Origin of the sequence: Streptomyces jeddahensis (genome assembly GCF_001642995.1) — a bacterium.
GTDB lineage: Bacteria > Actinomycetota > Actinomycetes > Streptomycetales > Streptomycetaceae > Streptomyces > Streptomyces jeddahensis.
On record NZ_LOHS01000084.1, the window covers coordinates 1 to 56,735 of the forward strand.

49 protein-coding genes and 2 pseudogenes (1 of these 51 running past the window's edge) are annotated in these 56,735 nt (G+C 69.8%); 25 read left to right on the forward strand and 26 right to left on the reverse strand.

Going from position 1 to position 56,735, the window contains the following annotated elements:
- Positions 1–208: 208 nt before the first annotated feature.
- The 3 genes from STSP_RS17480 (at position 209) to STSP_RS17485 (ending at position 2,288) form a co-directional block, all read left to right on the forward strand.
- The gene (locus STSP_RS17480; RefSeq protein WP_067278614.1) at positions 209–400 is read left to right on the forward strand and encodes an antitoxin; all 192 of its coding nucleotides are present in this window, start codon (positions 209–211) and stop codon (positions 398–400) included.
- A 402-nt stretch (positions 401–802) separates the two neighbouring features.
- The gene (locus STSP_RS39185) at positions 803–1,453 is read left to right on the forward strand and encodes a hypothetical protein (protein WP_157902848.1); all 651 of its coding nucleotides are present in this window, start codon (positions 803–805) and stop codon (positions 1,451–1,453) included.
- A 175-nt stretch (positions 1,454–1,628) separates the two neighbouring features.
- Positions 1,629–2,288, forward strand: a complete 660-nt coding sequence (locus STSP_RS17485; RefSeq protein ID WP_157902849.1) for a hypothetical protein — start codon at positions 1,629–1,631, stop codon at positions 2,286–2,288.
- 178 nt (positions 2,289–2,466) lie between these two features.
- Here the strand turns inward: STSP_RS17485 and STSP_RS17490 are convergent, their stop codons facing one another.
- The gene (locus STSP_RS17490; RefSeq protein WP_078067271.1) at positions 2,467–4,911 is read right to left on the reverse strand and encodes a SpoIIE family protein phosphatase; all 2,445 of its coding nucleotides are present in this window, start codon (positions 4,909–4,911) and stop codon (positions 2,467–2,469) included.
- A 448-nt stretch (positions 4,912–5,359) separates the two neighbouring features.
- On the opposite strand from STSP_RS17490, the gene STSP_RS17495 reads away from it, so the two are divergent.
- Positions 5,360–5,596 (forward strand): response regulator transcription factor, encoded by a 237-nt coding sequence (locus STSP_RS17495; protein ID WP_067278620.1) that lies wholly within the window; start codon positions 5,360–5,362, stop codon positions 5,594–5,596.
- Positions 5,597–5,654: 58 nt separating this feature from the next.
- Here the strand turns inward: STSP_RS17495 and STSP_RS17500 are convergent, their stop codons facing one another.
- Positions 5,655–6,902, reverse strand: a complete 1,248-nt coding sequence (locus tag STSP_RS17500) for an aminotransferase class V-fold PLP-dependent enzyme (RefSeq protein WP_067278622.1) — start codon at positions 6,900–6,902, stop codon at positions 5,655–5,657.
- A gap of 300 nt (positions 6,903–7,202) precedes the next feature.
- A complete protein-coding gene (locus STSP_RS17505) occupies positions 7,203–8,369 on the reverse strand; it encodes an XdhC family protein (RefSeq protein WP_067278624.1) in 1,167 nt (388 codons plus the stop codon).
- A gap of 357 nt (positions 8,370–8,726) precedes the next feature.
- Between STSP_RS17505 and STSP_RS17510 the strand changes: the two are divergent.
- Positions 8,727–10,204, forward strand: a pseudogene (locus STSP_RS17510) (hydrolase).
- Positions 10,205–10,288: 84 nt separating this feature from the next.
- On the opposite strand, the gene pgm reads toward STSP_RS17510, so the two are convergent.
- Entirely contained in the window at positions 10,289–11,929 is a 1,641-nt protein-coding gene (gene pgm, locus STSP_RS17515) for a phosphoglucomutase (alpha-D-glucose-1,6-bisphosphate-dependent) (protein ID WP_067278627.1), read from the reverse strand.
- 249 nt (positions 11,930–12,178) lie between these two features.
- On the opposite strand from pgm, the gene STSP_RS17520 reads away from it, so the two are divergent.
- A complete protein-coding gene (locus STSP_RS17520) occupies positions 12,179–12,763 on the forward strand; it encodes a GNAT family N-acetyltransferase (RefSeq protein WP_067278630.1) in 585 nt (194 codons plus the stop codon).
- A gap of 242 nt (positions 12,764–13,005) precedes the next feature.
- Positions 13,006–13,893, forward strand: a complete 888-nt coding sequence (locus STSP_RS17525; protein WP_067278631.1) for a hypothetical protein — start codon at positions 13,006–13,008, stop codon at positions 13,891–13,893.
- Between the two features lie 21 nt (positions 13,894–13,914).
- On the opposite strand, the gene STSP_RS41410 is transcribed toward STSP_RS17525, so the two are convergent.
- From STSP_RS41410 to STSP_RS17535, 3 genes and pseudogenes are all read right to left on the reverse strand, one after another.
- The gene (locus STSP_RS41410; protein WP_456300505.1) at positions 13,915–14,040 is read right to left on the reverse strand and encodes a hypothetical protein; all 126 of its coding nucleotides are present in this window, start codon (positions 14,038–14,040) and stop codon (positions 13,915–13,917) included.
- Between the two features lie 61 nt (positions 14,041–14,101).
- Positions 14,102–15,208 (reverse strand): annotated as a pseudogene (locus STSP_RS37175) (IS110 family RNA-guided transposase).
- Positions 15,209–15,370: 162 nt separating this feature from the next.
- A protein-coding gene (locus tag STSP_RS17535) for an IS5 family transposase (protein WP_408646318.1) occupies positions 15,371–16,251 on the reverse strand; the annotation gives its coding sequence in 2 pieces (ribosomal slippage) (positions 15,371–16,144 and positions 16,147–16,251; 879 coding nt in all).
- A gap of 180 nt (positions 16,252–16,431) precedes the next feature.
- On the opposite strand from STSP_RS17535, the gene STSP_RS17540 reads away from it, so the two are divergent.
- The 6 genes from STSP_RS17540 to STSP_RS17565 all read left to right on the forward strand — a co-directional run bounded on the left by STSP_RS17540 (position 16,432) and on the right by STSP_RS17565 (position 23,042).
- Positions 16,432–17,166 (forward strand): FadR/GntR family transcriptional regulator, encoded by a 735-nt coding sequence (locus STSP_RS17540; RefSeq protein ID WP_078067273.1) that lies wholly within the window; start codon positions 16,432–16,434, stop codon positions 17,164–17,166.
- A complete protein-coding gene (locus tag STSP_RS17545; protein ID WP_067278639.1) occupies positions 17,163–18,629 on the forward strand; it encodes an amino acid permease in 1,467 nt (488 codons plus the stop codon). The genes STSP_RS17540 and STSP_RS17545 overlap by 4 nt, the downstream gene beginning before the upstream one ends.
- Positions 18,630–18,640: 11 nt before the next feature.
- Positions 18,641–19,675 (forward strand): asparaginase, encoded by a 1,035-nt coding sequence (locus tag STSP_RS17550; protein ID WP_107441332.1) that lies wholly within the window; start codon positions 18,641–18,643, stop codon positions 19,673–19,675.
- Between the two features lie 65 nt (positions 19,676–19,740).
- Positions 19,741–21,174 carry an aspartate ammonia-lyase gene (aspA, locus tag STSP_RS17555; protein WP_067278644.1) on the forward strand — a complete coding sequence of 478 codons (1,434 nt, stop codon included), beginning with the start codon at positions 19,741–19,743 and terminating at the stop codon, positions 21,172–21,174.
- Positions 21,175–21,333: 159 nt separating this feature from the next.
- Positions 21,334–22,278, forward strand: coding sequence for a glutaminase (locus STSP_RS17560; protein WP_107441333.1), 945 nt, complete (start codon positions 21,334–21,336; stop codon positions 22,276–22,278).
- A 65-nt stretch (positions 22,279–22,343) separates the two neighbouring features.
- Positions 22,344–23,042 carry an NADPH-dependent F420 reductase gene (locus tag STSP_RS17565; protein WP_067278650.1) on the forward strand — a complete coding sequence of 233 codons (699 nt, stop codon included), beginning with the start codon at positions 22,344–22,346 and terminating at the stop codon, positions 23,040–23,042.
- Between the two features lie 60 nt (positions 23,043–23,102).
- Here the strand turns inward: STSP_RS17565 and STSP_RS17570 are convergent, their stop codons facing one another.
- Entirely contained in the window at positions 23,103–23,696 is a 594-nt protein-coding gene (locus tag STSP_RS17570) for a helix-turn-helix transcriptional regulator (RefSeq protein WP_067278651.1), read from the reverse strand.
- A 210-nt stretch (positions 23,697–23,906) separates the two neighbouring features.
- Between STSP_RS17570 and STSP_RS17575 the strand changes: the two genes are divergently transcribed.
- Entirely contained in the window at positions 23,907–24,542 is a 636-nt protein-coding gene (locus STSP_RS17575) for a class I SAM-dependent methyltransferase (protein WP_067278994.1), read from the forward strand.
- Positions 24,543–24,588: 46 nt separating this feature from the next.
- Here STSP_RS17575 and STSP_RS17580 read toward each other — a convergent pair whose 3' ends face one another.
- Together STSP_RS17580 and STSP_RS17585 are read right to left on the reverse strand one after the other, a co-directional pair.
- Positions 24,589–25,398, reverse strand: coding sequence for an HAD-IIA family hydrolase (locus tag STSP_RS17580; RefSeq protein WP_067278657.1), 810 nt, complete (start codon positions 25,396–25,398; stop codon positions 24,589–24,591).
- A gap of 87 nt (positions 25,399–25,485) precedes the next feature.
- Entirely contained in the window at positions 25,486–27,816 is a 2,331-nt protein-coding gene (locus STSP_RS17585) for an immunoglobulin-like domain-containing protein (RefSeq protein ID WP_078067274.1), read from the reverse strand.
- Between the two features lie 345 nt (positions 27,817–28,161).
- Here STSP_RS17585 and STSP_RS17590 point away from each other — a divergent pair, with 345 nt between their 5' ends.
- Both STSP_RS17590 and STSP_RS17595 read left to right on the forward strand, forming a co-directional pair.
- Positions 28,162–29,637, forward strand: coding sequence for a basic amino acid/polyamine antiporter (locus STSP_RS17590; RefSeq protein WP_067278659.1), 1,476 nt, complete (start codon positions 28,162–28,164; stop codon positions 29,635–29,637).
- Positions 29,638–29,694: 57 nt separating this feature from the next.
- Positions 29,695–30,963, forward strand: a complete 1,269-nt coding sequence (locus STSP_RS17595; RefSeq protein WP_067278661.1) for an arginine deiminase — start codon at positions 29,695–29,697, stop codon at positions 30,961–30,963.
- A 39-nt stretch (positions 30,964–31,002) separates the two neighbouring features.
- Here the strand turns inward: STSP_RS17595 and STSP_RS17600 are convergent, their stop codons facing one another.
- From STSP_RS17600 to STSP_RS40995, 3 genes are all read right to left on the reverse strand, one after another.
- On the reverse strand, positions 31,003–32,277 hold the full coding sequence (locus STSP_RS17600) for a YncE family protein (protein WP_067278663.1): 1,275 nt from the start codon (positions 32,275–32,277) through the stop codon (positions 31,003–31,005).
- A gap of 160 nt (positions 32,278–32,437) precedes the next feature.
- Positions 32,438–34,072 carry a serine hydrolase gene (locus STSP_RS17605; RefSeq protein WP_067278666.1) on the reverse strand — a complete coding sequence of 545 codons (1,635 nt, stop codon included), beginning with the start codon at positions 34,070–34,072 and terminating at the stop codon, positions 32,438–32,440.
- A gap of 88 nt (positions 34,073–34,160) precedes the next feature.
- Positions 34,161–34,763, reverse strand: coding sequence for a DUF6886 family protein (locus tag STSP_RS40995; RefSeq protein ID WP_332835376.1), 603 nt, complete (start codon positions 34,761–34,763; stop codon positions 34,161–34,163).
- A gap of 143 nt (positions 34,764–34,906) precedes the next feature.
- Here STSP_RS40995 and STSP_RS17615 point away from each other — a divergent pair, with 143 nt between their 5' ends.
- A complete protein-coding gene (locus STSP_RS17615) occupies positions 34,907–35,581 on the forward strand; it encodes an LPXTG cell wall anchor domain-containing protein (protein ID WP_067278670.1) in 675 nt (224 codons plus the stop codon).
- A 151-nt stretch (positions 35,582–35,732) separates the two neighbouring features.
- On the opposite strand, the gene STSP_RS17620 is transcribed toward STSP_RS17615, so the two are convergent.
- Complete coding sequence (locus tag STSP_RS17620; RefSeq protein ID WP_067278672.1) at positions 35,733–36,569, reverse strand: phytanoyl-CoA dioxygenase family protein; 837 nt, start codon at positions 36,567–36,569, stop codon at positions 35,733–35,735.
- A gap of 214 nt (positions 36,570–36,783) precedes the next feature.
- On the opposite strand from STSP_RS17620, the gene STSP_RS17625 reads away from it, so the two are divergent.
- Complete coding sequence (locus STSP_RS17625) at positions 36,784–37,653, forward strand: helix-turn-helix domain-containing protein (RefSeq protein WP_067278675.1); 870 nt, start codon at positions 36,784–36,786, stop codon at positions 37,651–37,653.
- Between the two features lie 14 nt (positions 37,654–37,667).
- Here STSP_RS17625 and STSP_RS17630 read toward each other — a convergent pair whose 3' ends face one another.
- On the reverse strand, positions 37,668–38,366 hold the full coding sequence (locus tag STSP_RS17630; RefSeq protein ID WP_067278677.1) for a YoaK family protein: 699 nt from the start codon (positions 38,364–38,366) through the stop codon (positions 37,668–37,670).
- Positions 38,367–38,615: 249 nt separating this feature from the next.
- Here STSP_RS17630 and STSP_RS17635 point away from each other — a divergent pair, with 249 nt between their 5' ends.
- Entirely contained in the window at positions 38,616–39,593 is a 978-nt protein-coding gene (locus STSP_RS17635; RefSeq protein ID WP_067278680.1) for a phosphotransferase family protein, read from the forward strand.
- 73 nt (positions 39,594–39,666) lie between these two features.
- On the opposite strand, the gene STSP_RS17640 is transcribed toward STSP_RS17635, so the two are convergent.
- The gene (locus STSP_RS17640) at positions 39,667–40,326 is read right to left on the reverse strand and encodes a nucleoside/nucleotide kinase family protein (protein ID WP_067278682.1); all 660 of its coding nucleotides are present in this window, start codon (positions 40,324–40,326) and stop codon (positions 39,667–39,669) included.
- A 294-nt stretch (positions 40,327–40,620) separates the two neighbouring features.
- Here STSP_RS17640 and STSP_RS17645 point away from each other — a divergent pair, with 294 nt between their 5' ends.
- Positions 40,621–41,175, forward strand: a complete 555-nt coding sequence (locus STSP_RS17645; protein ID WP_157902851.1) for a hypothetical protein — start codon at positions 40,621–40,623, stop codon at positions 41,173–41,175.
- 154 nt (positions 41,176–41,329) lie between these two features.
- Here STSP_RS17645 and STSP_RS17650 read toward each other — a convergent pair whose 3' ends face one another.
- On the reverse strand, positions 41,330–42,289 hold the full coding sequence (locus STSP_RS17650; RefSeq protein ID WP_067278686.1) for a D-2-hydroxyacid dehydrogenase family protein: 960 nt from the start codon (positions 42,287–42,289) through the stop codon (positions 41,330–41,332).
- Between the two features lie 305 nt (positions 42,290–42,594).
- Here STSP_RS17650 and STSP_RS17655 point away from each other — a divergent pair, with 305 nt between their 5' ends.
- Entirely contained in the window at positions 42,595–43,437 is an 843-nt protein-coding gene (locus tag STSP_RS17655) for a DUF72 domain-containing protein (protein ID WP_078067276.1), read from the forward strand.
- On the opposite strand, the gene STSP_RS17660 is transcribed toward STSP_RS17655, so the two are convergent.
- The gene (locus STSP_RS17660) at positions 43,438–46,320 is read right to left on the reverse strand and encodes a SpoIIE family protein phosphatase (RefSeq protein ID WP_078067277.1); all 2,883 of its coding nucleotides are present in this window, start codon (positions 46,318–46,320) and stop codon (positions 43,438–43,440) included.
- A gap of 151 nt (positions 46,321–46,471) precedes the next feature.
- Positions 46,472–46,891 carry an arsenate reductase ArsC gene (locus STSP_RS17665; RefSeq protein ID WP_067278689.1) on the reverse strand — a complete coding sequence of 140 codons (420 nt, stop codon included), beginning with the start codon at positions 46,889–46,891 and terminating at the stop codon, positions 46,472–46,474.
- 152 nt (positions 46,892–47,043) lie between these two features.
- Here STSP_RS17665 and STSP_RS17670 point away from each other — a divergent pair, with 152 nt between their 5' ends.
- Together STSP_RS17670 and STSP_RS17675 are read left to right on the forward strand one after the other, a co-directional pair.
- The gene (locus STSP_RS17670; RefSeq protein WP_067278692.1) at positions 47,044–47,358 is read left to right on the forward strand and encodes an ArsR/SmtB family transcription factor; all 315 of its coding nucleotides are present in this window, start codon (positions 47,044–47,046) and stop codon (positions 47,356–47,358) included.
- 86 nt (positions 47,359–47,444) lie between these two features.
- Positions 47,445–48,230: an aquaporin gene (locus tag STSP_RS17675; RefSeq protein WP_067278695.1), complete on the forward strand. Its 786-nt coding sequence runs from the start codon at positions 47,445–47,447 to the stop codon at positions 48,228–48,230.
- An 89-nt stretch (positions 48,231–48,319) separates the two neighbouring features.
- Here the strand turns inward: STSP_RS17675 and STSP_RS17680 are convergent, their stop codons facing one another.
- The gene (locus STSP_RS17680) at positions 48,320–48,694 is read right to left on the reverse strand and encodes an ArsR/SmtB family transcription factor (RefSeq protein ID WP_067278697.1); all 375 of its coding nucleotides are present in this window, start codon (positions 48,692–48,694) and stop codon (positions 48,320–48,322) included.
- Between the two features lie 174 nt (positions 48,695–48,868).
- On the opposite strand from STSP_RS17680, the gene STSP_RS17685 reads away from it, so the two are divergent.
- Positions 48,869–50,266, forward strand: coding sequence for an FAD-dependent oxidoreductase (locus STSP_RS17685; RefSeq protein ID WP_067278700.1), 1,398 nt, complete (start codon positions 48,869–48,871; stop codon positions 50,264–50,266).
- A 78-nt stretch (positions 50,267–50,344) separates the two neighbouring features.
- Here STSP_RS17685 and STSP_RS17690 read toward each other — a convergent pair whose 3' ends face one another.
- From STSP_RS17690 to STSP_RS17700, 4 genes are all read right to left on the reverse strand, one after another.
- Entirely contained in the window at positions 50,345–50,833 is a 489-nt protein-coding gene (locus tag STSP_RS17690) for a MarR family winged helix-turn-helix transcriptional regulator (protein WP_067278702.1), read from the reverse strand.
- Between the two features lie 147 nt (positions 50,834–50,980).
- Positions 50,981–52,279 carry a glycosyltransferase family 2 protein gene (locus STSP_RS17695; RefSeq protein ID WP_157902852.1) on the reverse strand — a complete coding sequence of 433 codons (1,299 nt, stop codon included), beginning with the start codon at positions 52,277–52,279 and terminating at the stop codon, positions 50,981–50,983.
- A gap of 1 nt (position 52,280) precedes the next feature.
- Positions 52,281–52,445, reverse strand: coding sequence for a hypothetical protein (locus STSP_RS39655; protein ID WP_198547371.1), 165 nt, complete (start codon positions 52,443–52,445; stop codon positions 52,281–52,283).
- Positions 52,446–52,611: 166 nt separating this feature from the next.
- The gene (locus STSP_RS17700) at positions 52,612–53,871 is read right to left on the reverse strand and encodes a nucleotide sugar dehydrogenase (RefSeq protein WP_067279004.1); all 1,260 of its coding nucleotides are present in this window, start codon (positions 53,869–53,871) and stop codon (positions 52,612–52,614) included.
- Positions 53,872–54,760: 889 nt separating this feature from the next.
- On the opposite strand from STSP_RS17700, the gene STSP_RS17705 reads away from it, so the two are divergent.
- Positions 54,761–55,696, forward strand: coding sequence for a hypothetical protein (locus tag STSP_RS17705; RefSeq protein ID WP_067278704.1), 936 nt, complete (start codon positions 54,761–54,763; stop codon positions 55,694–55,696).
- Between the two features lie 78 nt (positions 55,697–55,774).
- Here the strand turns inward: STSP_RS17705 and STSP_RS17710 are convergent, their stop codons facing one another.
- On the reverse strand, positions 55,775–56,260 hold the full coding sequence (locus tag STSP_RS17710) for a GNAT family N-acetyltransferase (protein ID WP_198547372.1): 486 nt from the start codon (positions 56,258–56,260) through the stop codon (positions 55,775–55,777).
- Between the two features lie 153 nt (positions 56,261–56,413).
- On the reverse strand, positions 56,414–56,735 hold the 3' end of the coding sequence (locus STSP_RS17715) for a Gfo/Idh/MocA family protein (protein ID WP_067278707.1). It continues 683 nt past the right edge of the window; only the last 322 of its 1,005 coding nucleotides appear in the window; the start codon falls outside the window, past its right edge — the gene reads right to left on this strand; it ends in the stop codon at positions 56,414–56,416.

The following is a 56,735-nucleotide window of genomic DNA, read 5'->3' on the forward strand; positions in this document are numbered from 1 at the left end:
AGCGTAGGCACGAAGTTGGCGATGGCGGCGGCGGGGGCGGGGGCGGCGAGGGTTAGGGCACCCGAAGGTGCGGAACGGGAGTTCTCGGGGGCCTGACCCGGACCGGCCGCGACGGCCGCACGACCTGCGAATGCGCGCCCAGATGCGAGCCACGCGTCATGCGGTGAACCTGGAGTGGTGGGGGCCCGTCTCCGAAAGAGGATCAGTCATGTCCATGATGGACAAGATCAAGCAGATGCTGAAGGGCCGCGAGAGCCAGACCGACCGGGCCATCGACAAGGGCGGTGACTTCATCGACGACAGGACCCAGGGCAAGTACAGGGGCCAGGTCGACACCGCCCAGGACAGGCTCAAGGACGAGTTCGGCAGGGGTCGGGAGCAAGAGCCGCCCCAGCGCTGACGGCCACCGTCGCCCCATGGGTTCGCAACCGCGGACCCTAGAGGCGGGTTGGCATCCACTGCCGGTGCCCTCATCGGCCAAAGGCCGCCTCCCCTGCGTGGAGGCGGCCTTTGGCATGTGTTGGTCCCCAGGCGGCTGCGATCCCCGGCGCCCGCCGCGTTTCCGAACGACCAGCGGCCCCGGCGGCGTTTTCCGCGGACTTGTACTCACCGCCTCCGAGTCTGTCAAGCCCCGAGTCCTCGGAACATGACCGGGCTTCGCGATTCGGGCCTACTTGAAGTGCGGGCCTCACCGGAACGGAATGAGGCAGCACGGTGGGCAGAAATCTCCCGAGGATTCTCTCACCGAAAACCAGAATGATAGGGCAACGAACCCGCCCCTTATATCAGTAGGAGAAAACCCATGACCCGTAACATTCAGACCCACGAGGATGTTCGTCCCAAGCGTCGTTTTCGTCTCTCGACAATTGTTGCCTCTGCTGTTGTCGTTGCAGGGGGCGTGATTCTTCCGGCAACCGCTGCGACGGCGGCCTCGGTGCCCGACTCGTCGGTCGTGACTCTTGTCGCAGAGCACGACAAGGATCACGACAAGAAGCACAAGAAGCACGGCAAGAAGCACGACAAGAAGCACGACAAGAAGCACAAGAAGCACGACAAGAAGCACGGTGGTAATAACACCGGCGGTGACGGTATCGGTGGTGATGCTTCCGGTAGTGGTAACAACACCGGTGGTGACGGTATCGGTGGCGATGCCTCTGGCACCGGCAATAACACCGGTGGTGACGGCGTCGGTGGCGATGCTTCCGGCAGTGGCAATAACACCGGTGGTGACGGCGTCGGTGGCGATGCTTCCGGCAGTGGCAATAACACCGGTGGTGACGGTATCGGTGGCGATGCTTCCGGCAGTGGCAATAACACCGGTGGTGACGGTATCGGTGGTGACGCCTCCGGCAGCGGTGACAACACCGGTGGTGACGGTATCGGTGGCGATGCCTCTGGCAGTGGTAACAACACCGGTGGTGACGGTATCGGTGGCGATGCCTCTGGCGACTGAAGCCAAGAGCTGACTGCAGCGGAGAACACCGAATAGTTCGCGGTCCGGCTCGGGTGGCAAACGCCAACTGGTCATGCCCCCGGCCGGACCGCCGAATATCCCCTGCCATGTGGAACGAATGCACCGCCGGCATCGGGCATAATTCCACCTCGAAAATATCAAGGCGAGAATTCTCATGAAGAGTAATACCCGTAAGAGCGGTGTGGCCGTAGCCGCCGCCTCCGTCCTCCTCGCTGTCGGCGGAGCACTGATCCCGGCGAGCACAGCGTTTGCGGCACCGACGACGCAGAGCGCGGCGGCGTCCGTAGCCACAGGCAAGGACGGGGACCATGACCGTCACGACAAGAAGCACGATCGCGGCGACAAGAAACGCGACCGCCACGGAGACCGGCATGACGGGCGCGGAGGAAAGCGCCACGGGCACGACGACGACTACTGCCGCAGTGGCAACGGTGGTAACGGCACCGGTGGTAACGGCACCGGCGGCGACGCCCCCGTCTGCCAGGCTCCGGGAGGCACCGGCACCGGCGGCAACGGTCGCGGGGGCAGGGGAAGTTGCGGAGGCCGCGATGGCGACGGCCGCAACGGTACCGGCACCAACGGCAATGACGGTCCGCCCTGTCCCAAGCCGACGAGCCCGCACACTCCGGGCGACGACGACACCGGCAGTGGCCCCTCGACTCCGGACACGCCCGCCCCACACGAGCCGCCGACGGACGACACCGACAAGCCCTCTGCTCCGGACACTCCGGACACCTCGGACACCGACACCGGCGACTCCTCGCATACGGACGAGTCGACCCCGCAGGATTCGGGCGAGGTCATCGTCAAATAGCAACGTCAAATAGCAACGTGAATCAGCTAGGAGAAAAACCGCCGGGAAAGACCTCGGGTTCCTGCCCTGTTCCTGCCCCACCGCACGCGCGGTGGGGCAGGACTCGTTTTCGTGGCGTCGGGGACAGCGGGCCGACGTGGCCAAGGTTCACTGGACGTGCTGAACTGGAGGTTCGTCCTCAGACCCCGGACAGCGACTGCTCGGCCCAGATGGTCTTTCCGACGGCCGCATGCCGCGTGCCCCAGCGCTCCGAGAGCTGGGCGACCAGTAGCAGGCCCCGCCCGCCTTCGTCGAAGGTCCGGGCGCGCCGCATGTGCGGGGTGGTGCTGCTGGAGTCGGAGACCTCGCAGATCAGCGTGCTGTTCTCGTGGATCAGCCGCAGCTGGATGGGGGGATGGCCGTAGCGGATGGCGTTGGTGACCAGTTCGCTGACCATCAGCTCGGTGATGAAGACCGCGTCGTCCAGCCCCCAGGCCTCCAGTTGGTCGGTGGCGTTCTTGCGGGCCTGGGCGACCACGGCGGGGTCGGAGGCCAGGTCCCAGGCGGCGACCCGGTCGGCGTGCAGTGCCCGGGTGCGGGCGATGAGCAGGGCGATGTCGTCGTCGGGGCGGTGGGTCAGCAGGGACGTGAGAACCCTGTCGCAGACCGTTTCCAGTGTCGCCGCGGGCAGCGCCAGAGCCGCGAACATCTTGTCCAGGGCCTCGTCGATGTCGCGGTCCCGGATCTCGAGCAGACCGTCCGTGTACAGGGCCAGGACGCTGCCCTCGGGAAGTTCCGTCTCGAAGGTCTCGAAGGGCAGGCCGCCCAGGCCCAGCGGCGGGCCGGCCGGGACGTCGAGGAAGTAGACGGCGCCCTCGGGGGTGACCACGGCGGGCGGGGGATGGCCGGCGCGAGCGAGCGTGCAGCGGCGGGACACCGGGTCGTAGACCGCGTACAGACAGGTGGTGCCGATGCCCCCGGCGGTCTCGGCGGCGGGGTCCGCGCTGCCCTCGTCGGCCGACAGGTGGAGCACGAGGTCGTCGAGGTGCGTGAGCAGTTCGTCGGGCGGCAGGTCGACGTCGGCCAGGGTCCGTACCGCGGTACGCAGCCGGCCCATGGTGGCGGAGGCACGTATCCCGTGGCCGACCACGTCGCCCACGACGAGCGCCACCCGCGCACCGGACAGCGGGATCACGTCGAACCAGTCGCCGCCCACGCCGGCCCGGGTACCGGCCGGCAGATAGCGGGACGCGATGTCGAGCGCCGCCTGATCGGGCAGCGTGTGCGGGAGCAGGCTGCGCTGCAGGGTCATGGTGGTGGTGCGCTCGCGGGTGTAGCGGCGGGCGTTGTGGATGCTCACAGCCGCTCTGGCCGTGAGCTCCTCGGCCAGCAGCAGGTCGTCCGACTCGAAGGGCTCCCGGCGCCGGTGCCGGCTGAAGAGCGCCACGCCGAGCGTGTTACCGCGGGCACGCATCGGTACCACCATGACCGAACGCGTCCCGTACTCGCGGATCCAGGCGGCTCCGGGGTCCTGCGCCGCCCATCGAGCGATGGCGGAGTCGGTCATCTCGTACAGCGCGGCACGGCCGGTGGTCAGGCACTCGGCCGGGGGTGAGAGCGCGGGGTAGACGATCGTGTCGCCGACCGCCACCAAGGAATCGGGGCTCTCCTCGGCGACCGACCGCAGAGCTGCGCGGCGCATGGTGACCGGTCCGGGCGCCTGCGCGGCGGCCGGTTCGTCGCCGGTCTGGGGCACGTCCAGCAGGTCCACGGCTGCGAAGTCGGCGAGCTGGGGGACGGCGACGTCGGCCAGTTCCTGCGCGGTGTGTGCGATGTCCAGGGTCGTGCCGATACGGGAACCGGCCTCGTTCAGCAGGAGCATCCGCTGCCGCGCGAGGTACTCACCGGACCTGTCGTGCGCCGTCAGGCACACCGCGCACACCCTGCCGTCCGGGTCCTTCAGCGGTGCGAAGGAAGTCGACCAGCCCCGCTCCGGGCTGACACCCGTAGGACGGATGTACGCCTCCACGTACTGCGGCTCACCCGTCTCCAACGCCAGCCGCATCTTCCTCTCGGCCTCATCGCTCACCGGATACGGCGCGATCTCCGTCAGGTGCAGCCCCTGCATCTCGGACTCCGTCAGGGACAGCGCACGCTCCATGCCCGCGTTGGCGCCGACCAGCCGCAGGTCGGTGTCGAAGATCGCCAGGATGTCGGGGGACTGGGTGAACGTCCATTCCCTCAGGGCTTCGCCCGCGGGCGTGCGCGGTCGCCCCGCCACGGCGGACACCACGAGCCACTCGGTGACCCCGCCGTCCGGCGACGACCGGCGGTGCGCGAGCAGTCCCGTCTCCACCCGGCGGCCGTCCCGGTGCCGCAGCGCCAGGGTGCCGCTCCATCGTTCCTTCCCGGCCGGGGTATGGCGGGCCGTTCCTGCGGCCTCGTCGGCGAGCAGCCTGACGGCCGGCCGGCCCACGACCTCCGACGGCACATAGCCGAGCAGTCGCCGGGCACCCTCGCTCCACCCCGTCACGATGCCCTGCTCGTCGATGGTGGCCGTGGCCGTGTACGCAGACTCGAGCGAGGCGTCCGACACGTCCGGCTTGTCCGGCCGCTCGTCAGGAGGGGTGGGAAGTCGCTCCATCGCCGCTCATCTCGCCCTCGCTCATTCCTCGGCCCGCTCTCCCCGCGGGAACCTGCACGGCCAGGGCTCTACTGAAGGGCTCTACTGACAAGCATGATCCTGCGAGGCGCGGAGCACCAACGCGGAGGACCAGCCCGGCTGATCGCGGAGGGAACGTCCCATGGCGCGCGTCCGCGGTACGCCCGTGGTGCGGCCGTGGTCGCCGGCCGGGCGGGGCTCCGGCGGGGGGAGGAAAAATCTTCAGAATGCGTGCAACGGCGCGGAACCGCACTCGGGGCTCACGGCGTGGATAAGTGCAAATACCGACATTCCAGTATTTACACCTTGTTTCTATTACACCCCTGCTCTATTTCCACCCCTGCTTCCAAGGCCGTGAGCAGTGAAGACCGAGTCGATTCGGGTCGATTCGAGTCGGTCCGAGTCGATCCATTCCGTCGGAGGGAGTTCCATGAGCTTCACCACCACGCCGCACGCAGAAGCGCGCGCAGCCGCGCTGCTCGTGCTGGCCCCGCGTGAGCGGGAGACCCTGCGGCACATCGCCGCAGGGCGCACCTATCTGCAGACGGCCCGCCACATGGGATTGTCGAAGCACACGGTCGACGCGTACCTCCGCCGTATACGGGCGAAGCTGGGCATCTGCAGCACGGCGGAGCTCACACGACTGGCCATCTCCCTGGGGCTGTGAGTGCATGCGCGGCTCCGTCGCGCGGCCTGCCCGGTAAGGGATGAGCGGAACGCAGCTCTCAACCGTTCACGCCGCCCGCGGTGTGCCGTTCGCCGGCCCACGCACCCAGCACCGGGACACACCGCTCTGCGAAGTACTCGAAGTCTTCGGCGGTGTTGTAGACGTGCGTCGACAGGCGCATGTAGCCGACGCCGTCGAAGCTGGTGAAGGCCGCCTCCACACCCAGTTCCCGCGCCACACGATCACGCAGGGCGTCGGCATCGACACGCGTCGGGGCCAGACCTTCCGGAAGCCGCACCAGGCGCAGCGCGTTGACCGGCATGCCGACGTCGACGGTGGCGCTTTCACCGGTGAGCGCGGCAAAGGCTTCGGCGAGGATCCGCTCGGCGTAGTCGGCGAGATCGCGCATGTACGTACGAGCCGTGTCCCAGCCCCAGGTGGACTCGACGAAGTCGAGCGCGGCCGGAGCCGCCAGATGACTGGTGGCATCGACCGTTCCCTGGATGTCGAAACGGTCGGGGAACGGATCAGGGGCGCCCCAGGAGTCGATCAGGGGATAGAGCCCGTCGCGCAGTGCGCCGCGGGCGACGAGCGCGGCCGTACCCCGAGGCGCGCAGGCGAACTTGTGGAGATTGCCGATCCAGAAGTCGCACTCCACTCCGCACAACGGGTCCTCGGCCAGTCCGGGCACATGCGCCCCGTCCAGAAGAACCGGGATCCCCCTGGCCCGCGCCTCCGCGCCGATCCGCTCGACGGGCATCCAGCGCGCTGTCGCGGAGGTGATGTGGTCGAGGACGATGAGACCGGTCGCCTCGTTCATCTCGGCGGCCACGGCCTCGTACGCCTGGTCCTCGTCGGCATCGAGCGGCACATGAGCCGTACGGACCGTGCCGCCCCAGCGCCGGGCGAGACGCTCGGCCCCCATGGTCACGGCCCCATAGCCGTGGTCGGTGACGAGGACTTCGCCGCCGGGCCGGGCCGGGACGTTCGCATAGACGACGCTCGCGCCGCCGCTCGCGTTGGGGACGAGCGCGAGATCCTCCGCGGCGACGCGCAGGAACGCCGCGATCTCGGCCCGGGCACGGGCGACCCGCTCGGGCAGGCCCGCGAACCACAGGCCCGGAGACCGGTCCATCTCAACCCGCAGCCGGTTCTGCTCGTCCTGCGCCACCACCGGAACCGCACCGAAGGAACCGTGGTTGAGGTACTTCCGCCCGGCATCCAGGGACCAGCCTGCGGCGGCGGGCCTTCCGTCCGCGAGAAGCAGGGGGCGCGGCGGCGCCGTGGCGACGTCGGTCTGACTCACGGGACTCCACATCTCGATCGGATGACTCCGCGGCATCCTGGCACAGAGCGCCCACCTCCGCGCCTGCCAGGGGTCCACGCGGCCGGAGGGGCCGGGGGAGCGGGCGGTCAGTGTGCCGGTGCCGGTGGTCCCCGGCCGCACCCGCGGCCCCGGTGACCCGTGGCCGCACCCGCGCGCCCGGTGGTTCCCGGCCGCACCCGCCGGATCCGGTGATCGTGGCCGCACTCGAGCCGGCCCCGCCGGTCTCCGTGCCGCCGACGTCGAGCACGGGCTGTGCTCGTCACGGCGACGCCAGGCTCATCACTGCGGGGCAGAGGTCGACCGGGGAGCAGATGCCGACCGCGGGTCAGAGGCCGGCTCCGGCGCCGTGCCCGGCCGATGGATCGCCCCGGCCGTCTTCGCCAGCGGCATCCCGGTGCCGCCCCAGCGGAGAGCGACGATCTCCGCCGCGACCGAGACGGCCACCTCCTCGGGCGTACGGGCCCCGAGGTCCAGGCCGATCGGCGAGCGCAGCCGGGCGAGTTCGTCCTCGCTGAGCCCGGCATCGCGCAGCCGCTTCATACGGTCATCGTGTGTGCGGCGGCTGCCCATCGCGCCGATGTACGCCGCGGGGCGGCGCAGCGCCTTCTCCAGCAGCGGGACGTCGAACTTCGGGTCATGCGTCAGGACGCAGATCACCGTGCGATGGTCGGTGACGGTGCCGCCCAGATAGCGGTGCGGCCACTCGACGACGACCTCGACGCCCTCGGTGAACCGCTTCGGCGTCGCGAACACCGGCCGGGCGTCGCACACGGTGACCCGGTAGCCGAGGAAGTCCCCGATCCGGGCAACCGCCGCCGCGTAGTCGATCGCACCGAACACCAGCATCCTCGGCGGCGGGGCGAAGGAGTGCAGGAACACCGTGACGGCGTCCTCCCGCCGCTCCCCGTGCGGCCCGTAGTGCCGCTGCCCTGTGGCGCCCTGCGCCAGTTCACCCCGCGCGTCGGCGGTGACGGCCACGTCAAGGCCGGCCGAGCTCAGCGAACCGGACACCCGCTCAGGCCACACGGCCAGCGTGGCGCCGCGTGGCGCCGGGCCGTCGATCACGGTCGCCACGGTGACGGGGTGGCCCGCGGCGACCGACTCGGCGACGTCCCCGAACGAGGGGTCCGTCTCCGGCGACACGCACCGTACGAGCAAGGTGATCTCGCCGCCGCAGGTCAGCCCCACGGCGAACGCATCCTCGTCGCTGTAGCCGAAGGTCTCCAGCTGTGCCTCGCCGCTCTCCACGACCTCCTTGGCCAGCTCGAACACGGCGCCTTCCACACAGCCACCGGACACGCTGCCCACGACCTCGTCCCCCGGACCCACCGCCATCGACGCCCCGGGGTCGCGTGGTGCGCTGCGGCTGACGGAGACGACGGTGGCCAGCCCGAACGGCGACCCCTGCGCGTACCACCGGCTCAGGGCCGGGAGGATCTCACGCATCGCCCGCTCCTCTCACCACCGCTACCCGATGCCGCATGCCGCATACGGATGCGGAAGCTTCAGCACAGCAGCACGGCCAGACTGTGCCCCTCCACGAAAAGGGTCCACGCTCGGCAGCGCCGCCGCCATACCGGCCGCCCGAGGCGCGTAACGACCCGACCTTGCGAGGATTCCCCTCCCCGGCTGCGATGGGGCCTGTGGGCCTGTGGGCATATGGGCCTGTTGCGAGCGAGACGTTGTCATGTACTGTGCGTGCCGCCCAATGTGTGGCGCACCGAGCCGTCGGTCCCCTCTCTCTACGCGCGAAGACCCAACACCGCACCGCTCCTTCCCCCACCCCTCACGGAGGTATGCCGGATGCTCGGATCCAGAAGATCCCGCCACAGACTCTCAGCCGCCGCGGTCCTGGCCGTATGCGGAATGCTGTCCGCGGGCACGGCGGGAGCCGCCGTGGGAGCAACCCCGGCCGGCACGACCGCGGCGGTATCCACGCAGGCCGCCGCAGCGACCCCGCACCGCGTGCTCTTCGACAACTCCAAGGCCGAGACCGCCGGCAACGCCGACTGGATCATCAGCACCAGTCAGCCCGACCCGCTCACCAGGACGCCACGCCCACGGCGGAGACCGACTGGACCGGTGCGCTCTCCTCCTGGGGCGTCGCCCTGCAGCAGACGGGCGACTACTCGCTCAAGACCCTGCCGTCCGGCAGCACCATCACCTACGGCACCTCCTCGGCGCTCGACCTGCAGAACTTCGACACCTTCGTGCTGCCCGAACCGAACCTGCTGCTCAGCGCGTCCGAAAAGACAGCCGTCATGAGGTTCGTACAAAACGGCGGCGGGCTCTTCGTCATCCCGAACCACAGCGGCGCCGACCGCAACAACGACGGCTACGACGGCGTCGAGGTCGTCAACGACCTGATGTCCAACAACAGCGTCGACAGCACCAACCCCTTCGGCTTCACCGTCGACTCCCTCAGCATCAGCAGCGAGGACCCGAAGGCCATCCCGGACACCGCCGATCCGGTGCTGAACGGATCCTTCGGCAAGGTCACCGGCAGCATCATCCGCAGCGGTACGACCGTGACGCTCAGCCCGTCCGCCAACTCCTCCGTCAAGGGCCTGGTCTACCGCCCCGGCTATTCGGGCAACACCGGCGCCTTCTTCGCGACGAGCACCTTCGGCAGCGGACGTGTCGCGTTCTGGGGCGACAGCTCACCCATCGACGACGGCACCGGCCAGTCCGGCAACACCCTCTACGACGGCTGGAACGACACCGCGGGCACCAACGCCGAACTCGCCCTCAACGCCACCGAGTGGCTGTCGGGCGGCGAGGGCGACGGCGACGGGGGCGGCGGCACCAGCTGCACGGCCGCCCAGCTGCTCGCCAACCCCGGCTTCGAGTCCGCCGCTTCCTCCTGGTCCGCCACCAGCGGCGTCATCACCAACGACTCCGGACAGGCCGCCCGTACCGGCTCGTACAAGGCCTGGCTCAACGGATACGGCTCCGCGCACACCGACACCCTGTCCCAGTCGGTGACCATCCCGTCCGGCTGCTCGGCGACGCTCAGCTTCTACCTGCACGTCGACACGGCCGAGACGACCACCAGCACGGCCTACGACACGCTCAAGGTCCAGGTCGTGAACAGCAGCGGCACCGTCCTGTCGACGCTGGCCACCTACTCCAACCTCAACGCGGCGACCGGCTACACCCGCCGCAGCTTCGACCTCAGCTCCTACGCCGGACAGACCGTCACGCTCAAGTTCACCGGCACCGAGGGTTCCGTCCTGCAGACGTCGTTCGTCATCGACGACACGGCCCTCGACGTGAGCTGAGCTGAGCTCACTGGATGTGAGATGAAAGTCGTAATGCCGCAGGTGGGGCCGGGGTTGCAAGATCCCGGCCCCTTCGCGTCGACGTCAGCTGCCCAGCGCCGCCGACACCACACCCTTGGCCTCCTCCTGCACCTGCGCCAGGTGCTCAGGGCCCAGGAACGACTCGGCGTAGATCTTGTAGACGTCCTCGGTGCCGGACGGCCGAGCCGCGAACCAGGCGTTGGGCGTGGTCACCTTGATGCCGCCGATGGCCGCCCCGTTGCCGGGCGCCTCGGTGAGCACGGCGGTGACCGGCTCCCCGGCGAGCGTGTCCGCGGTGACCTGCTCCGGCGAGAGCTTGGCCAGAACGGCCTTCTCCTCGCGGGACGCGGGCGCGTCGATACGGGCATACGCGGGCTCGCCGAAGCTGTCGGCCAGCATCGCGTAGTGCTCCGACGGCGTCTTCTCGGTGACCGCGAGGATCTCGGAAGCGAGCAGGGCCAGGATGATGCCGTCCTTGTCGGTGGTCCACACCGAGCCGTCGCGCCGCAGGAACGACGCTCCGGCCGACTCCTCGCCGCCGAAGCCGATGGAGCCGCCGACCAGCCCGTCCACGAACCACTTGAAGCCGACGGGGACTTCGACCAGGTCACGGCCCAGGTCCGCGGCGACCCGGTCGATCATGCTCGACGACACCAGTGTCTTGCCGATGCCGGTGTCGGCGGGCCACTGGTCGCGGTGGGTGTACAAGTAGGCGATGGCCGCGGCCAGATAGTGGTTGGGGTTCATCAGGCCGCCGTCCGGGGTGACGATGCCGTGCCGGTCGGCGTCGGCGTCGTTCCCGGTGGAGATCTGGAAGCGGTCGCGCTGCTCGATGAGCGAGGCCATCGCGTACGGCGACGAGCAGTCCATACGGATCTTGCCGTCCCAGTCCAGCGTCATGAACCGCCAGGTGGGGTCGGTCAGCGGGTTCACCACCGTCAGATCCAGCCGGTGCTGCTCGGCGATACGGCCCCAGTACGCGACCGACGCCCCGCCCAGCGGGTCGGCGCCGATGCGTACGCCCGCCGCCCGCACCGCATCCAGGTCAAGGACGCTCGGCAGGTCCTCGACATACGCGCCGAGGAAGTCGTACCGCCCGGTGGTGGGCGCCGCCAGGGCCTGGGTGTAGGGGAGTCGGCGCACCTCCTTGAGGCCGCCGGCGATGATCTCGTTGGCGCGGTCCTGGATCCAGGAGGTGGCGTCCGATCCGGCCGGGCCGCCGTTCGGCGGGTTGTACTTGAAGCCGCCGTCGGCGGGCGGGTTGTGCGACGGGGTGACCACGACGCCGTCCGCAAGGCGCCCGGTGCGGCCGCTGTTGTGGGTGAGGATGGCGTGCGACACCGCCGGGGTGGGGGTGTAGCCGTTGTGGGCGTCGATGAGCACCGTCACGCCGTTCGCGGCGAACACCTCGACGGCCGTCACCTTGGCCGGTTCGGACAGTGCATGGGTGTCGGCGCCGAGGAAGAGTGGCCCGTCGGTGCCCTGACGGGCCCGGTACTCGCAGATGGCCTGGCTGGTCGCGGCGATGTGGTCCTCGTTGAACGCCGTGGCGAGCGACGATCCGCGATGGCCGGACGTGCCGAAGGCCACGCGCTGGCCCGGCTCGGCCGGGTCGGGGTGCAACGCGTAGTACGCGGTCACCAGCCGGGCGACATCGATGAGGTCCTCTGGCTGGGCCTGCTGCCCCGCCCGCTCGTGCTGCATGAGCCCGCTCCTCCGCGTCGGTTGTGCGTTCGGTTGTGGGCCCATTTTCCCGGTTGGCGGGCGTGATCCGCGAGTGCGCCCCTAGGGCGTGTATCGAAAGTGGATCAAGGTCGTGGTGATCACGCGCGGCGAAATGGGATGATCTGGCCTCCATCCGGCTTAGCCGGTGTGTCCCACGCGGCGATGCAGGGGCCCGATCCCTAAAAAGTGCCTGATCACGTACGGTGTGCGGGTGTTATCGTCGCTCGCATGGCTGAACTGATCGCACCCACGGGACGGCTACATTCCTCGTGGCTCACGGCGCGCGACGAGTGGCAGCCAGGTGCTCACCAGGACGGGGCTGGCCTGCGTCTGGCTGCTGACGATGACCTCGACAGCCCGGAGGGGTTCGCCGCATGGGTCGAGCGACTGCGTCAGCAGTCAGACCGGTCGCTGCCTGTCGAGGAAGGACGCGTCCACGCCAGCCACTGGTGGATCGTCGACGGCGAGACCTACCTGGGGGCCATCGACCTTCGGCACTATCTGAACGCCTTTCTGCTGGAAGGCGGCGGACACATCGGCTATAGCATTCGGCCTTCTGCCAGGAGACGTGGACTGGCCACGTGGGCGCTGGGAGCGGTTCTGCTCAAGGCACCGGGGCTCGGTCTGGACCGCGTCCTTCTCACTTGTGACGATGGCAACGTCGGCTCGGCGCGCACCATCGAGAGCAACGGCGGCGTTCTGGAAGATGTGCGCAGCACCGAAATCGGGGTGAAGCGCCGCTACTGGATCGTTCTCGATGGCGCTGGTCACAGCCATTCGTTGATGGCGGCGACGAGGACGGTTGCCTCGTAGCGGACCGCGAGTTTGATGCCCCTATGGATGTCAATCGGCTGAGGCGGGGGCTTGTGGACGGTCACGTAATTCCCCAAGGCTGCGGTCACCTAATTCCCCAGGTACTGGCTGACGGCAGGGTCTTGCATGGAGGAGATCGGCGGGGATCACGTGGTTGTCCACGCCTCGACGAACTCCTGAAGGGCAAGCCCGGCACGTCGCTGGCGATGACGCGGCGATCGCGCGCTGCGTATCATCCGCCCATGTCGAACGCGATATCCGGCGGCCCGGAGACCGTGCTGGCAGCAGGCGGCACCACGGCCCGGTTCAACGGGGCACGACTGCGGATCGTCCGGGGCCGAACGACATGGAGTGTGCCGGTGCGGGCCCTTCGGTCCGCGGAACTGACCCCGGCGGGCGTAGTGCGGATCACGATCAGCGGTGCACCGGGTCATGCCGCGCAGCAGGGCCTGGGGCCGGCCGTGGAACTGCAAGCCCCCAACGCGCGTGCCGCAGCGGCGTTCCTGGAGAAGGTGACGGCCGCTCTGGCCAGGACCGAGCCCGTGGCGGACGGGCATGCGTTGGTGCGCGTGGAGACGCAGCCGCAGCGTCAGCTTCAGTTGGGTCCGCGAGCGCAAGCGGCGGTGAGGATGGCTTACGTACTGCCGCCCTATGCTCTGCTGCTGTTCCTGCTGGGCCTGTTCAGCCCCCTGGACCGCGGCACGGCCGCAGAAACCCTGATCGTGGGTGGCGTCCTGGGCCTGGTCGGCGGCATTCCGCTGTGGCGGGTGTTTCGGCGGGTGCGTTCGCTGTGGCTGCTGCGCAAGCGCGGGGTCGGTGTGGTGGGCAAGGTGACCGGCTACGTGCGTATCTGGGACAAAGGCGGACGCCTCTGGGTCTTCTCCCGGTTGACGTTCACCACCGTCGACGGGCAGCGGATGCGGGACATCCCGTCGGTCGTCACCGTCTGGGGCCTCTCCGACCAGGCATACAGCGGGCAGGTGGAGCTCAACTACGATCCCGAGCACCCCACCCGCGCCAGCCGCCCTCTCACCGTCGGCTTCGCCTTCCGCACCCTGCTGCTCGCCTCGGCGGCCGCGATTCCGGCGACGGGCTTTGTGCTCTGCGTCCTGGAAAACCTGCCGTTCTGAACGCCTCAGCCGGCCAGGCCGTCAGCCGACCAGCCGACGGCCGCCGTGCGCCGTGGCTTCGAGCGGCTCGGTCTGCTGGGATCCGGGTGCGCGGACGGACCGGCTCCATAGCGGGTCGAGCTGCCGTTCGCGAACCGCCGTCCCCATGGGGAAACATGACGGCAAGGGTGGGGAATTAGCTGACGCCGAAAACACTTGAGGTGGGGAATTACATGACCGTCGACAGGGCTTTGCTCTTCCTGGGCGGGTTGATGGTCTGGTAGATCTCTGGCGCGACGTAGCGTTTGAGGCAGCGGATGGCTTCGCGGCGCGTCTTGCCCTGGCTGATTCGCCGTTCGAGACGAGATGGGTGCGGGTGGGGGTGTCCCAGCGCAGGCGGGCCAGGACGATTGTGTAGAGCGCGGAGTTGGCTTGGCGGTCGCCGCCGCGGTTGCGCCTGCGGCGCTGGGTCTTGCCGGACGATGCCTCCACCGGGCTGACGCCGCAGAGTGCGGCGAAGGAGGCCTCGCTGCCCATCCGGTCCGGGTTGTCTCCGGCCGCTATCAGCAACGCAGCAGCGGTGTCCGGGCCAACGCCGTAGCGGTCCAACAGCTTCGGCGCGCATGCAGTGATCGCGGTGGTGATCCGAGCGGTGAGGTCGTTGACCTCCTCGGTGAGGTGCTTGATCCGTCTGGCCAGCAGTCGGAGCGTGTGGCGAGCTGCAGTTGCCGGGGCAGTCCCGTCTGCGGGTTCCAGCTCAGAGCACCGCTGGATGAGCTTGGGGTTGCTCAGGCCGGCCAACGACTCCCGCAGGGCTGGGTCTGCGGAGACCAGGACGGCCTTGAGCTGGTTGATCACCTGCGAGCGTGACTTGATCGCGGAGCTCTTGGCCATCTTGAACATGCGGATCGTCTCCACCGGACCGTCGGTGGTCTTGGCCGCGGCGGTGGCCCGGCCGGAGAGCACCGCCTGCGCGGCAGCTGCCGCGTCGATCGCGTCCGTCTTGCCGCGCCGGCGCCGGGTGGCCTTGTCCGGCTGGTTAACCTCGGTGACCGTGATGCCTTCGCGGTGCAAGTATCGCGTCAGCGCCGCACCGTAGGACCCGGTGCACTCGACGCCTGCCCGCTGCAGGCGGCCGAAGGCCCGTGCCCAGGACAGGAGCTGCTGGTAGCCCCCTCCTGCGTCGTCGGGAAACTACGGGCGTCCAGCATGGCTCCCGTAGTAGTGATCACCGCCGCAACGTGAACATCTTGTGAGTGTCCACTCCGAGGACGACGTCCTCGGACTGTTCGGTCGTGCGATGACGGGGACGGGTGGGCTGGGTCATGCTGGGCACGGTCGCCTGTCTCCTGAGCGCCTCGGGAACATCGGTGGCCGACGCCGGACCAGGTGCGGCGGTCAGGACTGTGACGGTGGGTCGCGAAGGCCCCTATCGGGACACGCCCACCCGGTCCGGCGGCAGCACGCACCGCCTCAGACGGCAGTCGGCAGATCAAGCTCAGGGCATCAGCGCCAGTCGTACCTCGGACCAGACCGCCGCCCGCGGCGGCACCCGATCATCCTCACAGTCGTACCTCGTCGCCACGGCCCGATGCCTCTTGAGGCGGTTGATGCCGCACTCGACCGCGTGCCGAGCCTTGTAGTCCTCCGGGTCAAACTGCGGCGGACGGCCGCCGCGGGAGCCGCGTTTCTTGCGATTGCGGGCCCGATCGGCCTTATCCGGGATGGTGCAGCGGATTCCACGTCTGCGGAGGTAGGCGCGGTTCTTGCGGGAGGCGTACGCCTTGTCAGCGCGCACCCGTCCCGGCCGGGTGCGCGGCCGGCCCGGCCCTAGCCGGGGCACCCGAATGCGGCCCAGGACAGCCTCGAACTGCGGCGAGTCGCCACGCTGCCCGGCCGTGATCACGATGGACATGGGTTTCTGGCCCTGCTCGACTGCCAGGTGGAGCTTGGTGGTCAGGCCGCCGCGCGAGCGCCCGAGGCCGTGGTCGTCGGGCTGTGGCGACGCCGCCGGGCGGCTCCTTCTGCAAGGCCCCCTTTTCCTCGCTCCGGCGGCGTGCTGGTGGGCCCGGCAGACGGTCGAGTCGACGTTGATCTCCCAGGTGATCAGGTCCTTCGCATCGGCCCGGGCCTGGAGCTGGGTGAAGATGCGCTGCCAGGTGCCGTCCCGCTGCCAGCGCCGGAACAGGTCGTACGCCTGGCCCCACGGCCCGTACTTCTGGGGCATGTCCCGCCAGGGGATGCCGGTGCGGACCCGGAAGCGTATGCGTCGATCAGCTGCCGCCGGTTCCACACCGGTGGCCGGCCGGGCTTGATGCCCGCCGGCAACAGCGGCTCCAGCACTGCCCACTGCTCGTCCGTCAGATCTCCACGCGCCACGAACCAAGATCATCTCACGACGAAGATCCACTATCGATACACGCCCTAGACCGTCCCGGAGTGGCCGGGCGGGCTGTTCCAGGAGAACCGAGGCCTACGACCCATGGAAATGAATGGAAATTAACCTCAGCGCATACAAACCCTTGACAGCCTCCTCCGGCCACCTGGAGTATCACCCCCGTGAACCTGTCAGACAGCCAGACAGGTGGCTCGGTACCCCGTCGCGTCAGCGCGATGGAAGCGGTTCTGAACCACCTGCGCAGCGCCATCGAGCGCGGTGAGTACGCCGTGGGGGACAAGCTCCCCTCGGAAGCCGAGCTGTGCCGCCGGCTCGAGGTCAGCCGGCCCGTGCTCCGCGAGGCCCTGCGGGCCCTGCAGACCATGGGCCTGACCGCCTCGCGCACCGGCAAGGGCACCTTCGTCATCTCGAACGGACCCGTCGAGGACCCCACGTTCGGCGACTACGCGGCGAGCGACCTCCTCGAGGTCCGCCGCCACGTCGAGATCCCGGTGGCGGGCTACGCGGCGGTGCGCCGTACGCCCGAGGACCTCGACCACCTCGCCCACCTGCTGGAGCGGATGGAGCGCGAGACCGACACCACCGCATGGGTGGCCATGGACACGCTCTTCCACCTCGCCGTCGCGCAAGCGGCCCAGAACCCCGTGTTCCGCAAGGTGATCGAGGAGATCCGGGACGCGCTGGCCCGGCAGTCGACGTTCCTCAACGAGCTCGGCGGACGGCGTGAGCAGTCCAACCGCGAGCACCGCGCGATCGTCGAGGCGCTGGTCGACGGTTCCGAGCACGACGCGGTGGAGGCCATGTCCCACCACCTCGACCGGGTCGAGACGACCCTCACCGACATCGTGCGCCCCCCGCGCACGGACACACCCACGGAAGGCGGACCCGAGGCGTGAGCGAGCAGTCCCTTCAGGAAGACGGCATACGGTCCGAAGCGTCGGCCACGCACGCCGGAGCCGGTCACGTCGACGCCGGAGACGCGGGCTACAGCAAGTCGCTGAAGTCCCGGCACGTCAACATGATCGCCATCGGCGGCGCCATCGGCACCGGGCTCTTCCTCGGCGCAGGTGGCCGCCTCGCCGACGCAGGCCCATCCCTCTTCGTCGCATACGCCGTCTGCGGCGTCTTCGCCTTCCTCGTCGTGCGGGCGCTCGGCGAACTCGTCCTGTACCGGCCGTCGTCCGGCGCCTTCGTGTCGTACGCCCGTGAGTTCCTCGGCGAGAAGGGCGCGTACACGGCCGGCTGGATGTACTTCCTCAACTGGGCGACCACCGGCATCGCCGACATCACCGCGGTGGCCACCTACACGCACTACTGGGGCATGTTCTCCGACATCCCGCAGTGGGTGATCGCGCTCATCGCGCTCGCCGTGGTGCTGACCGTGAACCTCATCTCGGTGAAGATCTTCGGCGAACTGGAGTTCTGGTTCGCCATCGTCAAGGTCGGCGCCCTCGTGATCTTCATGTGTATCGGCATCTTCCTGCTGGTCACCCAGCACCCCGTCGACGGCACCACCCCGGGCCCGTCCCTGATCACCGACCACGGCGGTGTCTTCCCCCACGGCCTGCTGCCCATGCTGCTGATCATCCAGGGCGTCGTCTTCGCCTACGCCTCCGTCGAACTGGTCGGCGTCGCGGCAGGCGAGACGCAGAACCCCGAGAAGATCATGCCGAAGGCCATCAACTCCATCATGTGGCGCGTCGGCCTCTTCTACGTCGGCTCCGTGGTGCTGCTGTCGATGCTGCTGCCCTGGTCGTCGTACACCGCGGGCGAGAGCCCCTTCGTGACCGTGCTGTCCAACATCGGCGTCCCGGCGGCGGGCGGTGTGATGAACCTCGTCGTGCTCACCGCGGCCATGTCGTCGCTCAACTCCGGTCTGTACTCCACCGGCCGCATCCTGCGCTCCATGGCGATGTCCGGCTCCGCGCCGAAGTTCACCGGCGTCATGAGCCGCAGCCACGTCCCGTACGGCGGCATCCTGCTCACCAGCGGCGTCTGCGTCCTCGGTGTCGGCCTCAACTTCGTGGTGCCTGCCGACGCCTTCGAGATCGTGCTGAACTTCGCGGCGATCGGCATCCTCGCCACCTGGGGCATGATCATGATCTGCCACCTGCTGTTCTGGCGGAAGACGCAGAACGGCGAGCTGGCCCGGCCCGGTTACCGGCTGCCCGGCTCGCCGTTCACCGAGATCGTCACGCTGGCCTTCCTCGCCTCCGTGCTCGTCCTGATGTACGCCGACGGCGGCGCCGGACGCACCACGGTGATGTGCCTGCCGCTGATCGTGGCGGCCCTGGTGGCCGGCTGGTACGGCGTACGCGGACGGGTCGCCCGTAGCAAGTCCCCCAAGGTGAATGTGTGAACCACGCAGTGCTGTACGGAAGTTCAGTGGCCGAGGCTCCTGAGATCCGGGAGCCCCGCCACGCCCCTGTCGCCCACCTCGTCCGCGGTGGGGTCGTCGAAGGCGTCCACTATGGCTCGGTCGTCGTCCTGGGCGCCGACGGAGCCGTGGAGTTCGGCCTCGGTGACATCGAGGCCGCCTTCTACCCGCGCTCCGCGCTCAAGCCCGTGCAGGCCGTGGCGATGGTGCGGGCCGGGCTGCCGCTCGACGGCGAGCTGCTGTCGCTGACCGCCGCCAGCCACTCCGGCGAGGAACGCCACCTCGCCGGGACCCGGCGAATCCTGGAACTGGCCGGCCTCGGCGAGGACGACCTGCGCAACGTGCCCGACCTGCCCTTCGACCCCGTCGTGCGGGACGCCTGGGTGCGCGAAGGGCGGCTGGCGTCCCGGCTCGCCCAGAACTGCTCGGGCAAGCACGCGGCGATGCTGTACACGGCGAAGCTCAACGGCTGGTCGCTCGACGACTACCTCGACCCGCGGCACCCGCTCCAGCAGGCGATCGCGGAGATCGTCGAGGACCTCACCGGGCAGCGCATGGCCCAGGTGACCGTCGACGGTTGCGGCGCGCCCCTGTTCGCCGTCTCGCTGCACGGGCTCGCGCGCGCCGCGGCCCGGATCACGACGGCCGCGCCGGGCACCCCCGAGGCGCGCGTGGCCGACGCGATGCGCGAACACGCCGAGATGGCATCGGGATCCGGACGCGACGTGGCCTCGCTGATGCGGGCCGTGCCGGGGCTGCTCACCAAGGACGGCTTCGAGGGTGTGCAGGTCGCGGCGCTGCCGGACGGCCGGGCCGTCGCGGTGAAGATCGCCGACGGCGCGGACCGGGCACGCGTACCGGTGGCCGCGGCCGCCCTCACCCGCTGCGGCGTCGACCCCGTCGCACTCGCGCAGTTCGCGACCGCGCCGCTGCTCGGTGGTGGCGCGGTGGTGGGCGACATCCGGCCCGCGCCCGCGCTCGCCCCCGACGCGCTCGCGGTCACCATGCCGGGCGCCACGCAAGTCTGAGCCTCAGCGGCGCCGGCGTACGTCCACCCAACTCCCGTACCTCCTACAGGAAGACCCTCACCGACATGACCGCCGCAGCCCACCGCAGCGAACACGATCTGCTCGGGGACCGCGACGTCCCCGCCGAGGCGTACTGGGGCATCCACACCCTGCGCGCCACGGAGAACTTCCCCATCACGGGCACGCCGATCTCCGCCTACCCGCACCTGATCGACGCTCTCGCCGCCGTCAAGGAGGCCGCCGCCCGCGCGAACGAGGAGCTCGGCCTGCTGGCTCCCGAGAAGGCGGCCGCCATCGTCGAGGCCTGCCGCGAGATACGGGACGGCAAGCTGCACGACCAGTTCGTCGTCGACGTCATCCAGGGCGGCGCCGGCACCTCGACGAACATGAACGCCAACGAGGTCGTCGCCAACCGCGCGCTGGAGCTGCTCGGCCATGCCAAGGGCGAGTACCAGCACCTGCACCCGAACGAGGACGTCAATCTCGGCCAGTCGACGAATGACGTCTACCCGACCGCCGTCAAGATCGCGACGGTCTTCGCGGTCCGCGGGCTGCTGAAGGCGATGGCCGTGCTGCAGGACGCCTTCGCCCGCAAGGCCGTCGAGTTCCGCGACGTGCTGAAGATGGGCCGTACGCAGCTGCAGGACGCTGTACCCATGACGCTCGGCCAGGAGTTCTCGGCGTACGCGGTCATGCTGGACGAGGACCGCAGCCGCCTCGCCGAGGCCGTCGAGCTGATCCACGAGATCAACCTCGGCGCCACCGCGATCGGCACCGGCCTCAACGCGCCCGCCGGATACGCCGAGTCGGCGCGCCGCCATCTCGCCGAGATCACCGGTCTTCCGCTGGTCACGGCCGCGAACCTGGTCGAGGCGACCCAGGACTGCGGTGCCTTCGTCCAGATGTCGGGCGTGCTGAAGAGGATCGCGGTCAAGCTCTCCAAGAGCTGCAACGACCTCAGGCTGCTCTCCTCCGGTCCGCGTGCGGGCCTCAATGAGATCAACCTGCCGCCGGTACAGGCCGGTTCGAGCATCATGCCCGGCAAGGTCAACCCCGTGATTCCCGAGGTCGTCAACCAGGTCGCCTTCGAGGTGATCGGCAACGACGTCGCCATCACCATGGCCGCCGAGGCCGGACAGCTCCAGCTCAACGCCTTCGAGCCGATCATCCTGCACTCCCTGTCCGAGAGCATCACCCACCTCCGCGCCGCCTGCCTGACGCTCGCCGAGCGCTGCGTCGAGGGCATCACCGCCAACACCGACGTGCTGCGCGCCTCCGTCGAGAACTCCATCGGCCTGGTCACCGCGCTCAACCCGCACATCGGCTACACCGCGGCCACCGCTATCGCGCAGGAAGCTCTCACGACCGGGCGCGGCGTCGCCGAACTCGTCTTGGAGAAGGGCCTGTTGCCCGCCGACCGGCTCGCCGCGCTGCTCAGCCCGGAGCGGGTCGCGGGCGCCGGCGCGGGCGCGGGCGCCGACGTGCCTCTGCCGGGCTGAACCGGTCCCCGGTCGCCGAGTCGGCTCACATGCCGGTGCCCTCGGGCGGCGGCAGAATGGGCCTGTGATTCGAACACGCGCGCAGTGCATGCGCCCCGCGGGCTCCCTCCCGCGGGGCGCATCCGCCGCGCCACACCACCGTACGAAGCCGGAGTGACCGTGACGGCGCCCTCGCCCCCCTCATCGACCTCCTCGACCTTCAAGCCGGTCCTGGACCGCATCGCAGCCGGTATCGCGAGCACGCCAGGACGCGGCAGGCCCGCCGACTACATCCCCGCCCTCGCGTCGGTGGATCCGCGCCGCTTCGGCATGGCCGTCGCGGAGCTCGACGGCACGGTGTACGGCGTCGGCGAATGGCGGCAGCCGTTCTCCGCCCAGTCCATCACCAAGGCGTTCACTCTCGCGCTCGTCCTGTCCCGCGAGGGCGAGGAGCTGTGGGAACACGTCGGCCGCGAGCCGTCCGGCAATCCCTTCAACTCCCTGGTGCAGCTGGAGTACGAGAACGGCATCCCGCGCAATCCGTTCATCAACGCGGGCGCCCTCGTCGTCACCGACCGCCTCCAGTCCCTGACCGGTGACACGGTCGGCACCCTGCGGGAGTTCCTGCGCGCAGAGAGCGGCAATCCGGATCTGACCTTCGACGAGTCCGTCGCCGCGTCCGAGTCCGCGCACGGCGACCGCAATGCCGCCCTGGCCCACTTCATGGCGTCCTACGGCAACATCAGCAACCCGGTCCCGGTGCTCCTGGACCAGTACTTCCGGCAGTGCTCCATCGAGGCGTCCTGCGCCGATCTCGCCCTCGCCGCCGGGTTCCTGGCCCGCCACGGGGTCCGCGCCGACGGCTCGAACCTGCTCACCCGCAGCCAGGCCAAACAGGTCAACGCGGTCATGCTCACCTGCGGCACCTACGACGCGGCCGGCGACTTCGCCTACCGCGTGGGCCTGCCCGGCAAGAGCGGCGTCGGCGGCGGCATCATCGCCGTCGTCCCAGGCCGCTGCACCCTGTGCGTATGGAGCCCCGGCCTCGACGAACGCGGCAACTCGGTGGCGGGGGTCGCGGCCCTGGACAGGTTCACGACGCTGACGGGGCTTTCGGTGTTCTGACCGGCATCCGGACCGGCATGCGGCATCCGCGGAATACGAGAGCCGCGGGCCAGGTTGCCGCTCGTATGGCGACTCTCGGATTGATCGGCAGTGGAAACATCGGCTCCACCCTGGCCAGGCTCGCGGTTGACGCAGGCCTCGACGTGGTGCTCAGCAACTCACGTGGACCCGAGACACTGGCGGACCTGGTGGCGGAGCTCGGGCCGCGGGCGCGCGCCGCGACGCCCGCCGAGGCGGCGGCCGCGGGGGACTGGGTGGTGGTCAGCGTCCCCTTGAAGAACTACCGCCAGGTCCCGGTGGAACCGACGACCGGCAAGATCGTGCTGGACACGGACAACTACTATCCCGAGCGCGACGGGCGCATCCCCGAGCTGGACGCGGAGGAGGCCACCACCAGCGAGCTGCTCCAGCGGCATCTGCCCGACGCCAAGGTGGTCAAGGCCTTCAACAACATCTTCTTCAGGCATCTGGCCTCGCTCGCCCGGCCATCCGGTGCTCCCGACCGCTCGGCCCTGCCGATCGCGGGCGACGACCCCGAGGCCAAGACCTCCGCGGCGGAGCTGCTCAACCTCCTCGGCTACGACGCCGTCGACGCGGGGACGCTGGCCGACAGCTGGCGCTTCCAGCGCGACACGCCCGCGTACGTCGTTCCCTACGCGAAGAACCCGCAGGGCCTCGGGATCTCGATGGACGACCCCGGGGCGAGCGCCGACGCCGCGACGCTGCGAGCGGCTCTGGCCGCGGCCGAGCGCCCCGGCAGCTGACCGCGCTCCCAACCCGGCGTCACGTACGACCCGGCCCCGGTCCCGTACCGACCGCCGGGCTCAGCGGCCCTTGGGGCGGGCGCGCACATGCATGCGCTCGCCCTGAGGGCCGAACAGGCATAGCAGCTCGACGGGTTGGGGACCGGCGTTGGTGAACACGTGCGGTGTGCGCGTGTCGAACTCGGCGGCCTCTCCGGCGGTGAGGACGAGATCGTGCTCGCCCAGGGCCAGCCGCAGCCGGCCGGAGAGGACGTAGAGCCAGTCGTAGCCCTCGTGTACGCGCTGCTCGGGCAGTGGGTCGTCGGGGTCCCCGGGCGGGATGATCAGTTTGTAGGCCTGCGCGCCGCCGGAGTGGCGGGTCAGCGGTACGAAGGTCCTGCCGTTGCGGGTGAAGGGCCGCGGGTGGATGCGCGGATCCCCGGTGGGCGGGGCGCCGACCAGTTCGTCCAGTTGGACACCGTGCGCCCTCGCCAGCGGAAGCAGGAGTTCGAGGCTGGGTCTGCGCTGCCCCGACTCCAGACGGGACAGCGTGCTCAGCGAGATTCCGGTGGTCTCGCTGAGCTGGGCCAGCGTGGTGCCTCGCTCTTTGCGCAGCGCGCGCAGGCGGGGGCCCACCGCGGTGAGGACACTCGCGAGGTCGTCGTCGTCCGTCATCTCTTCATTTGCCGACTCGGCAACGTATTTTGTCAAGCTAGGCCGCAGACCGGTTTGCCGGACCGGCAACATTTCTTGTGCCTGGGACGATGCCGGGCGCATGGTCGAGGCGGCGAAGACAAGACGGAAGACGGAGACGGGTGCACCAGGTCACCGGACACCACGGGCCAGGGCATGCACGAGTCGCACGACACGAAGGAAGACACGCGGATGACTGACGAAAACCTCTCGGCCGAGGAGTTCTGGGAGGCCCGCTACGCCCAGAGCGACCGCATCTGGAGCGGCAAGCCCAACGTCGTACTGGTCCAGGAGACCGCGGGACTCGAGCCGGGCAGGGCCCTCGACCTGGGCTGCGGTGAGGGCGCCGACGCGATCTGGCTGGCCAAGCAGGGCTGGCAGGTCACCGCCGTTGACATCTCCCGCCTCGCCCTCGACCGCGCCGCCGCGCACGCGGCAGCCGAGGGCGTCGCCGACCGCATCGACTGGCAGCAGCACGACCTGGCCACGTCCTTCCCGGCCGGCACCTACGACCTCGTATCAGCGCAGTTCCTGCACTCGCCCGTCGAGATGCCGCGCGAGAAGATCCTGCGGAACGCCGCCTCGGCCGTTGCGCCCGGCGGAGTCCTCCTCATCGAAGGACACGCCGGATTCCCGGCCTGGGAGCAGCATCCCCACCCCGACGTGCACTTCCCGACGACGGATGAGGTCATCGAGGCTCTCGGCCTCGCGGACGGGCAGTGGGAGGTACTGCTCAGCGAGGAGCACGAGCGCATCCAGAACGGCCCTGACGGTCAGCCGACCACCCGGACCGACAACACCGTGAAGGTCCGCCGCCTGCCCGCCTGATCCCAGGACGGGCCGATCCCCCGGTACGCGCCGGTGACCAGCGCGATCATCGCGCGCCAGCCGAGGACAGCCGGTCCAGCAGGGCGGGCACGTCCGCGAACGAATCCAGGACGTGATCGGGCGTGCCGCTCGCCGCCCGATGGGTCTCGGGCAGGTACTTGCCCGTCTTGACCAGGACGCCGGTGATCCCGGTGCGCTGCGCCGCGAGCACGTCGGACTCGATGTCGTCGCCGACCATCAGCGCCTCGCCGGGACGCGCGCCGAGGCGTGCCAGCGCCGTCTCGAAGAACGCCGGCGCCGGTTTTCCGGTGATCTCGGCCTCCGTACGCGCGGCCCGCTCCAGGCCGAGCAGATACGCCCCCGTGTCCAGCTGCAGTCCCTGGTCGGTACGCCAGTACAGATTGCGGTGCATGGCCACGAGCCGCGCTCCCCGCTGGAGGTGGCCGAAGACCCGGTTGAGCGAGGCGTGGTCGAACTCGGGACCGGCGCCGCCCACGACGACGACGTCCGGGACGGCGTCCGCGTCGTCCTCGTCGATGACCGTGACGCCGACGAGGTCCTCGCGGATGTCACCGCTGTTCAGCAGGGCACACCGTGCGCCGGGAAAGTGCTCCGCGAGATACGCCGCGGTCACCGCGGGCGCGGTGAGGATGTCCTCGGCGCCGACGGGGAAGCCCTCCGCCGCGAGGGCGTCCGCCATCGAGGCGCGCGTACGGGACGTCGTATTGGTGATCAGGCTGACGGCCGCCCCGGACGCGCGGACCTGCCGCAGCGCCTCGACCGCGCCGGGCAGCGCCTTCCACGAGACCGTGAGCACACCGTCGATATCGATCAGGACCGCGCGTACTGGCTCCATGCACAGGACGATACGACCCGGAGCCGCGGCACCCGAAGGCCCGCGAGGAGCGTCACGGACGCCGCGGCCGGTTGCATCCCCGGGGGCTTACGGCGCCGGCGTGAAGGCCGCCCGGACCCGGTCGAGTTCCGCCTTCGTGACGGGCAGGACCGTGCCATGCCGGGGGCGGCTGGGCAGCTCGTACTCGGCCGGGATGCTCCATTCGGGGTTCTCGAGGCTCGGCGTCGTGAAGGGTACGTAGCCGCGCCGCGGTGTCTCGTCCATGAAGACGTACCAGGTGTCGTCGGTGTTGGACTTGAAGGCGGTCGGGCCCTCGACCCAGTCCGTGCCGACGCCGGTCCTGATGCAGTCGTCCACCAGCTGCCAGTTGCGCGGCTCGGTGTCGGGCAGATCGACCGCCGTGAGGGACCGGGAGCGTTCCAGGACGATGTCACGCGTGCAGGAGCCGACGACCTTGTCGTCCGTGGTGAACCGGTAGAAGTAGTCCCCGTCCCGGACCACCGTCGAGTCGATGACCCCGGCACCCGGGTCGTTCCACACCTTCGGCTCGGTGAAGGTGCGGAAGTCGCGGGTGGTCGCGTACATCATGCGCGGATACGTGGTTCCCGTGTGGCCCGGGTCGTCGGCGCTGTAGAGGTTGGACGCCCAGTACACGACGTACGCGCCCAGCTTCTCGTCGTACGTCGCCTCGGGCGCCCACGTCATGCCCGCGGTGTCCCCGGAGACCCGCACATGGCGCTGCTCGGACCAGTGGACCAGGTCCGTCGACTCCCAGACCTCGATGTACTTGCTGCCGTGCCGCATCTCGTAGTCCCAGCCCCTGCCACCGTTGATCTTCAGGTCGGTGGCGATGAGGTAGAACTTGTCGCCCTCGGGCGAGCGGACGACGAACGGGTCGCGTACGCCCTTCTCGCCGAAGGACGACGTGAGCACTGGCTTGTCGCCGTTGAGGTCGTCCCAGTGGAGCGGGTCGTTGCCGCGGCTCGCGGCGAAGTAGATCTGCTCTCCGTCGGCGTACCTCTCACCGGCGAAGTAGCTGAAGATGTAGCCCTCCAGCGGTTCCTTCTTCGGCAGCGGACGGACGGTCAGGTCGAAGCGCCTCTTGGCCTGCTCGTCCCCGAGCCGCACCGTCGCCGTGAGCTTGACCGGTGCCGGCGGCTCGCCGTGTGCGGGGCGGTGTACCTCGCCGGTCTCGGTCACGGTCTTCCTGTCCGTCGACTTCCATGAGACGCGCGTACCGTGCAGGCCGCTGGTCGGGAGGGTGATGTTGCCGCGGATGTCGTCGGCATCCCAGACCTTCAGGGCATCGGCGGCCTCCGCCACCTTCTCCTGCGCCGTGAGGTCCTCGGGAACCACGACGGTGAACTCCTTCTGGGCGCTCGCCTCTCCGCTCGTCACGGTCGCGGTGAGCACGACGGTCGCGGGGCCGCTGCCGGGCACGGGCCGTGTGACGGCTCCGCTCGCGCTCACGACGTTCGCGTCGCTGGACGACCAGGTGATGGCGGATCCGTTCGGCCCGGTCGCCGGGAGGGTGAGGTCCTCGGTGACCGACGAGGTGTCGCCGAGGTCCAGGGCCGCGATGTCACGCGACACGCGTTCCGCGTCGGAGACGCCGCCTGTCTCGGCGACCTCGGACGCCGTGAGGGCCCGGTCGTACAGCCGGAAGTCGCGCACCTGGCCCTTGAGATAGCGGTCGCCGCTGTAGAGGGAGCGGCCCAGGTAGTTCGCCGTCGTCGTGCCGCCGCCGATCTGGGCGGGCGTGATGGTCACCCCGGTCTTGCGGGCCACTTCGGCGCCGTCCTCGTAGAGCACGGCGGTGCCGCCGCTGAGCGTGTAGGTGAGTGTCTTCCAGACGTTGCGCGCCAGGTTGCGTCCGGCCGACACCGTCTGCTCCGTAGACCAGTTGCCGGTGGCGATCGACGTCCGGTAGGTGTCACCGGTGGTGAAGAGGTAGCCGTTGCCGCTGCTGCCGGAGCTGTTGCCCAGGCCCCAGATGAAGTACGGCGTGGCCTGGTCGTCGGCGATGCGGACCTGCACCGACACGGTGATCGAGGTGAGGTCCCGCATCAGGTCGTCGGGCAGCCGGACGTAGTCGTCCGTGCCGTCCAGGCTCAGGCCCTCACCGCCCAGCCAGGTGGCGTCGCCGTTCACGGTCGCGTTGCGGTCGTGGCCCGAGGCGTCGGTGGCGGTCGTGCCGCTCGTCTGGTCGAGCGGGTAGTGGACGACGAGACCGTCCGCCGCCACTGCCGCTCGCGCGGGCACGGCGGCGAGCAGTGCGGCGAGCAGGCACGCCACCAGTGTGGCCGCCAGCAGGCGGGCGCGGGGAAGGGGCGGGGCGAGGGTCGTGGCTGTCGCTGCGTTACTGGTCAGGGGTCCGGGACCATCGGATCTGGAACGGGCGCGGCTGATGCGGCTCATGTCGGGTCGAGTCCCTTCGACGACATGGGAAGGAGGGAAGGCCTAACGGCTCGTAGGTACCTCGTAGTTCGAAATATCGGACATGGTCCGGGAAGTCGACCAGACGGTAGGAGGGTTCCTCCTGAGCGTCAAGGGGGCAAGGAGGGAGCGGAGTTGGTCTGGTCGCCGTGGGGGCGCGGCTCTCGTTCGATCGGCTGTTCCCGGGTGGACCGCCGCGCGCCAAACGGACTATCGCGACATTTCACCATGTTGCTCGCTAATATCTCTGCGGCGGGGAGGTGCCGACAGGCCCGTCACCACACCTAGCAGCGACCCGGGAACTCCGGCTGCACCAGTAGGACGGACATGACCCACACCGAATCGGACACCGACACCCAAGCCCCGCCGCAGCCGGCCAAGCTGTCGCTGCTGACCCTCGCCATGATGGTCGTCGGCTCGATGGTCGGCGCGGGTGTCTTCTCGCTTCCGGCCCGTTTCGCCGAGGAGACCGGGGTGGCCGGTGCGCTGATCGCCTGGGCGATCGCCGGCACCGGCATGCTCATGCTCGCCTTCGTCTTCCAGATGCTCGCGATCCGCAGACCCGACCTCGACTCCGGCGTCTACGCCTACGCCAAGGCGGGCTTCGGCGAATACCTGGGCTTCTTCTCGGCATTCGGCTACTGGGCCAGCGCCTGCGTCGGTAACGTGACGTACTGGGTGCTCATCATGTCGACGATCGGCGCCGTCGCGCCCGCTCTCGGCGAGGGCGACACCGTCCTCGCGGTGGTGCTTTCCTCGCTGTGCCTGTGGTCGTTCTTCTTCCTGATCAAACGGGGCGTCAAGGAAGCAGCGGCCATCAACCGGATCGTCACCGTGGCCAAGGTCGTCCCGATCGTGGTCTTCGTCATCATCGCGCTGTTCTATCTCGACCCCCAGGTCTTCGCCGACAACTTCCGCGGCGCCGACTACGCGGGTTCACTGTTCGAGCAGGTCAAAGGCACCATGCTGGCCACGGTCTTCGTGTTCCTCGGTGTGGAGGGCGCCAGCGTCTACTCCCGCCACGCCAAACGGCGCGAGGACGTCGGGCGCGCCACGGTGCTGGGGTTCCTGAGCGTGTTCGCCATCTTCGCGTCGGTCACGATCGTGTCGTACGGCATCATGCCGATGAGCGAGATCGCCGATCTGCGCCAGCCCTCCATGGCCGGCGTGCTGGAGAGCGCGGTCGGCACCTGGGGCAAGGCCTTCGTCAGCGTGGGGCTCATCGTCTCCGTGCTCGGGGCCTACCTCGCCTGGACCCTGATGGCGGCCGAGGTGCTGTACGTGGCCGCGCTGGACAACGACATGCCCCGGTTCCTGCGCCGCGCCACCGACGCCGACGTGCCCGTGCCGGCGCTGCTGATGACGACCGTCCTCGTCCAGATCGTCCTCGTCGTCACCCTGTTCTCCGCGGACGCGTTCAACTTCGCCCTCGATCTGACCAGCGCCCTGACCCTGATCCCGTTCCTGCTCGCGGCGGCCTTCGCCGTCAAGGTCGTCGGGGCGCGACGGTCCGGCGACGGACGGGGCGAGGGCTCGGCCGGACGGCGTGAGGGCTCGGCCGCCAACATCGTCGTGGCCGTGCTCGCCACGCTCTACACCCTGTTCCTGCTCTACGCCGCAGGTCCGAAGTACCTCCTGGTGTCGTTCATCATCTACGCGCCCGCCACGGTGCTGTTCGTGATGGCCCGCCGCGAGCAGGGCAGACGGCTCTTCTCACCGGGCGAACTGGTCATCCTCGCCGTCTCCGTGGCCGGGGCCGTGATGGGCGTCATCGCGCTGGCCATGGGATGGATCAGCCTCTGACCGGCCGTCCGACCGCGTCCCCGCGCCCCCCTTCGTACGTCCAGAAAGGGCACCCCCGTGACAAGCCACGACACCACCCGGACGACCTCACCGGCCTATGGCGTCCACTCCGAGGTCGGCACGCTGCGCAAGGTCCTGGTGTGCGCACCCGGACTCGCGCACCGCAGACTCACCCCCACCAACGCCGGCGACCTGCTGTTCGACGATGTGATGTGGGTGGAGAACGCCCAGCGGGACCACGCCGACTTCGTCAACAAGCTGCGCGGGCGCGGCGTCGACGTCGTCGAGCTGCACGATCTGCTCGCCCAGACGCTGGCGATCCCCGAGGCGAAGACCTGGCTGCTCGACCGCAAGATCACTCCCAACGAAGTGGGGCTCGGTCTCGTCGACGACACGCGCGCCTTCCTCGAGACGCTCGACCCCGCACAGCTCACGGAGTACCTGATCGGGGGGCTCGCCACCGTCGATCTGCCGGAGGAGTTCCGTTCCGCCCATCTCGGCCTGGCGCGGGAGTCCCTCGGCGGACGCGAGTACCTCATGCCGCCCCTGCCCAACACCCTCTACACCCGCGACACGACCTGCTGGCTGTACGGCGGCCTCACCCTCAACCCGCTGTACTGGCCCGCCCGGCACGACGAGACCCTCCTGATGAAGGCGATCTACACCTTCCACCCGGACTTCGCCGGCTCCACGGTGTGGTGGGGAGACCCCGAACGCGACTGGGGCCAGGCGACGTTCGAGGGCGGCGACATCATGCCAGTCGGCAAGGGTGTCGTCCTGATGGGCATGAGCGAACGCACCTCACGCCAGGCCATCACGCAGGTCGCCGCCGCGCTGTTCCGCCAGGGCGCCGCCCAGCACGTGATCGTCGCAGGCATGCCGAAACTGCGGGCCGCCATGCACCTGGACACCGTCTTCACCTTCGCCGACCGCGACCTGGTGACGCTGTACCCGACCATCATGGACGGCGTCCACACCTTCTCCCTGCGGCCGAGCGACAAGGCCCCGGGCTTCGAGCTCACCGACGAGGGCTCCCGCCCCTTCGTCGACGTGGTCGCCAAGGCCCTCGGACTGCCCGAGCTGAGGGTCGTGGAGACGGGCGGCGACGTCTACGCCTCCGAGCGGCAGCAATGGGACAGCGGCAACAACGCCGTCGCCCTCGAGCCGGGCGTCGTCTTCACCTACGACCGCAACACCCAGACGAACACGCTGCTGCGCAAGGCCGGCATCGAGGTCATCACCATCGTCGGCGCCGAACTCGGCCGGGGCCGCGGCGGCGGACACTGCATGACCTGCCCGATCGTCCGCGACCCCGTCGAGTTCTGAGCCCGCCGTCCAGGACGTGCCGGGCAGGACGGGTTCGGGTCAGCCCTCGGAGGGGCCCGTCCAGCCCGCCGCCACATGGCCGAGCCGCACGCGCTGAGGATGGTCGCCGACCGGCACGGACGCGACCTTCCGGCCGGTCGAGAAATCGATGGCGGTGACCTGGTCGGCACCGCTCTCGGAGACGACGCAGGACTTTCCGTCGCCGCTCACCGTCGCCCAGTACGGCTTCGAGGCGGTCACCAGCGGCCCTTCCTGGAGCGACTCCCGGTCGACGACCGTCACGTAGTCGTCCATCGTTCCGGCGATGCACAGCTTGGTGCCCTGTGGATTCATCGACATACCGTGGTGACGGGAGTCGTTGACCCAGGTGGTGCGATCCTCGCTGGTCGCGGCGTTCTTCGGGAGGGTCTTGACGCGGGTGACCTTGTCTGACGCGACGTCGTACTCGACGAACCCGTTGAAGAACGAGACCTGGAAGTAGAGCGTCGACTCGTCGGGCGTGAAGGCGACCGGGCGGACCGCGTCGGAGAGGTCCTCACGGCCGAAGGCGTCGAGCCGCTCCCGCATGTCGATGACCTTGACCTGCTCGAAGGTGTCCGCATCGACGACGGTGATGCGGCGGTCGCCCTTCGTCCAGTCGAACGCCGGATCGTCGAGGGCCGTGATGACCTCGCCGATCGACATGTTCCAGACGTACTTCCCGCCGTCCGTGAAGACGTTCTCATGGGGCTTGTCGCCGGTTGCGAACGAACCGAGCTGCTTGCCGGTGTCGATGTCGAGCACGTGCACGGTGTTCGCCGTGGAGGCCGAGACGGCGACACGGGTGCCGTCGGGGGACACCGCCATGTGGTCCGAGCGGTAACCCGACACCGGGAAGCGCCACTTGATCCGGCCCGTGGCGAGGTCGATCGACACGACATCGGCGAAGCTCGGGCGGGACACGACGACGGCCGACCCGTCGGGGGGCGAGTACATGTCGTCGACGAACTGGTCGTGCCCCTCGCCGGGCCCGTGCCGTACCCCGAGGAAGTAGGCCAGCTTGATGGGGTTGAGGTAGATCTCGGTGAGACGCTCGTCCTTGTCCGGAATGACGTTGATACGGCCGATCCTGGCGAAGTCGCCCCGGGACTCGATGACGTCGGCGGTGCCGTCCCAGTTGTTGCCGACGAACATGACCTCGCGCAGGCCCTCTGCGCTCTGCTGCGGGGACGCGGCGGGTGCGGTGGGTACGGCGGTCGCCGTCGAAAGCCCGGCGAGAGCCAAGGCGAGGGCGGCGGCCATGGTGCAGACGTGCCGGGATCTGGGGACGGGCATCGTCGGTCCTTCCGTTGCTGGAGGCATGACAAGCAGAACGTGAACAACGTTCTTGTTCTCCTGGACTTACTGGAAAGTAAGGAAGGAGTGCCCGTCTTCACAAGACTCCGTGCGCGACGCATTGCGGAACCCCGCCCGACGTTGGGCCGCGACCGGCCGCTCAACTCCGGGTGAAAGTACCGAGCCCGTTCTCGTCGAGCGCCTCCACGCGGACCTTGGTGATCTCGCCGTCGGAGTTCGCGGTGAACGTGACGCCGGACAGGCCGGACGCGTTCTCGCCGGTGGTCTCGTAGCTGAAGGTGTCGCCGTCGTAGTGCCGAAGGGGGAACTTCGTCTTCTTCGGGCCCAGTTGTATGACCAGGGTGCCGTCCTCGGTGCTCACCGTCATCGGGCCGTAGAAGTCGTTGGCGTAGGTGCCCGCGTAGGCGCTGTTCGCCCGGGCCGGCCTGGGGTCCGCCGGGGGTCTCGAGTAGTCGGTCCGCGAGCGTTCGGCCTCCTCCTGCTGCTGCAGGATGCGGCCGACGAAGCCCAGCCAGTCGACCGTGGGACGGCCGGTGCCCGCGATGTCGAAGAAGTCGGCGGCGATCGCCTCGGGGACGCCGACGGGCCGGCCGTTGGTGAGGACGACGATGCCGAGTTGTTCCGAGGGCAGCAGCGTGACGTTGGTCGCGGCGCCGAGGTCGAAGGCACCCGAGTGGCTGAGGCGCAGGCGTCCGTGGTCGTCGTAGCCGACGTTCCAGCCCAGGCCGTAGAACCCGGATCGGCCGGCCAGGGCCGGCGGCGGTTGGGAGAGGATGTGCGGGACGTGCGTCTCGTTCAGGGCCGCGGCGTCGATGACCTGCCGTCCGTCGAACTTTCCGTCGGCGAGCTGCAGTCGCAGCCACTTCGTCATGTCCCGGGCCGTGGAGCTGGCGCCGCCGGCCGGGCTCTGCGCGTCCGCGTCCCGTACGTGCCGGGCCTGCCAGGAGCCGTCCACCTTCACGTGGGTGACGGCCTTGTTCGAGGCCCGCTCGTAGTCGGCGAAGGCAGAGCTGGTGGATGTCATGCCCAGCGGCTTGTACACCTCCCGCTCGGACAGCTCCTCCCAACTCGTCCCCGCCGCCTCGGCCACCGCCTCCGCGGCCGCGGTGACGCCGAAGTTCGTGTACGCGTACGAGGCGCGGAACGGAGCGAGCGGCTCGTAGCGCAGACGGCCGAGGATGTACGCGCGGTCATAGCCGAGGTCCTCGAGGAGGTCGCCCGCGTGGTCGGGCAGACCGCTGCGATGCGAGAACAGGTCGGCGATGGTCACATGGCCGGTGACCCACGGATCCTTGAGCGCGAAGCCGGGGCTGTACTTCACCACCGGATCGTCCCAGCCGACCGTCTTGCGGCCGACGGCTCCGGCGACGACGGTGGACGCGAGCGGTTTCGACACCGAGGCGAGCTGGAACACGGTGTCGGCGTCGACCGTGCCCGGCTGTCCGACCCTGCGCGTGCCGAAGCCCTTCAGATAGACCACGCGGTCGCGGTGAACGACCCCGACGGCCACACCTGGCACGCCTGTCCGCCGCATGGCGCTGCGGACCACGTCGTCGAGCCGGTCGACCGCCGCGTCCACCTTGGCCTGCGTGAGCTGCGGCGGGGGTTGCGGCGGCGGAGCACTGGCCATGGGCGACGGCGAAACGGTGCCATCGGGCAACTCCACGGTGAGCGCCCGCGGACCGGTACAGCCGGCCGTGACCACCATCGCCACCAGGCCCAGCGCCGCGGCGATTCGGCGACACGCCGTACGCACCCGGTCGAGGCGGATCATGTCCCCCAGTCAAACCCAGGTGGGTACGCGTGTCGCCTCTGCGGCGGCGAACAGGGTGACCACGGCACGACACCCCGGCAGCCGGCCGTCACCCCGGCTGCCTCGGCGCCGCGTTCCCGAGCCGGATGCCGCTGAACCCCAGCGTGCTGCCGATCACCGCATCCCAGAACTCCCAGAGGCTGTCGAGCACGCGCAATTGGATGCCCGCCTCCCGGTGGAGCTCGAGAAGATCACCGACAGGCTCGGCCGGGCCGAGCGGCTCGACGGGCTCGATGGCCACATGGGCGTGCGGAACGGGCTCGCCGAACGGCCGGAAGGCGGCGGCCGGCAACCGGTAAGCGAAGAGTTCAGCACTCAGGAACCGTTTCACCCAGCCGTACTCGATCGCATGGACGCGCTCACCGCCGCCCGGCCCGAGGATGCGCTCCCGGTCGTCCTCCGACGTGCCGGGCACGGTCCAGGCCATGGCCCGCGGACACTGACGGGGAAACCAGTAGTCCGGCGCGCGGACATCATCGACGGCCCACACATACGCCTCCGGCTGGCGGGCGGTGGCGGCGACGTGCGGACGGAACACGGTGATGGCGGGGTCTTCCGAGAAGTGCAGGACTTCACCAGGTCGTGGACGCATGGTTCCCAGGTCTACCGCAGAGCCGCCACGGAGCGCCGCTGGACGGTGCGTTGACCGCATTCACCTGATCGTTACGCGGATCAATGGGGCAAGCGGCGCCTTCTGGTGCGTATGCGTAGTCCTGCGTCTTGACGTGTTGATCACTGCCGCAGGAAGCTGAGCCGCCCCCCACGGCGTCCCCCTCTTCCCACGTTGGATTGCCCATGCGCACGCTCGCTTCCGCCAGCGCAACCGTGGCCGCTGTCGCGGTCTCGCTGGTCATGTCCCCCTCCGCCTTCGCCACCGCTCCAGGCGACAACGGCACCGTGAAGATTCACGACGCCACCACCGGTGAGGAACTCCGCAAGAACGAACCGCACGTCTGCACCTTCTACCTCGACGCCTTCGGTTTCGACGCCGGCCAGGAGGTCGACTGGCACATCGAGGCGTGGGCCCCGACGGCCGACGTCAAGGGCGAGACGGTCAAGAGCGGTTCGCTGACCCTCGACAGCGAAGGCCACGGCCGCTCGGACGACCTGTCCCTCCCCGACGGCCACTACAAGCTGTTCTGGAACTTCGACGGTGAGAACGGCCGGGCCAAGCACAAGGTCTTCTGGACCGACTGCGAGGACGACACCGAGCCGGGAGCCACCACGCCGTCCGGATCCGCGTCCGCAACGCCGGCCGCTACCGCCGAGCCGACGTCGTCGGCCTCCTCGGCCGAGGCGGCCCCGACGGCCTCGTCCTCGCCCTCCGCACAGGGCGGCGCCGAAGGCGACCTCGCCGAGACCGGCAACGGCGCACCGGTCGGCATCCTGTCGACGGCTGCGGCAGCCCTGCTCGCGGCGGGCGGCTACCTGGTGTTCCGCCGCCGCAGGTCCGCGACCGGTCAGGACTGACCTCTCCCGGCCCCCGGCTGACGGATGACGGTGCCCCCGTGCTGGTACGCGGCACGGGGGCACCGCTCTGTCCGGGAAGGACAAGGTAGATACGTCTGTTGGCCTCTGTCAGCCTCTGTTGGCCTCCGTAAGGCGAAGAGGGGCCTGCCGGTCAGTGCGGGCCGTTCGGAGTGAACTCCGTGCCGCAGGGGCCCGCGCCCTCGCTCTCCGGGAGGGCGATCCGGTGGCCGTCCATCGTCAGGGCGTCGTACCAGCTACCGATCCGCTCTGCCGAGCGGCCTGCGTAGTGGCAGATGAACGAGCGGCGGAAGCGGTCGGCGGTGCGGTTCGGGTGGGAGCCGTGGACCAGGCTGCCGTTGAAGAAGAGGACGTCGCCCGGGGACATGTCGACGGGCACGGCGGTCAGGCCGGCTGGTGGAGGCACGTACTCGCGAGCGAACGACACATCCGGGTCCGCCTCCTCCGGGCAGAACAGGTCCATCCGGTGCGTGCCCGGCACCACGTCGAGGCCGCCGTTGTCCCGGTCGATCACATCGCAGGCGATCCAGGCGGCCACACAGGTGCCCGGCTCGACTCGCAGATAGAAGTTGTCCTGGTGCAGCGCCTGACCGCGGGCGCCGGGCGGCTTGAAGTAGAACATGCTCTGGGCGGCCAGGACCTCCTCGCCCAGCAGGGTCTCCAGGACCTCGCGCAGCCGCGGTTCGAGGAGAAACCGCAGGGCGAGGTCGTTGATCCGGTGCGGGTGCATCACCCGGGGGTAGAGGTGCAGGGGATCGGCAGGTTGGCCGGTCTGCATGGCGCGTGGTTCGAAGTGCCCGGGTACGGGGCCCGCGGTGTGCAGGGCCGCGAACTCGGCGTTCAGTGCCTCGATTTCGGCGGGGGCGAACAGAGCCCTCATCACGGTGAAGCCCTCTGCGTCGAACTGCTGGCGGGAGGCCTCGAGGAGCGAGGCGCCGTCGCTGTCGACGCCCATGTCTGTGACTGCCATGCGCTGGACCCTTCCGGTCGGCGGAGTATGCAGGTCACGCTAGGCCGTGACCGGGGCGGGGAGGATGCCTGTGCATGCTGAAGGATTGCCCGAGGCTGCTGTCGCGTCGCCGGAGGCGTCGGCGGTGCCGGATGCCGCCGTCTCGTCTCCCGGGGCGCCTGCTGTATCCGCGGCTCCGTCTTCGCGTACCGACCCGTCTCCACCGCCCGGCCTGGTGACCATCGGCCTCTTCGACCAGCCGCCCGGATACGCCGTGAACCGGCCGCGCGGCGCGGACAGTTGGCTGTTCACCTGGACCACGGGCGGCTGCGGACGGCTCGTCCAGGGCGCGGTGCAGGTGGAGGCGGCCGCCGGCGACCTGGTCGTGCTGGGCCCCGGCACGCCGCACCGCTACGCGGTCGCTCCCGGGGCACGGCACTGGGCGTTCTGGTGGGTGCACTGCCAGGCCAGGGCGTCGTGGTCCACGTGGCTGCGCCCGTACGCCCAGGGCGACCGGACGTACGCCGTCACCGCCCCACCAGACATACGCGGACGCGCCGACGCGGCGTTCCGCCGGATGCTCGCCGACGCCCGCTGGACAGGGCACGGCGCCCCGCGGCCGGACACCGAGCCGACGACCGGTCAGGTCGCCGTCGCCCACGGCACCGCGGCGCGGGAACTGGCGCTCTGCTCCCTGGAGGAGATCGTGCTGCTCGCCACCGCCTCCGCCACCGCCCGTGCGGAGCGGTACGAGTCCGGCATCGACCCCCGGGTGCGGCAGGCCGCGGAACTGATGGACGCCGATCCTGGAGCGCCGCACACGGTGCGGTCGCTGGCCGCCGACGTCGCGCTGTCGCCGTCCCGGTTCGCGCACCTGTTCACGCAGCAGGTCGGTCAGTCGCCCATGCGGGCGCTGCAACAGGCCCGGTTGCGCCATGCCGCCCGCCTCCTTGAGGTCACGGAACTGCCGGTGGAACGGGTGGCCGCGCTGTCCGGCTTCACCAGCCCGTTCCACTTCAGCAGGGCCTTCCGGCAACGGTACGGAGTCCCGCCCGGCGCCTACCGGTCCGAGGTGCGGCAGCGCGCCTCGGGGGAGCGGCGGTAAACGCCGCCGGCGGGCTACGGGGTTTCGGCCGGGGGAGCGGCGGCGACGACCGCGACGACGACCAACGGCACCAGGGCCAGCCCGAGCGCTGACACGGGCCCCGCGTGGAGGTGGAGCAGGCCACCGAACACGGCACCCACGATCATCGCGGCGACCGAGCACAGCCGGCGCAGCAGGGCGAGCCCGGGGGTGTCGGCGGCCATCCCGGTGAGCGTGGAGGTCAGGACGACGGTGGTGCCCATTTCGGGTACGGCGAGCTTGCGCACGGCGGCGTTCTGCAGGCCCATCCCGCCCGCGAGCAGCGCGATGAGAACCGCTCGGGCCACCGTGCCGTGCCGGCCCGCCGTTCCGGCGACGGCCACCGCGGCGGCGACGAGGACCGCGTGTCCCGCGGTGGCCCGGACCAGCACGTGCCGCGGGTCGGGAGCGCGCAGGTGCAGCCGCCCGGTCGACCAGGCGCCCAGCACAAACGCGCCGATGGCAAGGGCAGACGCCCAGGCCGAGAGACCGCCCGCACCTGCCGTGGCGAAGCCGAGGAAGACCACGTTCCCGGTCATGTTGGCGACGAAGACATGGCCGAGTCCCAGATAGCTCACCGCGTCGACGATGCCGGTGACGACGGTGAGCAGGACGAGCAGGGCCGGCACGGCGCCGAAGGTGTTCCTGCCGTGCGGGAACATGCGGTCGGAAACACGGAGCAGAAGCGCTCTCATACGGGCCTGCCTTGCCTACGGGTCGGGTACTCGCTGCCCATGGTGCGGGTGTGGCGTACGACCGTTGCGTAGGCACCGCCGTGCCGGGGCCCCGGACCATATCTGGTCCCGTCGCGCCCAAGCGCGGTGAACAGCGTGACAACCCGCTAGCGTCGGGCCCAAGTGGCAACGCATCATGGGAGCGCTCTCAGACCCCCCGGTAGTTCACAGCCACAGCCACAGCCACAGCCACCCAGAGGTGTTCCCGCAATGCAGAGCCAGACCAAGCGCCGTCTCACCGCCGGTCAACTCGACGCCCTCCTGCGGGAGTCCGCCGGGACCGGATGCCGGCTCGAAGCCGAGCTGACGGACGGTTGGTTCAACGCCGCCTACCGGGTCCTGCTGGACGACGGCCGTCCCGCCATCGTCAAACTGGCCCCGCCCGCCGACGTCCCCGTACTGCGCTACGAGCGCGGCATCATGGCCACCGAAGCCATGGTCTACCGGCGCGCGGGCGGGGACCCGGCCGGCATACCCATGCCCGAACTCCTCTTCTCCGGCGCCGATTTCCTGGCCGTATCCGTGCTCGACGGCACCCCTTGGGACAAGCTGTCCGACGCTCTGCCGGGATCCGCACACTCGGCCCTCCGGCACGAGTTGGGCCGGATCACCGCACAGCTGCACGCACTTACGCCTGAGGACGGCCGCTTCGGCTACCCGGCTCCGGAGGCCGGGCTCTCCGCGCCCGACTGGCGCGGTGCGTTCACCGCCATGGTGGAGGGCATCCTGGACGACGCCGCGCGCTGGGAGTCCCCGCTCGGCATCAGCGCGGCGGACGTACGGGCCCTCGTCGCGGAGGGAGGGTACGCGCTGGACGAGATCACCGAGCCCCGCCTGGTCCACTTCGACCTGTGGCCCGGCAACGTCTTCGTCGACGACTCGGGGGCCCGTGTCACCGGCATCATCGACCACGAACGCGCCTTCTGGGGCGACCCCGCCGCCGAACTGGTCTCCCTCGCCTTCGGCGGTGACACGGGTCCCGACAGCGAACTCGTCGCGGGTTACATCGAGGCCGGCGGCCGGCTCGGCTCCGGCCCCGCCTTCGAGCACCGCCTTGCCCTGTACCGGCTGTACCTCGGCCTGATCCTCGTCGTCGAGTGCGCACCGCGCGGCTACGACGCCGAGCATCTCGCCTACTGCCGGGGGGCCCTGGACGGCTGGGTGAGCGACGTGCGCAAGCTGGGCTGAACAGCGCCCGGCTCGTCGAACGCTGCGCGTCCGTACAAGCCGTACGAGCCGGGGCCCTGGTGGGCGCAGGTGATCAGCCCGGGCCGGGGCCGCACGGAGCAGGCAGGGCGGCCGTGGGGACGATCAGGTCGGCGCGGTGGCGGCTTCCGGCGACCAGGTCGGCGTTGCGCTGGTCGGTGCCCACCACCCAGGCCACCGCGGCCTGGTGGTCCTTGCCGAACTCCTCATGCCGGGAGACGAGGCGGCGTACGCGCTCGTCCTGGTCGAGCTCGCAGTACCAGACCTCGTCCAACTGGGACCGGACACGCGCCCACGAGCCCTCGTCAAGGAGAAGGTAGTTGCCCTCGGTGACGATCAGACGGGCGGTGCGCGGCACGGGGATGCTGCCCGCGATCGGCTGTTCCAGGACCCGCTCGAAACCCGGCGCGTAGACGATGCCGTCCTCCTCGTCGCGCAGGCGGCGCAGCAGCGCGGCGTAGCCCGCGGAATCGAAGGTGTCGGGCGCGCCCTTGCGGTCGCGGAGGCCCAGGCGGTCCAGCTCGACGTCGGCGAGATGGAAGCCGTCCATCGGCACATGAGCGGCCCAGGGCGGTCCGTCGGCGTTGAGCCGCCGGACCAGTTGCTCGGCGAGCGTGGTCTTTCCGGCGCCCGGGCTGCCGGTGATACCGAGGAGCGCGCGACGGCCCGGCCGTACGAGGGACGCGGCCCGGGCGAGGAGGTCGTCGAACGTCATGAGCGCGGGCCGCTCGCCGCGGGTGGGCGCCGCCGTTCGCGATCGTGCTCGTGCTCGTACTCCTCGATGGTCATGGGGTCAGTGTCGCGCCGCGCACGTCGGCTGAGAACACCGGGGTCGGCTGGGGCGCCGCGGTGCTCCATCTGGCTCAACGTGCTCCCTGCGCTCCGGGACCCCTCCTCGGTTCGCCCGTTACACAAGTGCGGAAGACCGGGCCGGCTGATGCCGCCCGGCGGCACAGGAATGCACAGAATCGCGTACGAGATGGCGGGTTGATCGTTGAGAACGGAAACCATGAAGGCAGGGGCAGTCGAGGCGTGGGCCGCGGCCGGAGGGGAGCGTACGACTGCCGGTCGTCGGCGCGCCGTAGCGGCGGCGACGGCGGTTGCGGCGTTGAGTGTCGCGGGGGTGGTCGGCTGCGGATGGGAGGCGTCAGGTTCGGACGGCCGGAACGGCGGCGGGCTGACGGCGGGGGTGTCGGAGTCGGTTTCCGCCGGGTCCTCTTCGTCCTCGTCGACGGACTCGATCGACTCGACGAACTGGCCGGACTCGCCGGGCTCTGCCGCGTTGGGCGCCGGCGACTCCCATGTGGAGGCCTGCTTCGACGGGACCTGCGAGATCACGGTGTCGGAACCCACGGACATCCCCGTCGACAGCCGCTTCGGGATCGACTTGGTCTCCGTCACCCTGGTTACGCCCGACACGGTGTCCATGCGGGCGACCGGCAACGGCAACTCGTTGCGGACCACGAGCGGCACCGGCGGAATCTCCATCCTCAACGGGCTCACCATCAGGGTGAAGTCGGTCGCTGACGGAACTGCCGTTCTCGCCTTCTCGGCCAGAATCTAGAACCCGCAGGGGATGAGAGGGCCAAGGACCCGCCCGCTTCTCGCGGACCCTGATTGCGCGGTGCACGGTGTCGCTCCGCTTCTCCGCGTCTCTTGGATGTGGGGTCCTTGGCTCCACTTTCATTGGACCACCAGTGGGCCGTACGCACCAGGCGTCAGCCGAGAACGCGTACCGGCGCCCCGGCGAGGAAGGCCTGGATGTTCTCGACGGCCTGGCTGTAGTACGTCTCGTAGTTCGCCCGGGTGACGTAGCCCAGGTGCGGGGTGGCGAGCAGACGGGGTGCCGAGCGCATCGGGTGATCGTCGGGCAGCGGCTCGATGTCGAACACATCGACCCCGGCCCCGGCGATGCGGCCGTCCCACAGGGCGCCGAGCAGCGCGTCCTGGTCGACGATGGCCGCGCGGGAGGTGTTGACGAGAAAGGCCGTCGGCTTCAGGAGGGCCAGCTCGGCGGGGCCGATCAGGTTGCGGGTGCGGTCGCTGAGCGCGAGGTGGATGGAGACGAAGTCGCTGCCGGCGAGCAGCTCCTCCTTGGAAGCGGCCAGCTCCACGCCGACCTCGGCCGTGCGCTTCTCGGTGAGGTTCTGGCTCCAGGCCACCACCTCCATGCCGAAGGCGAGTCCGACCTGGGCCACTCTGCTGCCGATCTTGCCGAGGCCGAGCAGACCGAGCCGGCGGCCGTGCAGATCGGCTCCCACGGTGCTCTGCCAGGGGCCGCCGTCCCGCAGCGCGTTGTTCTCCGTGACGATGCCGCGGGCCAGGCCGAGCAGCAGCGCCCAGGTCAGCTCGACCGGGGGCGTCGAGGAGCTCGCGGTGCCGCACACGGTCACGCCGCCCGCTTTGGCGGCGGCGTAGTCAATCACGGAATTGCGCATCCCGGAGGCGATCAGCAGCTGCAGGCGCGGCAGCCGCGAGAGCAGCGAGGCGGGGAAGGGCACGCGTTCCCGGAGAGTGACGACGATGTCGAAGTCGGCGATGGCCGCTGCCAGTTCGTCCTCGGTGGCGAAGTGCTCCGCGAAGGTGACGACCTCCACGTCATCCGCGATGGGCGACCAGTCGGCGACGGCGGTCGCGGCGCGCTGGAAGTCGTCGAGCACGGCGCAGCGAAGGGGCATGGCGTTCTCTCCAAGGCTGGTGTCGCTGGGGTTGCTTACGGCTTACGGCTTACGGGCGGCGGCTCCCTGGCCGGGGCGAACGGTTCCGTCGCCCCGTCGGCCCGTCGTTCCGGCCCCGGTGATTCTCACCGTTCCGGTCCGGCGCGGACGAACGGCGGGTGCGCTGGCACCCGACTCACCCCTTACTGGGGTCGAGCCACGAGGTCATCGTCGGAGTCTGGCACACGGTCCCCTGGGTGCCCAGAGCACCGATTCAGCGGCCTGCCGGGCGGCCGGCAGGGCGGCGGGCGTGCTCTGATGGATGTATGCCCGTGTTCGTCGGCACCTCCGGGTGGCAGTACCGGGACTGGCGCGGAGTCCTGTATCCGGCCGACCTGCCCCAGCGGCTGTGGCTGGAGGAGTACGCGGCGCAGTTCGCCACGGTCGAGATCAACAACGCCTTCTACCGGCTGCCTACGCCGGAGACGTTCGCCGCATGGCGGGAGCGTACGCCGGAGGGATTCGTCATCGCCGTCAAGGCCAGCCGCTTCCTGACCCACATCAAGCGCCTGCGGGACCCCGAGGAACCGGTGTACCGGCTGATGAGCCATGCCGCGGGTCTCGGCGACCGGATCGGACCGGTCCTGCTGCAGCTTCCGCCCACCCTGCGCGGGGACCCCGCACTCCTCGACGACTGCCTCAGCCGCTTCCCGGCCGGTACGCGGGTGGCGGTCGAGCCCCGCCATGACTCCTGGTGGACACCTGAGGTCCAGGCGGTGCTCGAGAACCGCCGTGCCGCGCTGTGCTGGGCCGACGTGGAGGCCCGGCCCACCACGCCGCTGTGGCGCACCGCCGACTGGGGCTATCTGCGCCTCCACGTCGGACGGGCCAAGCCGTGGCCCCGCTACGGGCGGCAGTCGCTCCACACATGGGTGCGGCGCCTTGCCGACGCCTGGCCGGACACGTGTGACGTCCATGTGTACTTCAACAATGATCCGGGCGGAGCCGCGGTACACGACGCCATCCTCTTCGCGCGCACCGCGACGGCCGAGGGCATGACCGTGAGCCGTACCCCGCGGCGCCTGCCGGCACGGACCGGGACCGGCACCGCCGCACGGACCGGGACCGGCACCAGCGCCGAAGAAGGCAGCGCGGCCGGCGCCGCGTGACTACACCTGGGGCAGCGGCTGCTCCGCCCAGATGATCTTGCCTTCGGGCGTGTAGCGGGTGCCCCAGCGTTCGGCGAGCTGGGCGACCAGGAACAGGCCGCGCCCGCCTTCGTCCGTGGTAGCGGCGTACCGCAGGTGCGGTGACGTGCTGCTGGCGTCGAACACCTCGCAGATCAGACTGCGGTCGCGCAGCAGACGGACGCGGATCGGTTCACCGCCGTAGCGGATGGCATTGGTGACCAGCTCGCTGAGCAGCAGCTCCGTCGTGAACGCCATGTCGTCCAGTCCCCACTCGGCAAGCTGCCTGACGACCGAGGCGCGCACCTCCGCGACGGACGCGGGGTCGGAGGGCACGTCCCATTCGGCGATGCCGTCGGCGTCCAGGGCGCGGGTGCGGGCGACGATCAGGGCGATGTCGTCGCTCTGCCGGGCCGGCAGCAGGGCGTCGAGAACCGCTCGGCAGGACTCGTCAGGCGACCGGTCCGCCCCGGCCAGCGCCGAACGCAGGAGCTCGAGGCCGACGTCGATGTCGCGGTAGCGGTCCTCGATGAGCCCGTCGGTGTACAGGACCAGCTTGCTGCCTTCGTCCAGGACCAGTTCCACAGCCTCGAACGGCAGTCCACCCAGGCCGAGCGGCGGACCGGCGGGCACCTCGGGGAAGTCGACCGTGCCGTCGGGACGGACCAGCGCGGGCAGGGGGTGGCCGGCCCGGGCGACGCTGCAGCGCCGGGATACGGGGTCGTAGACAGCGTACAGACAGGTGGCGCCGGTGATCGTGGCGCTGCCGCCCGCCGCGGCCTCGTCCTGGTCGATGCGGCTGACCATGTCGTCGAGGAGACCGAGGATCTCGTCGGGCGGCAGGTCCAGAGTCGAGAAGTTGTGCACCGCTGTGCGCAGCCGGCCCATGGTGGCCGCGGCGTGCAGTCCGTGGCCGACGACGTCGCCCACGACGAGCGCGACGCGGGCGCCGGGCAGCGGCAGGACGTCGAACCAGTCGCCGCCGACCCCCGCCTGCGCCGGCAGATAGCGGTAGGCGACGTCCAGCGCGGTCTGCTGGGGCAGATTGCGCGGGAGCAGACTGCGCTGCAGCGTCACGGCCATGGTGTGCTCGCGGGTGTAGCGGCGCGCGTTGTCGATGGAGACCGCGGCACGGGCGACGAGCTCCTCGGCGAGTGCCAGGTCGTCCTCGTCGAAGGGCTCCGGTTTCGCCGAGCGCCAGAAGTTGGCCACCCCCATCAGCACGCCGCCTGCGCGCAGTGGGACGGTGACCAGCGAGTGGATGCCGAAGTCCAGAACCCGCGCGGCGCGTTCCGGGTCCTGAGCCCGCCACCCGGGCGCGGACTTCAGGTCGGGCTCGAGGACCGCCTGCCCGGTTCGGAGGCCCTGGGCATGGGGTGTGGAGTCGACGACCCTGATCCGCTCGCCCACCTGGTAGAGGGGGGCGTCCTTCCGTATGCCGCTGAACGCGGTGCGGCGCAGTTCGGTGATCGCGCCGTCGGGCTCGTCCCCGTTCAGGACGGTGTGCGTCAGGTCCACGCTCACGTAGTCCGCGAAGCGCGGCACGGCCACCTCCGCCAGCTCCTCGGCCGTGCGGGTCACATCCAGGCTCGTGCCGATGCCGACTCCGGCGTCGTACAGCAGTTTGAGGCGTTCGCGGGCCACCTCGGCCCTGCCGGACAGGGCGCGCAGCTCGGTCGAGTCGCGCAGCGTCGCGACGCTGCCACGCGGGCCTCCGTCGCGGTCCGTGGGCCGGTTGTTGACCGCGAGGAGACGGTCGCCGACCAGGTGCACCTCGTCGGTGGCGACCCGCCCGGAGGCCAGCAGCCCGGCCGTGCCGGCGTCCAGGCCGAGTTCTGAGACGTGCCGGCCCTCGGCGTCCTTGGGCAGGTCGAGCAGCCTCTGCGCCTCGTCGTTGGCGAGCACCAGCCGGCCCTCGCCGCTGAGGATGATCACGCCTTCCCGGACGGAGTGCAGCACCGCGTCGTGGTGCTCGTACATCCGGGTCATCTCGTACGGGCCGAGGCCCCGGGTCTGGCGCAGGAGCCGTCTGCTCACGAGTGCAGTTCCGGCCGTGGCGAGGGCGAGGGCGGTGCCCGCGGCGGCGAAGAGCATCGGCATGTGCTCCTGGACGTATCCGCCCACGTGGGCGGTCGTGATGCCGGCGGACACAAGACCCACGACCTTGCCGTCGGTGTTCTTGACGGGAACGGTGGCCTGCACCAGCGGGCCTATGGTCCCCGTGATCTCCTCGGTGACGGGACGGCCGGCCAGGGCGGGGGCGATGTTTCCGACGAACCTCTTGCCGATCCTGTCCGTCTTGGGGTGGGTGTAGCGGATCCCGTCGGTGTTCATCACGACGACGAAGTCCACGTGCGACAGTTTGCGGGCCGCCTCCGCGCGCGGCTGGAGCAGCGCGGTCGGGTCGGGGGCGCCCAAGGCCTCGACGGTCCCCGGCGCGTTGGCGAACGTCTCCGCGACGGCGAGCGAACGATTCCGCGCCTCTTTGCTGCTGTCATGCCGTACCTGCAGTACCAGCGCCACCGCCGCGGTCACGACCAGCAGCAGCACGATCACCACATGCAGGATGAACACCTGGCCGGCGACGCTACGCCTGCTCAGGGCCGACCGCAGCCTCGCGGTCCACGGGCGCCTGGGGCCACCGCCGAGGCCGCTGTCCTGTCGTCCGCCCTGCTGTCCAGCCCGTTGTTCGACTGGGGACGGTCGGTGCGGTTTCTGCCGGTCCCGCGGCGTCTGCCGGGACCGCTGCCGGGGCCCTTCGGGTGGGTCCGCCAGTCGCAATGCGACCTCCGGTCTGCGCGCTGAGCGCAGACCGGTGAACGTGAGGCCCGACTGGGCCCAGGATCGACCCAAGAGTCGGACCATAGGCCATGTCTACACTGCCCCGGTCCCCAGAGGCGAGCCGCATCACGTTCTGTAACAAAAGGGCGATCGGGCCGACGCGCCAGGGTTGTGGTTCGGTAACCCCGAGTGATGGCGCCGCGGCAGCCGTCGGTCACTGTTCTGACGTGGCGTGTCACTGCTCCGACGTGGCGTCGAGCTCGGCGATCAGGGCTTCGACGCGGGTCCTGATCTCGTCGCGGATCGGGCGCACGGCCTCGACGCCCTTGCCGGCGGGGTCCTCCAGTGCCCAGTCGAGGTACTTCTTGCCGGGGAAGACCGGGCAGGCGTCCCCGCAGCCCATGGTGATGACGTAGTCGGACGCCTGCACGGCCTCGGTGGTCAGCACCTTGGGCCGCCGGCCGGAGATGTCGACGCCGACCTCCTTCATCGCCTCGACGGCGGCCGGATTGACCTGGTCGGCCGGGAGGGACCCGGCGGACCGGACCTCGACGCGGTCCCCTGCGAGATGGTCGAGGAATCCGGCGGCCATCTGCGAGCGCCCGGCGTTGTGGACGCAGACGAACAGCACGGAGGCGAGCGGGGTGGAGGACATCGGCTCTTCCTGGTCTGGTCTGGGGACAGCTGTGTCAGAGGCTGGTCTGAGCTGTGTCAGCAGATTGGTTTCGGCTTCGTCGGCTCACGCGGCTCTGCTGTCCGCTCATGCTGGTGTGGTATCAGTTCACGCTGATGTGACAGTATCAGTCCATGCTGACGTCAGTCGATACTGAGTTGATGCGGGTGCTGGCCGACCCGTTGAGGCTGAAGATCGTGTCCCTCCTCGCCCGCGAGACCCTGTGCACCACGCACCTGGTGGAGGAGACGGGCGCGCGGCAGACGAACCTGTCGAACCATCTGCGGGTGCTGCGCGAGGCCGGGGTCGTGGAGACGGAGCCGTGCGGGCGGTTCACGTACTACCGGCTCAGGCCGGAGGTCATCGCCTCGCTCGCCGACTCGTTCGCAGACCTGGCCGCCAGCGCCCGCGCCACCGCCGAGAGCGGTTCCAAGCGCGCCTGCCCCTGATCCCGCGTCCCCGCCTCGGCCCTCGCCCTGTCCATCACCCCTTCGTCGTCCCTCGCCCCCTTGATCCGCCATACGAGGAGCCTCTAGTGACCACCACCGACTCCCTCTCGGAGGCCGCGCCGGAGCGCACATCGGCCGCCGTGCCGCAGGGCGAACCCGGTGAGACGCCGCCGCGTACGCCGCTCGCCCGGCGGGCCGCCGCCGAGTTGGTGGGGACGGCTGCCCTGGTGGCCGTCGTGGTGGGTTCGGGCATCCAGGCCACCCGGCTGAGTCAGGACGTCGGGGTGCAGTTGCTGGCCAACTCGATTGCCACGGTCTTCGGCCTCGGCGTGCTGATCGCCCTGTTGGGACCGGTGTCGGGGGCGCACTTCAATCCCGTGGTCACGCTCGCCGACTGGGTCACGGGGCGGCGCGGCGGCTCGGGAGTCACGGCCCGCGAACTCCTGGTCTGCATACCGGCACAGATCGTGGGAGCGATCGGCGGGGCCGTCCTGGCGAACGCCATGTTCGCCGAGCCCGTGGTGACGTGGTCGGCCCACGAGCGCTCCGCCGGGCACCTGCTGCTTGGCGAGGTCGTCGCCACCGCCGGGCTGATCCTGCTGATCTTCGGGCTGGCCCGCACCGGCCGGCTGCACTTCGCGCCGGTCGCGGTCGCCTCGTACATCGGCGCCGCCTACTGGTTCACGTCGTCCACGTCGTTCGCCAATCCGGCCGTGACGATCGGCCGGGCCTTCTCCGACACCTTCGCGGGCATCGCTCCCGGCTCGGTGGCCGGATTCATCGCCATGCAGCTGGTCGGGGCGGCCGTGGGGCTGGCCCTGGTTGTCCTTGTGTTCGGTCGCTCGGGTGACGGGCAGGACATCGACCGCTGATCAACCGCCGAGAGCCTTGCCGGCGCGTGGCGGTGCGGCCCCGACGCCATGCCGGCGCCATGACCGGAGGGCGCACGCGCCGGGCTGGGTCAGTTCAGGGCGGCGGACGTGAGCAGCCGGCCCATCGCCGCCAGTACCGACGGCTCGACGCGGTAGTAGACCCAGGTGCCGCGCCGTTCCGAAGTCAGCAGCCCGGCCTCCTTCAGCTTCTTCAGATGGTGGGAGACGGTCGGCTGGGAGACGCCGACGTCGGAGATGTCGCAGACGCACGCCTCGCCGCCCTCGTGTGAGGCGACCAGCGAGAACAGCCGGAGCCGGACCGGGTCGCCGAGCGCCTTGAACATCCTCGCGGTCTGCTCCGCCTCCTCCGCGGTCAGAGGCCGCTCGGTCAGCGGCGGGCAGCAAGGCGCCACGGCACCTGCGGCCTCGGGGTCCAGTATCGGCAGCACCTTGAAATTCGACATACGTCTATGTTGACACACGTCGAATCCGCGGAGCCTTCTCGTTGCGGCGGACGCCTACGGGCACCTTGGACCGCCAATTCGATCGGTGTCTATGTTGACGGTTGTCGATACAGATGCCATGCTGGCCGCGCAGGACATCGACAGATATCGAAACAAGCGCCCGGGGAGCCAATCGTGAACGCGCCCGCCACCACCGAACTGCCCGTCCTCGTGATCGGTGCCGGCCCCATCGGCCTGGCGGCCGCTGCCCGTCTGATCGAGCGCGGCCTTGAACCCCTGGTCCTGGAGGCAGGACCCGCCGCGGGCGCGTCGGTGCGGGAGTGGTCGCATGTGCGGCTGTTCTCCACCTGGGCGGAGCTCGTCGACCCGGCCGCCGAGAAGCTGCTCGCACCGGCCGGCTGGGTCAGGCCGGACGGCGCGACGTACCCGACGGGCGGCGACTGGGTGACGGGATACCTCCAGCCGCTGGCCGACGTCCTCGGGGACAGGGTTCGTTATGGCGTGACCGTCACCGGCGTCGCACGGGCGGGGAGGGACCGGATTGTGGACTCGGGTCGCGAGGCGCAGCCCTTCACCGTCCACCTCACCGCCGCCGACGGCACCGAGCAGCGGATCACCGTCCGAGCCGTCGTCGACGCCTCCGGCACCTGGACGACGCCCGGCCCGCTCGGTGGCGACGGCCTCCCGGCGCTCGGCGAGAAGGCGGCCGCCGACCGGATCTCCTACCGCATCCCCGACCTCGACGACCCTGCCGTCCGCGCCCGTTACGCGGGCAGGCGCACCGCGGTCGTCGGCTCCGGCGCCTCAGCCTTCACCACCCTGGTGGCGCTCGCCGATCTGGCGAAGAAGGACGGTGACGGCACACATGCCGTGTGGATCCTGCGCCGCGGGATCAGCGGGTCGACGTACGGCGGGGGAGAGGCCGACCAGCTGCCCGCCCGCGGTGCCCTCGGCCTCGCGGCGAAGGCCGCCGTGGATGCGGGGCACGCCTCCGCCATCACCGGCTTCCGTACCGAGGCCATCGAACGCGGTACGGACGGCCGCCTGACGCTCGTCGCCGAGGGCGGCCGGCGCACCGAGCCGGTCGACGAGGTCATCGTGCTCACCGGGTTCCGTCCCGACCTGTCCTTCCTATCCGAGATCCGCCTCGGACTCGACGAACGTCTTCAGGCCCCGGTCGCACTCGCGCCGCTGATCGACCCGAACGTCCACTCCTGCGGCACGGTCTACCCGCACGGCGTGAACCAGCTCTCCCACCCCGAGCAGGACGTCTACCTGGTCGGCATGAAGTCCTACGGCCGCGCCCCCACCTTCCTCGCCATGACCGGCTACGAGCAGGTCCGCTCCGTCGCCGCCGCGATCGCCGGAGACCGCGAGGCCGCCGAGCGCGTGGAGCTCACGCTGCCCGAGACCGGCGTATGCGGCGGTGCGGGACTGTTCGACGATCCCGAAGCCGAAGAGCCGGCCGCCGGACGGGGCGGCGAGAGCGGCGGCTGCTGCACGGCGCCGCCCGCGCTCCAGCTCGGCGTGAGTGCGCCCGCCGCCACGGGTGGTTGCTGCGCCGCCACGTGACGGTGAGCGGCTCCCTCAGCTCAGGCGGGCCAGGCGGGGGCGGCGCAGGTATCGGCCGCCGCTTCATCTGGTGACCCGTCAGTCCCCTTCGGGAAGGTTCAGCTCGCCGTCGGCGGCGAGATGGTCGAGCACGCGCTCGCTGATCTCGGTGAGGATGGCGAGCTCCTCGGGCGACAGAAGATCGATGAAGTGCTCCCGCACGTTCGCCACATGGCTTGGTGCGGCCTGCTCGATGGCCCGGAGGCCTTCCGCGGTCAGGGAGACCATGGCGCTGCGGGCGTCGTCGGGATTGGGTTCGCGACTGATCAGGCAGCGCAGCTCCATGCGGCGCAGCTGGTGCGACAGCCTGCTCTTCTCCCACAGGAGGCGACAGCGCAGCTCGAGCGAGCTCATCCTCCTCTCGGGATGCTCCGACAGCACCACAAGGATCTCGTACTCCGGTTCGGACAGCCCCCAGTCGCGCAGCAGCTGCTGGTTGAGCCGGGCTCCCAGCAGGCGACGTGTGCGTAGATACGCGCGCCAGGCGCGGCTCTCCTCGGCGCTCAGCCACCGGGGATTGTCTGCCATGGCCGTGATCGTACGAGGTCGATTGTTCTGTACCTGGTGTGCCGTCCCAGCATGGCGGCCCGATGACGTCAGATGGACGCACAGCGAGCCGGCTGCCGTGAGAACGCACGCCACCGCTCGGCGCTGGCTGCTGGTTGGATTCCGAGGTCAGGTCCGTTCTGCGACCGGCGTGGGGACCGATGCCTTGCGGGTGCCCCAGTGCGTGGTGCGGGCCTGGGTCAGGGCCCAGTACATGGCGGGGCGGACGACGAGCAGGTTGAGCAGTGTCACCAGGGGTGTGAGGAAAAGCCAGGCGGTGATCTTCTGGCCTGCTGACAGCTCGGGCCGCAAAGCGGCGTACATGCCTGTTTGGGCGTAGGTCATGATGAGCCAGTAGCCGAGCCCCTGAAGGAACAACAGCTTGTCGTCGGTGTGGTAGGGCAGTACGAACAGGACCCAGACGTACAGGATGGGCATGGTCGCTGTGACGACCAGGCCGTAGAGCCGGAAGAACAGAGGAGCTGCGGAGAAGTTCGTCAGCTCCCACCCGACGTACCGCCAGTACGACTTGAACCACCGGACCCGCTGGGTGAACAGTTCGTTGAGGTCGGTGGGCATCTTGCTGTAGACCCACGCCTCGTTGACGGCCACCACCTGGCCACGCTGGAGCGCGTAGTGGGTCAGACGCCGGTCGTCGCCGGCTGTCCCGGAGCTGACGTAGTCCTCAAGGTTTTCCAGGACCAGCTCCTTGCGGTACACCGCCAGGATGCCGGAGGTGGGGGCGACGGCCCCGACCTGCGAACGCGCCATCCGCGTGACCAGGCACCAGGTGACGATCTCGACGTCGATCACTCGGGTCAGCAGGTTGTGCGCGTAGTTCGAGACGAGGGTCAGCCCGGTACACGCCTGTACGCGAACGTCCGACATCGCCTTGAGGCAGTGCCACAGGCCCATACGGTGCACGATCGAGTCGGAGTCGACGGTCATGACGAGGTCGTACGTCGAGGGGTCGACGTGGCGCAGAACGTAGGCCTGCGCCTCGCGCTTGCCGGCGTTGTCCTGGCGGTGCCAGGTGACCAGGGGATGCTCGAACGGAACCACGGGAATCCCGGAACCGTCGTCGACGACATGGATGGCGTCGGGCGGACGTACCTGGTTGACGAGCGCCCAGACGGTCTTGTACAAGGCCTCGGGCGGCTCGTTGTACGCCGGGACGATGGCGAGCACGCGTCCGTCATGGGCGGGCAGATGGGTAAAGCTTCGGCCTTTCACCACCGCCGCCAGTGAGTAGACCAGGACTGCGGTGATGGCGCAGTAGAAGACCAGCGCGGTTCCCCAGGGCTGGGTGCTCCACCGTATGTGGTAGACGATGGTCCAGGCGGTGGCCGCCACGGCGGCGGCCACACAGACCCAGGTCTGCCACGGAGCATGCAGGCCCCGCTTGGACTTGCGGTGTCGCTCGGGCACGTCAGGCACGCTCTCGCCTGTGCCGGGTGACGGCCCGGTAGGTGAAGGCACCGACCAGGATGAGCGTCACCGCGACGGCCAGTATCCAGTCCAGCGTGACGCTCACACCGAACAGCGTGAGGGCGCCTATGCCGGTTCTGGCGAGCCCTCCTTCGTCGTAACCCATGTGAGTTCTCCCCTCCCTGCGGCTCGAGGCCGCTTGATCTTCTTGTGGTTCCGGCGGACGGCCGGCGCGCAGTGGGCACCGCGGCCCCTGCGTGCGATCCCCCCGCCGCGGCTGTACCGGGGCGGCCGCGCCGCACGCGCCCGCCCCTGCCCGCTGTGCGCGAGTGTCAGAGCAGCTCGACGTTGGCACCGGCGGGAACCGACCGGCGAGTGTCGAAGACGTAGGCGGCGTGCTCCCGCACCAGCTGCATGTCGAACTCGGGGTGGTCGGTGAGGACGATCACTGCGTCCGCCGCCGCGACGATGGCCGGGTCGAGGTTGTTGACAAGCCGGACATCGGGCAGGGCGTGCCACTCGGAGACATGCGGATCCACGACGAGGAGCTCGGCTCCCTTGGCGCGCAGCAGATGCACGACACGCGCGGCGGGGCTCTCCCGTACGTCGGAGGTGCCGGCCTTGTACGTGAGGCCGAGGACGGTGACGTGTGCTCCGTTGAGTGCCTTGCCGCGGGCGTTGAGGCCGTCCTGGAGGCGCTGCACCACGTAGGCCGGCTGCTGGTCGTTGACCTCGTTGGCCAGCTCGATGAACCGGAAGCTCTCGCCCAGCTCCTGCTTGACCTGCCAGGAGAGGTACACCGGGTCGATCGGGAGGCAGTGCCCGCCCACGCCGGGTCCCGGCCGGAACGGCATGTACCCGAAAGGCTTGGTGCTCGCCAGGTCAATGGCGTCCCACACGTCCACGCCGAGGAGATTCGTGAACTTGGCGAGCTCGTTGAGCATGGCGATGTTGACGTGCCGGAAGGTGTTCTCCAGGACCTTGGCGAGTTCCGCTTCGCGCAGGCCCTTGGCCGGGATCGTCCGGTCCACGATCAGGTCGTAGAAACCCTTGACCTTCTCCAGGCACCGGGAGGTCAGGCCGGACACCACCTTGGGGGTGTTCCGGAAGTTCCACGTCGCGTTGCCCGGATCGATGCGTTCCGGGCTGAAGCCGACGTGGAAGTCGGTCCCGGCGGTCAGGCCGGAGCGCCGCTCCAGGATCGGGACAAGGACCTCCTCGGTCGTCCCCGGATACGTCGTGGACTCCAGGACCACCACAGCGCCGCGGGTGATCCAGGGGCCCAGCATGTGAGCCGCGCGCTGGACGTAACTGAGATCCGGGGCACGGTCCTTGAGCGGCGTGGGTACGGTGATGATCGCCACGTCGAAGGCCCTGGCCTGAGCCATCGAGGCCGCCGTCGCGTAGCGTCCGCTGTTCAGAGCCGCGCGGATCCGCTCGCTGGGAATGTCCTCGACGTACGAGTCCGACGCGTCCAGACGGTGTCTGCGACGGTCGTCGGGTTCCAGACCGATGACCTGGTGACCGGCAGCCACTGCCTCCATGGCGAGCGGCAGACCCACATATCCCTGACCGAGCACGACGACGCGCAGAGAACTCGTCGTGCACGTGTCGGGCGGTGGGGCGAGGACGGCGGCACCTGCCGGGACGCTGTCCGCGGGTACGAGATGAGATTGTTGCATGAGACGTGACTTCCCCCCTTGCGACCGCGGTCCGCTCCACAGGCGGAGGCGCGGAGTCCTGCTGTGCCATGCCGGTGAGGTTGCGGTCCATGTCGACCGCCGGGCAGGGCACGGTGAGCCGGCCTGCGTTCGGCAGGCGGCGCGATGGTCAAGCAGAGATGACTGGCCGTCGGCCGAAACCGCCACGGTGGTGACGCTTCAGGATCGACGACCTGCCAGAGGCGTGATCGCGCTAACGCGGCCGGTGCAGGTCGCCGCGTTCGACCCTCGGCCCGAGGGTGCTTGCGCTGTGAAGGCGGTTCATGTGTTCCCCCCGATTGCCGTGACGGCCCCCTGTCGCGCGGGCGCTCGTGGCGTCCGGTGCGACAACCCATCACCTATGACACAGGTCCTCGAGGGGCGTGAGTGAAGCGCGTCCCTCGGGGCCACTGAATGTAGCTCAAGTTCTGGAGAATGTGGTGACTGTGTGATGAAAATGTGAAGTCCAACGTTGGTTGCAGAGGGGGGCGTTGGGACCAGGGCGCGTGCGTCCACCCTGTGCGACGCCCTCGCCGAGCGCCGCAGCCGCGTCGGCCATCTCCGGCGCGGCTCGCGCCGGCGTGGGCTCCACCGGAGGGACGAGAGTCAGATATGAGACATGTTCGTAGGAAAAGGGCAGACTCGTGCCTGTCAGGTGGGTATCTAGGTGCAGGCGATCAGCAATGGATCTTGGATCGGCCGTGGGCCGTGGGCCGTGGGACGGGCTGTGGATCTGGGATCGGCCGTGGGTGTGGGATGAGCCGTGGATGTGGGATGAGCCGTGGATCTGGAGAGCATCGAGGCTGAGCTGTACGGGCTGGCGCCCGAGGACTTCATCGCCGCCCGCGACCAGTACGCGGCCGCCGCCCGAAAGGAGAACGACCGGCCGCTCGCCGCGAAGATCAGTGCGCTACGGCGCCCCACGCTGGCGGCATGGGCGAGCAATCTCCTCGCGCGCGCCGAGCCAGAACAGGTGGCCGGGCTGCTCCGGCTCGGTGAAGGGCTGCGCCAGGCTCACGAACAACTCGACGGTCCCCAGCTGCGGGAGCTCAACCGGCAGCAGCACGGTGTGGTCGCTGCGCTCGCCCGGCAGGCCCGGCTGCTGGCGGCCGAGGCCGGGCATCCGGTCGGTGAGGACGTTCAGCGAGAGCTCGAGGAGACCCTGCACGCGGCGCTCGCCGACCCGGAGGCCGCACGGCACTGGGCTTCCGGCCGCCTGACGAAAGCCCTCCGTCCACCGGTCGGCACGCAGTTCTTCGCGGGCACCGAGACTGACGCTGCCGCCACGGCCGGGACCCGCAGGAAGCCCACTGCCGCCGAACCGGCCCCCACCGTCCGCCGGGCTCCTGCTCGGGACAGTCAGGTACCGACTGCCCAGGAGGCCAAGGAACGGCGCCGCCAGGAAGATCGGCGCCAGAAACTCGTCCATGCCCGCCAAGAAGCCGAAGGCGCGGAGCAGCGAGCACGCCTGCGTCAGGACGAGCTCAGGCAGGCGGAGGCACGGCGCGAGCAGGCAGAGAGGCTGCAGCGCGAGCTGGACGAGCGGGTGGCCGAGCTGGCCGAGGAGCTGAAAGCGGCGCAGGAGCGACAGCGTACGGCCCGGAGTGACCTGGACGCGGCACGACAAGAGGCCGCCGAGGCGGGCCGGATCGCTCAGAAGGCACGCCGCGACGCCCAGACCGCTCGCGCCCGGGCCGAACGTCTCGAAGGCTCGTGATCGCGCGACGCGAGGAATCGGAGGGGAGACTCCCCGGTCCCGCGAGTTCCCGGCCGCCCGAATCCCTCAACCCCGTGATCAGCCGTCCCCACGCAGCACGAGCAGGACGTGCTCGTCCTCGCCATGCCACACCGACTCGGCGCGCCGGAACCCGCACTTCTCCAACAGGCGCACCGAGCCGGTGTTCCCCGCGAAGGGGTCCGCGTAGAGCGGGCGGACTGTCTCCAGCTGCAGAAACAGCGTCAGCGCCGCCGTGCCGACACCCCGTCCCCAGTACGGCCGCCCCAGCCAGTAGCCGATGAAGCGCCGGTCCTGCTCCCACCAGGCCACGACACTGCCCGCCGTCTCCCCGCCGACGGTGACCGTCTGCACGAAGACGGTGGGATCACCGAGGACCCTGGTGGCCCAGTGCTCCATGAAGGCCTCGCGGGGCTTTGGCGTGAACCTCGACCGCCGCACCGCCTCCGCCTCGTGCTCGTACTCGAAGAACAGCTGCAGATCGGCCTCCCCGACATCCCGCAACCGCACGTCCACGACCTCTTCGGACCGCACATCGTCACTCATGGCGGAGAGTCTGGCATCGAGCACTGACATCCGGTCCGCTAGAAGCTGCAGTGCCTGTCGCCGGGGGATAACGGCCGGTCCGCGGCCCGTCATCTCCCGGTCGCCGGGCCGGCACGCGGCCGGTATCCCCGGTCGCCGGGGCCGGTGCGGCCGTTATCCCCGGCGCACCTCCTCCATGCGTACGGGACGGTGCTCGTGCAGCGACAGGGTGCAGGCCTCCGCGATCAGGCTCGCCTCGATGGCGTCGGCCACGGTGCATGGGGACGGCCTGGTTCCCGCGACCACCTCGGTGAAGGCGATGAGTTCGGCGCGGTAGGCGTCGGCGAAGCGGTCCATGAAGAAGTGGTGCGGCTTGGCGGCCGGGAAGGTGGCCCCGGGCTCGACGGAGCGCAGCGGCAGCTTGTCCTCCAGACCTGCGGCGATGCTGTCCTTCATGCCGTGGATCTCCAGGCGGGCGTCGTAACCGCGCGGGTTG

Coding starts and splice junctions, on each gene's coding strand:
- STSP_RS17480 (WP_067278614.1), top strand. CDS start 209: ATGTCCATGATGGACAAGATCAAGCAGATGCTGAAGGGCCGCGAGAGC.
- STSP_RS39185 (WP_157902848.1), top strand. CDS start 803: ATGACCCGTAACATTCAGACCCACGAGGATGTTCGTCCCAAGCGTCGT.
- STSP_RS17485 (WP_157902849.1), top strand. CDS start 1,629: ATGAAGAGTAATACCCGTAAGAGCGGTGTGGCCGTAGCCGCCGCCTCC.
- STSP_RS17490 (WP_078067271.1), bottom strand. CDS start 4,911: ATGGAGCGACTTCCCACCCCTCCTGACGAGCGGCCGGACAAGCCGGAC.
- STSP_RS17495 (WP_067278620.1), top strand. CDS start 5,360: ATGAGCTTCACCACCACGCCGCACGCAGAAGCGCGCGCAGCCGCGCTG.
- STSP_RS17505 (WP_067278624.1), bottom strand. CDS start 8,369: ATGCGTGAGATCCTCCCGGCCCTGAGCCGGTGGTACGCGCAGGGGTCG.
- pgm (WP_067278627.1), bottom strand. CDS start 11,929: ATGCAGCACGAGCGGGCGGGGCAGCAGGCCCAGCCAGAGGACCTCATC.
- STSP_RS17520 (WP_067278630.1), top strand. CDS start 12,179: ATGGCTGAACTGATCGCACCCACGGGACGGCTACATTCCTCGTGGCTC.
- STSP_RS17525 (WP_067278631.1), top strand. CDS start 13,006: ATGTCGAACGCGATATCCGGCGGCCCGGAGACCGTGCTGGCAGCAGGC.
- STSP_RS41410 (WP_456300505.1), bottom strand. CDS start 14,040: ATGGGGACGGCGGTTCGCGAACGGCAGCTCGACCCGCTATGGAGCCGG.
- aspA (WP_067278644.1), top strand. CDS start 19,741: ATGACCGCCGCAGCCCACCGCAGCGAACACGATCTGCTCGGGGACCGC.
- STSP_RS17565 (WP_067278650.1), top strand. CDS start 22,344: ATGGCGACTCTCGGATTGATCGGCAGTGGAAACATCGGCTCCACCCTG.
- STSP_RS17570 (WP_067278651.1), bottom strand. CDS start 23,696: ATGACGGACGACGACGACCTCGCGAGTGTCCTCACCGCGGTGGGCCCC.
- STSP_RS17575 (WP_067278994.1), top strand. CDS start 23,907: ATGACTGACGAAAACCTCTCGGCCGAGGAGTTCTGGGAGGCCCGCTAC.
- STSP_RS17580 (WP_067278657.1), bottom strand. CDS start 25,398: ATGGAGCCAGTACGCGCGGTCCTGATCGATATCGACGGTGTGCTCACG.
- STSP_RS17585 (WP_078067274.1), bottom strand. CDS start 27,816: ATGAGCCGCATCAGCCGCGCCCGTTCCAGATCCGATGGTCCCGGACCC.
- STSP_RS17590 (WP_067278659.1), top strand. CDS start 28,162: ATGACCCACACCGAATCGGACACCGACACCCAAGCCCCGCCGCAGCCG.
- STSP_RS17600 (WP_067278663.1), bottom strand. CDS start 32,277: ATGCCCGTCCCCAGATCCCGGCACGTCTGCACCATGGCCGCCGCCCTC.
- STSP_RS17605 (WP_067278666.1), bottom strand. CDS start 34,072: ATGATCCGCCTCGACCGGGTGCGTACGGCGTGTCGCCGAATCGCCGCG.
- STSP_RS40995 (WP_332835376.1), bottom strand. CDS start 34,763: ATGCGGTCAACGCACCGTCCAGCGGCGCTCCGTGGCGGCTCTGCGGTA.
- STSP_RS17615 (WP_067278670.1), top strand. CDS start 34,907: ATGCGCACGCTCGCTTCCGCCAGCGCAACCGTGGCCGCTGTCGCGGTC.
- STSP_RS17620 (WP_067278672.1), bottom strand. CDS start 36,569: ATGGCAGTCACAGACATGGGCGTCGACAGCGACGGCGCCTCGCTCCTC.
- STSP_RS17630 (WP_067278677.1), bottom strand. CDS start 38,366: ATGAGAGCGCTTCTGCTCCGTGTTTCCGACCGCATGTTCCCGCACGGC.
- STSP_RS17635 (WP_067278680.1), top strand. CDS start 38,616: ATGCAGAGCCAGACCAAGCGCCGTCTCACCGCCGGTCAACTCGACGCC.
- STSP_RS17640 (WP_067278682.1), bottom strand. CDS start 40,326: ATGACGTTCGACGACCTCCTCGCCCGGGCCGCGTCCCTCGTACGGCCG.
- STSP_RS17645 (WP_157902851.1), top strand. CDS start 40,621: ATGAAGGCAGGGGCAGTCGAGGCGTGGGCCGCGGCCGGAGGGGAGCGT.
- STSP_RS17650 (WP_067278686.1), bottom strand. CDS start 42,289: ATGCCCCTTCGCTGCGCCGTGCTCGACGACTTCCAGCGCGCCGCGACC.
- STSP_RS17655 (WP_078067276.1), top strand. CDS start 42,595: ATGCCCGTGTTCGTCGGCACCTCCGGGTGGCAGTACCGGGACTGGCGC.
- STSP_RS17660 (WP_078067277.1), bottom strand. CDS start 46,320: ATGGTCCGACTCTTGGGTCGATCCTGGGCCCAGTCGGGCCTCACGTTC.
- STSP_RS17665 (WP_067278689.1), bottom strand. CDS start 46,891: ATGTCCTCCACCCCGCTCGCCTCCGTGCTGTTCGTCTGCGTCCACAAC.
- STSP_RS17670 (WP_067278692.1), top strand. CDS start 47,044: ATGCTGACGTCAGTCGATACTGAGTTGATGCGGGTGCTGGCCGACCCG.
- STSP_RS17680 (WP_067278697.1), bottom strand. CDS start 48,694: ATGTCGAATTTCAAGGTGCTGCCGATACTGGACCCCGAGGCCGCAGGT.
- STSP_RS17690 (WP_067278702.1), bottom strand. CDS start 50,833: ATGGCAGACAATCCCCGGTGGCTGAGCGCCGAGGAGAGCCGCGCCTGG.
- STSP_RS39655 (WP_198547371.1), bottom strand. CDS start 52,445: ATGGGTTACGACGAAGGAGGGCTCGCCAGAACCGGCATAGGCGCCCTC.
- STSP_RS17710 (WP_198547372.1), bottom strand. CDS start 56,260: ATGAGTGACGATGTGCGGTCCGAAGAGGTCGTGGACGTGCGGTTGCGG.